General features: G+C 66.3%; 54 protein-coding genes, 1 tRNA gene and 5 pseudogenes (2 of these 60 only partly in view). 30 read left to right on the forward strand and 30 right to left on the reverse strand.

Annotated elements, in window-relative coordinates; all coding sequences use genetic code 11:
* The 7 genes and pseudogenes from LRS12_RS07790 to LRS12_RS07825 form a co-directional block, all read left to right on the forward strand.
* A pseudogene (locus tag LRS12_RS07790) lies at window positions 1–238 on the forward strand (DNA-packaging protein) (it extends 997 nt beyond the left edge of the window).
* A 705-nt stretch (window positions 239–943) separates the two neighbouring features.
* Window positions 944–1672, forward strand: a complete 729-nt coding sequence (locus LRS12_RS07795) for an NRDE family protein (protein WP_257844063.1) — start codon at window positions 944–946, stop codon at window positions 1670–1672.
* Between the two features lies 1 nt (window position 1673).
* Window positions 1674–2345: a spermidine synthase gene (locus tag LRS12_RS07800; protein WP_257844065.1), complete on the forward strand. Its 672-nt coding sequence runs from the start codon at window positions 1674–1676 to the stop codon at window positions 2343–2345.
* A gap of 140 nt (window positions 2346–2485) precedes the next feature.
* The gene (locus tag LRS12_RS20300; RefSeq protein WP_374580555.1) at window positions 2486–3031 is read left to right on the forward strand and encodes a hypothetical protein; all 546 of its coding nucleotides are present in this window, start codon (window positions 2486–2488) and stop codon (window positions 3029–3031) included.
* Between the two features lie 124 nt (window positions 3032–3155).
* Window positions 3156–3665, forward strand: a complete 510-nt coding sequence (locus LRS12_RS07815) for a DUF2793 domain-containing protein (protein WP_257844067.1) — start codon at window positions 3156–3158, stop codon at window positions 3663–3665.
* Between the two features lie 102 nt (window positions 3666–3767).
* Window positions 3768–4899, forward strand: a pseudogene (locus tag LRS12_RS07820) (OmpA family protein).
* 279 nt (window positions 4900–5178) lie between these two features.
* The gene (locus LRS12_RS07825; protein WP_257844068.1) at window positions 5179–5733 is read left to right on the forward strand and encodes a phytanoyl-CoA dioxygenase family protein; all 555 of its coding nucleotides are present in this window, start codon (window positions 5179–5181) and stop codon (window positions 5731–5733) included.
* Here the strand turns inward: LRS12_RS07825 and LRS12_RS07830 are convergent.
* Window positions 5722–6447, reverse strand: coding sequence for a folate-binding protein YgfZ (locus LRS12_RS07830; RefSeq protein ID WP_257844069.1), 726 nt, complete (start codon window positions 6445–6447; stop codon window positions 5722–5724). The two genes, LRS12_RS07825 and LRS12_RS07830, sit on opposite strands and share 12 nt — an antisense overlap.
* Window positions 6448–6491: 44 nt before the next feature.
* Here LRS12_RS07830 and LRS12_RS07835 point away from each other — a divergent pair, with 44 nt between their 5' ends.
* Window positions 6492–7817, forward strand: a complete 1326-nt coding sequence (locus tag LRS12_RS07835) for a dihydroorotase (RefSeq protein ID WP_257844070.1) — start codon at window positions 6492–6494, stop codon at window positions 7815–7817.
* 38 nt (window positions 7818–7855) lie between these two features.
* Here the strand turns inward: LRS12_RS07835 and LRS12_RS07840 are convergent, their stop codons facing one another.
* Entirely contained in the window at window positions 7856–9676 is a 1821-nt protein-coding gene (locus tag LRS12_RS07840) for an ABC transporter ATP-binding protein/permease (protein ID WP_257844071.1), read from the reverse strand.
* 84 nt (window positions 9677–9760) lie between these two features.
* On the opposite strand from LRS12_RS07840, the gene LRS12_RS07845 reads away from it, so the two are divergent.
* Together LRS12_RS07845 and LRS12_RS07850 are read left to right on the forward strand one after the other, a co-directional pair.
* Window positions 9761–9991 carry a hypothetical protein gene (locus LRS12_RS07845; protein ID WP_257844072.1) on the forward strand — a complete coding sequence of 77 codons (231 nt, stop codon included), beginning with the start codon at window positions 9761–9763 and terminating at the stop codon, window positions 9989–9991.
* A gap of 59 nt (window positions 9992–10050) precedes the next feature.
* The gene (locus tag LRS12_RS07850) at window positions 10051–10440 is read left to right on the forward strand and encodes a hypothetical protein (protein ID WP_257844073.1); all 390 of its coding nucleotides are present in this window, start codon (window positions 10051–10053) and stop codon (window positions 10438–10440) included.
* Here the strand turns inward: LRS12_RS07850 and LRS12_RS07855 are convergent.
* The 6 genes and pseudogenes from LRS12_RS07855 to crtY all read right to left on the reverse strand — a co-directional run bounded on the left by LRS12_RS07855 (window position 10437) and on the right by crtY (window position 14843).
* Entirely contained in the window at window positions 10437–10631 is a 195-nt protein-coding gene (locus LRS12_RS07855) for a hypothetical protein (protein ID WP_257844074.1), read from the reverse strand. The genes LRS12_RS07850 and LRS12_RS07855 overlap by 4 nt on opposite strands.
* A gap of 49 nt (window positions 10632–10680) precedes the next feature.
* Complete coding sequence (locus LRS12_RS07860) at window positions 10681–11628, reverse strand: phytoene/squalene synthase family protein (protein WP_374580561.1); 948 nt, start codon at window positions 11626–11628, stop codon at window positions 10681–10683.
* On the reverse strand, window positions 11625–12206 hold the full coding sequence (locus tag LRS12_RS07865; protein ID WP_257844075.1) for a TIGR00730 family Rossman fold protein: 582 nt from the start codon (window positions 12204–12206) through the stop codon (window positions 11625–11627). The genes LRS12_RS07860 and LRS12_RS07865 overlap by 4 nt, the downstream gene beginning before the upstream one ends.
* Window positions 12203–13795, reverse strand: a pseudogene (locus LRS12_RS07870) (phytoene desaturase); the annotation flags it as partial. The pseudogene LRS12_RS07870 and the gene LRS12_RS07865, both read right to left, overlap by 4 nt.
* Entirely contained in the window at window positions 13681–14046 is a 366-nt protein-coding gene (locus LRS12_RS19960; protein WP_308222988.1) for a lycopene cyclase family protein, read from the reverse strand. The pseudogene LRS12_RS07870 and the gene LRS12_RS19960, both read right to left, overlap by 115 nt.
* Complete coding sequence (gene crtY, locus LRS12_RS07875; RefSeq protein ID WP_308222989.1) at window positions 13977–14843, reverse strand: lycopene beta-cyclase CrtY; 867 nt, start codon at window positions 14841–14843, stop codon at window positions 13977–13979. The genes LRS12_RS19960 and crtY overlap by 70 nt, the downstream gene beginning before the upstream one ends.
* A 202-nt stretch (window positions 14844–15045) precedes the next feature.
* On the opposite strand from crtY, the gene LRS12_RS07880 reads away from it, so the two are divergent.
* From LRS12_RS07880 to LRS12_RS07895, 4 genes are all read left to right on the forward strand, one after another.
* Window positions 15046–15612 carry an HNH endonuclease gene (locus LRS12_RS07880; RefSeq protein ID WP_257844078.1) on the forward strand — a complete coding sequence of 189 codons (567 nt, stop codon included), beginning with the start codon at window positions 15046–15048 and terminating at the stop codon, window positions 15610–15612.
* Between the two features lie 150 nt (window positions 15613–15762).
* Complete coding sequence (locus tag LRS12_RS07885) at window positions 15763–17352, forward strand: serine hydrolase (RefSeq protein WP_257844079.1); 1590 nt, start codon at window positions 15763–15765, stop codon at window positions 17350–17352.
* A gap of 59 nt (window positions 17353–17411) precedes the next feature.
* The gene (locus tag LRS12_RS07890; protein WP_257844080.1) at window positions 17412–19460 is read left to right on the forward strand and encodes a S9 family peptidase; all 2049 of its coding nucleotides are present in this window, start codon (window positions 17412–17414) and stop codon (window positions 19458–19460) included.
* An 84-nt stretch (window positions 19461–19544) separates the two neighbouring features.
* Window positions 19545–21644, forward strand: coding sequence for a transglycosylase domain-containing protein (locus tag LRS12_RS07895; protein WP_374580566.1), 2100 nt, complete (start codon window positions 19545–19547; stop codon window positions 21642–21644).
* Here the strand turns inward: LRS12_RS07895 and LRS12_RS07900 are convergent.
* From LRS12_RS07900 to LRS12_RS07930, 7 genes are all read right to left on the reverse strand, one after another.
* Window positions 21641–22342: an SDR family NAD(P)-dependent oxidoreductase gene (locus tag LRS12_RS07900; RefSeq protein ID WP_257844082.1), complete on the reverse strand. Its 702-nt coding sequence runs from the start codon at window positions 22340–22342 to the stop codon at window positions 21641–21643. The two genes, LRS12_RS07895 and LRS12_RS07900, sit on opposite strands and share 4 nt — an antisense overlap.
* Entirely contained in the window at window positions 22339–23007 is a 669-nt protein-coding gene (locus LRS12_RS07905) for a glutathione S-transferase family protein (protein ID WP_257844084.1), read from the reverse strand. Before LRS12_RS07905 ends, LRS12_RS07900 begins: the two co-directional genes overlap by 4 nt.
* A gap of 83 nt (window positions 23008–23090) precedes the next feature.
* A complete protein-coding gene (locus LRS12_RS07910; RefSeq protein WP_257844085.1) occupies window positions 23091–23354 on the reverse strand; it encodes a hypothetical protein in 264 nt (87 codons plus the stop codon).
* Window positions 23355–23410: 56 nt separating this feature from the next.
* Entirely contained in the window at window positions 23411–27925 is a 4515-nt protein-coding gene (gene gltB / locus LRS12_RS07915; protein WP_257844086.1) for a glutamate synthase large subunit, read from the reverse strand.
* Complete coding sequence (locus LRS12_RS07920; RefSeq protein ID WP_257844087.1) at window positions 27922–29379, reverse strand: NAD(P)-dependent oxidoreductase; 1458 nt, start codon at window positions 29377–29379, stop codon at window positions 27922–27924. The genes gltB and LRS12_RS07920 overlap by 4 nt, the downstream gene beginning before the upstream one ends.
* 140 nt (window positions 29380–29519) lie before the next feature.
* Window positions 29520–30320, reverse strand: coding sequence for an undecaprenyl-diphosphate phosphatase (locus LRS12_RS07925; RefSeq protein WP_257844088.1), 801 nt, complete (start codon window positions 30318–30320; stop codon window positions 29520–29522).
* 54 nt (window positions 30321–30374) lie between these two features.
* Window positions 30375–31304: a complex I NDUFA9 subunit family protein gene (locus LRS12_RS07930; protein ID WP_257844089.1), complete on the reverse strand. Its 930-nt coding sequence runs from the start codon at window positions 31302–31304 to the stop codon at window positions 30375–30377.
* Window positions 31305–31423: 119 nt separating this feature from the next.
* Here LRS12_RS07930 and pdxH point away from each other — a divergent pair, with 119 nt between their 5' ends.
* Window positions 31424–32002: a pyridoxamine 5'-phosphate oxidase gene (gene pdxH, locus LRS12_RS07935; protein ID WP_257844090.1), complete on the forward strand. Its 579-nt coding sequence runs from the start codon at window positions 31424–31426 to the stop codon at window positions 32000–32002.
* A complete protein-coding gene (locus LRS12_RS07940) occupies window positions 31999–32907 on the forward strand; it encodes a cation diffusion facilitator family transporter (protein ID WP_257844091.1) in 909 nt (302 codons plus the stop codon). Before pdxH ends, LRS12_RS07940 begins: the two co-directional genes overlap by 4 nt.
* 134 nt (window positions 32908–33041) lie before the next feature.
* Here LRS12_RS07940 and LRS12_RS07945 read toward each other — a convergent pair whose 3' ends face one another.
* Window positions 33042–33740 (reverse strand): anti-sigma factor, encoded by a 699-nt coding sequence (locus tag LRS12_RS07945; protein ID WP_257844092.1) that lies wholly within the window; start codon window positions 33738–33740, stop codon window positions 33042–33044.
* Entirely contained in the window at window positions 33737–34219 is a 483-nt protein-coding gene (locus LRS12_RS07950; RefSeq protein ID WP_257844093.1) for an RNA polymerase sigma factor, read from the reverse strand. Before LRS12_RS07950 ends, LRS12_RS07945 begins: the two co-directional genes overlap by 4 nt.
* A gap of 98 nt (window positions 34220–34317) precedes the next feature.
* Between LRS12_RS07950 and LRS12_RS07955 the strand changes: the two genes are divergently transcribed.
* The 3 genes from LRS12_RS07955 (at window position 34318) to LRS12_RS07965 (ending at window position 36567) form a co-directional block, all read left to right on the forward strand.
* Window positions 34318–35055 carry a hypothetical protein gene (locus LRS12_RS07955; RefSeq protein ID WP_257844094.1) on the forward strand — a complete coding sequence of 246 codons (738 nt, stop codon included), beginning with the start codon at window positions 34318–34320 and terminating at the stop codon, window positions 35053–35055.
* Window positions 35009–35581, forward strand: coding sequence for a S8 family serine peptidase (locus tag LRS12_RS07960; RefSeq protein WP_257844095.1), 573 nt, complete (start codon window positions 35009–35011; stop codon window positions 35579–35581). Before LRS12_RS07955 ends, LRS12_RS07960 begins: the two co-directional genes overlap by 47 nt.
* Before the next feature lie 86 nt (window positions 35582–35667).
* A complete protein-coding gene (locus tag LRS12_RS07965) occupies window positions 35668–36567 on the forward strand; it encodes a hypothetical protein (RefSeq protein WP_257844096.1) in 900 nt (299 codons plus the stop codon).
* Window positions 36568–36619: 52 nt separating this feature from the next.
* Here LRS12_RS07965 and mnmA read toward each other — a convergent pair whose 3' ends face one another.
* The gene (mnmA, locus tag LRS12_RS07970) at window positions 36620–37729 is read right to left on the reverse strand and encodes a tRNA 2-thiouridine(34) synthase MnmA (protein ID WP_257845465.1); all 1110 of its coding nucleotides are present in this window, start codon (window positions 37727–37729) and stop codon (window positions 36620–36622) included.
* 144 nt (window positions 37730–37873) lie between these two features.
* On the opposite strand from mnmA, the gene LRS12_RS07975 reads away from it, so the two are divergent.
* The 3 genes from LRS12_RS07975 to LRS12_RS07985 all read left to right on the forward strand — a co-directional run bounded on the left by LRS12_RS07975 (window position 37874) and on the right by LRS12_RS07985 (window position 38869).
* Window positions 37874–38068: a hypothetical protein gene (locus LRS12_RS07975; RefSeq protein WP_257844097.1), complete on the forward strand. Its 195-nt coding sequence runs from the start codon at window positions 37874–37876 to the stop codon at window positions 38066–38068.
* A 99-nt stretch (window positions 38069–38167) separates the two neighbouring features.
* Complete coding sequence (locus LRS12_RS07980) at window positions 38168–38467, forward strand: DUF1153 domain-containing protein (RefSeq protein ID WP_257844098.1); 300 nt, start codon at window positions 38168–38170, stop codon at window positions 38465–38467.
* A gap of 150 nt (window positions 38468–38617) precedes the next feature.
* Window positions 38618–38869, forward strand: a complete 252-nt coding sequence (locus tag LRS12_RS07985) for a GlsB/YeaQ/YmgE family stress response membrane protein (protein WP_257845466.1) — start codon at window positions 38618–38620, stop codon at window positions 38867–38869.
* A 77-nt stretch (window positions 38870–38946) separates the two neighbouring features.
* Here the strand turns inward: LRS12_RS07985 and LRS12_RS07990 are convergent, their stop codons facing one another.
* Entirely contained in the window at window positions 38947–39657 is a 711-nt protein-coding gene (locus LRS12_RS07990) for an SIMPL domain-containing protein (protein WP_257844099.1), read from the reverse strand.
* A 189-nt stretch (window positions 39658–39846) separates the two neighbouring features.
* Window positions 39847–40107 carry a GlsB/YeaQ/YmgE family stress response membrane protein gene (locus LRS12_RS07995; RefSeq protein ID WP_257844101.1) on the reverse strand — a complete coding sequence of 87 codons (261 nt, stop codon included), beginning with the start codon at window positions 40105–40107 and terminating at the stop codon, window positions 39847–39849.
* Window positions 40108–40358: 251 nt separating this feature from the next.
* Here LRS12_RS07995 and LRS12_RS08000 point away from each other — a divergent pair.
* The 3 genes and pseudogenes from LRS12_RS08000 (at window position 40359) to LRS12_RS08010 (ending at window position 46035) form a co-directional block, all read left to right on the forward strand.
* Window positions 40359–41578 (forward strand): annotated as a pseudogene (locus LRS12_RS08000) (efflux RND transporter periplasmic adaptor subunit).
* Window positions 41579–41588: 10 nt separating this feature from the next.
* Window positions 41589–44723 carry an efflux RND transporter permease subunit gene (locus LRS12_RS08005; RefSeq protein WP_257844102.1) on the forward strand — a complete coding sequence of 1045 codons (3135 nt, stop codon included), beginning with the start codon at window positions 41589–41591 and terminating at the stop codon, window positions 44721–44723.
* A 106-nt stretch (window positions 44724–44829) separates the two neighbouring features.
* On the forward strand, window positions 44830–46035 hold the full coding sequence (locus LRS12_RS08010) for a DUF445 domain-containing protein (RefSeq protein ID WP_257845467.1): 1206 nt from the start codon (window positions 44830–44832) through the stop codon (window positions 46033–46035).
* A 40-nt stretch (window positions 46036–46075) separates the two neighbouring features.
* Here LRS12_RS08010 and LRS12_RS08015 read toward each other — a convergent pair whose 3' ends face one another.
* A complete protein-coding gene (locus LRS12_RS08015) occupies window positions 46076–46750 on the reverse strand; it encodes an HAD family phosphatase (RefSeq protein WP_257844103.1) in 675 nt (224 codons plus the stop codon).
* Window positions 46751–46850: 100 nt separating this feature from the next.
* On the opposite strand from LRS12_RS08015, the gene LRS12_RS08020 reads away from it, so the two are divergent.
* The 4 genes and pseudogenes from LRS12_RS08020 (at window position 46851) to LRS12_RS08035 (ending at window position 50366) form a co-directional block, all read left to right on the forward strand.
* Window positions 46851–47954: an ABC transporter permease gene (locus LRS12_RS08020; RefSeq protein ID WP_257844104.1), complete on the forward strand. Its 1104-nt coding sequence runs from the start codon at window positions 46851–46853 to the stop codon at window positions 47952–47954.
* Window positions 47954–48767: pseudogene (locus tag LRS12_RS08025) on the forward strand (ABC transporter ATP-binding protein). Before LRS12_RS08020 ends, LRS12_RS08025 begins: the two are co-directional and overlap by 1 nt.
* Before the next feature lies 1 nt (window position 48768).
* A complete protein-coding gene (locus LRS12_RS08030; RefSeq protein WP_257844105.1) occupies window positions 48769–49740 on the forward strand; it encodes an MlaD family protein in 972 nt (323 codons plus the stop codon).
* An 8-nt stretch (window positions 49741–49748) separates the two neighbouring features.
* Window positions 49749–50366 carry an ABC-type transport auxiliary lipoprotein family protein gene (locus tag LRS12_RS08035; RefSeq protein WP_308222990.1) on the forward strand — a complete coding sequence of 206 codons (618 nt, stop codon included), beginning with the start codon at window positions 49749–49751 and terminating at the stop codon, window positions 50364–50366.
* Between the two features lie 3 nt (window positions 50367–50369).
* On the opposite strand, the gene LRS12_RS08040 is transcribed toward LRS12_RS08035, so the two are convergent.
* Window positions 50370–51227 carry a peptidylprolyl isomerase gene (locus LRS12_RS08040; RefSeq protein WP_257844106.1) on the reverse strand — a complete coding sequence of 286 codons (858 nt, stop codon included), beginning with the start codon at window positions 51225–51227 and terminating at the stop codon, window positions 50370–50372.
* An 87-nt stretch (window positions 51228–51314) separates the two neighbouring features.
* Here LRS12_RS08040 and LRS12_RS08045 point away from each other — a divergent pair.
* Window positions 51315–51405, forward strand: a tRNA-Ser gene (locus LRS12_RS08045).
* Between the two features lie 24 nt (window positions 51406–51429).
* On the opposite strand, the gene LRS12_RS08050 is transcribed toward LRS12_RS08045, so the two are convergent.
* The 8 genes from LRS12_RS08050 to LRS12_RS08085 form a co-directional block, all read right to left on the reverse strand.
* Window positions 51430–52632, reverse strand: a complete 1203-nt coding sequence (locus LRS12_RS08050) for a site-specific integrase (RefSeq protein ID WP_257844108.1) — start codon at window positions 52630–52632, stop codon at window positions 51430–51432.
* A complete protein-coding gene (locus tag LRS12_RS08055) occupies window positions 52607–52777 on the reverse strand; it encodes a hypothetical protein (protein ID WP_257844109.1) in 171 nt (56 codons plus the stop codon). The genes LRS12_RS08050 and LRS12_RS08055 overlap by 26 nt, the downstream gene beginning before the upstream one ends.
* Window positions 52770–53216 (reverse strand): hypothetical protein, encoded by a 447-nt coding sequence (locus LRS12_RS08060; protein WP_257844110.1) that lies wholly within the window; start codon window positions 53214–53216, stop codon window positions 52770–52772. The genes LRS12_RS08055 and LRS12_RS08060 overlap by 8 nt, the downstream gene beginning before the upstream one ends.
* 221 nt (window positions 53217–53437) lie before the next feature.
* Window positions 53438–53677 carry a hypothetical protein gene (locus tag LRS12_RS08065; RefSeq protein ID WP_257844111.1) on the reverse strand — a complete coding sequence of 80 codons (240 nt, stop codon included), beginning with the start codon at window positions 53675–53677 and terminating at the stop codon, window positions 53438–53440.
* Window positions 53678–53760: 83 nt separating this feature from the next.
* On the reverse strand, window positions 53761–53946 hold the full coding sequence (locus tag LRS12_RS08070) for a hypothetical protein (RefSeq protein WP_257844112.1): 186 nt from the start codon (window positions 53944–53946) through the stop codon (window positions 53761–53763).
* Window positions 53947–54024: 78 nt separating this feature from the next.
* Window positions 54025–54222, reverse strand: coding sequence for a hypothetical protein (locus tag LRS12_RS08075; RefSeq protein ID WP_257844113.1), 198 nt, complete (start codon window positions 54220–54222; stop codon window positions 54025–54027).
* Window positions 54223–54238: 16 nt separating this feature from the next.
* The gene (locus tag LRS12_RS08080) at window positions 54239–55183 is read right to left on the reverse strand and encodes an NAD(P)/FAD-dependent oxidoreductase (protein ID WP_257844114.1); all 945 of its coding nucleotides are present in this window, start codon (window positions 55181–55183) and stop codon (window positions 54239–54241) included.
* A gap of 189 nt (window positions 55184–55372) precedes the next feature.
* Window positions 55373–55516 carry the final stretch of a hypothetical protein gene (locus LRS12_RS08085; protein WP_257844116.1) on the reverse strand. It continues 252 nt past the right edge of the window, so only the last 144 of its 396 coding nucleotides appear in the window; the start codon falls outside the window, past its right edge; its stop codon occupies window positions 55373–55375.

The following is a 55516-nucleotide window of genomic DNA, read 5'->3' on the forward strand; positions in this document are numbered from 1 at the left end:
CTGGTCCATGCCAGCCGGGGCAAGGCGGCGCGGGCCGAGCCGGTGGCGGCGCTGTACGAACGGAGACAGGTGCGGCACGCGGCGGCGTTCGCGGCGCTGGAGGATGAGCTGTGCGGGCTGGCGCGGGGGCGATTATGCCGGGCCGGGGCGGTCGCCGGATCGGGCGGATGCGCTGGTATGGGCGGCGTGGGAGCTGGTGTTTGGGTGGAAGGGGGAGGTGGGCGTGCGGGGGACTTAGGGGATTGAGGCGATGCAGGGCCATGCCGTAATCACGGTTAAACCGTCAGCTATTGGGTGGGAAGCGGTCATTGACGCACTGAAACTCGCATGGCAGATTTTCAAAATGACGAAGCCCAATCCCGCTCAGATTGTCAGCGGGTTGCTATTGTCTGCGGTGCTTGTCGTTCTTTCGGCAGACCTACTGAACGCATTGGCTGCGCAACCGTGCCCTGCGGGACCTAATTGCTACCCATGGGGTGCAGAAGGACCAGCGGCCGGGATATGGAGCTACGCAACTAAGTCCAACTACCTCATGAGGGGCTTTGCCCAGCTCGGCCTGATCGTCTGTGCCGGGACATTCCTAACTTGGAAAGCTGTGCGGGACGAACCCCTTCAACGTGCGCCGCGAATTGCGGCCTTTGCAGCACTCGGGGCGGCCTCCCTACTGTTGTTCGTGTAGACGCAAACGACCGCAACGGGGTCGTTTGCCGACCGACCGCTTACAGCCCCTATAGAGGTTCGGAAGCCTTGCGCGTTAATCCTCCCCGGCCAGGGGGATGGCAGTGTAGCTGACGGAGGGGGCGGATCCACTGATGCAAGAGGTTTGACGACGAAGCCTCCTTCCCCTCCGTCACCTGCGGCGCCACCTCCCCCTGGCGGGGGAGGATTTTTGGATGTCGATACGCCCTAGCTGTCGCCCGTCACCCCCGCTAAGCCTCCGGCCATGTGCGTGCTGGCGTTGGCGTGGGGGATGCATCCCAATTGGGTGTTGGTCGCTGCGGGGAACCGTGACGAGCGGCATGCGCGGGCGACGGCGCCACTGTCGCGCTGGATGGCGCGCGGGCCTGTCATCGGGGGGCGCGATCTGGAGGCCGGGGGGACCTGGCTGGCGGTGAACGAGGCCGGGCGGCTGGCGGCGGTGACCAATGTGCGCGGGGAGGCGGCCTATCCGGGCAAGCTGTCGCGCGGGGCGCTGGTGACCGATATGCTGGCCGGGCATGAGCCGGAGGACCTGGACGCCTATAATCCGTTCAACCTGATCGCGGTGGATCGCGACGGGCCGCTCTATCTTTCGAACCGGCCCGATCCGGTGCGGCGGCCGTTGAGCCCGGGGATGCACGGACTGTCGAACGGGTTGTTCGATACGTTGTGGCCCAAGACGATCCGGGTGCAGATGGGGTTGCGCGCCTGGCTGGAGGCGGGGAGTTCGGCGCTGGAGCCGCTGTTCGCGGTACTGGCCGACGAGCGACCGGCGGGGGCGGCGGAGCGGTATGAGCCCGATCCGTTCGAGCCGGTGGATTCGCCGGTGTTCATCCGCAACCCGGTCTATGGGACGCGGTGCAGTACGGTGGTGACGGTGGACCATCTGGGGCGCGGTCGGATTGCGGAGCGGCGGTTCAATTCGAGCGGGCTGCTCGAGGGCGAGAGCGTGTTGAGTTTTACGTGGAGTTGAAATGACGCCTCGCGAAGTGATCGGTGTGGCCGAGGTGCCGGGCGGGGAACCGTTGCGGCTGGTGCGGCATGGCCGTGACTTCATCATCATGCTCGAGCGCAACGAGCTGATGTCGAGCCGGATGAGCGGATCGGAAGAGGCGTTGGCGGAGATGACGCTGGACCGGTTGAGCGATCCGGCGTCGGCGCGGCTGCTGATTGGCGGCTATGGCATGGGGTTTACGTTGCGTGCGGCGCTCAAGCGGCTGGGGCCGAAGGGGTGGGCGTGCGTGGTCGAGCTGGTGCCGGGCATCATCGAGTGGGCGCGCGGGCCGATGGCGGAGCTGGCCGACGGCTGTCTGGATGATCCGCGCACGCAGCTGGTGATGGGCGATGTCGGCGCGGAGATCGCGCGCAGTCGGGGCAGCTGGGAGGCGATCCTGCTGGATGTCGACAATGGCCCGGACGGGCTGACGCGCGACGCCAATAACGGGCTGTACACGATGCGCGGGCTGGAGCGGGCGCGGACGGCGCTGGCGCCAGGTGGGGTGCTGGCGGTGTGGTCGGCGGGGCCGGACCCGGCCTTTACGCGGCGGATGCGCGATGCCGGGTTTGCGGTGGAAGAGGTGCAGGTGCGGGCGCGACAGAACGGCAAGGGGCCGCGCCACGTGATCTGGTTCGGCACGAAACGCTGAGTTTGTTGATGCGCTGACGCGCATGCGGCACCGGCCCGCTCCCCCACCCGGCCACCCATCGAAATTACCGTGTGGGTGGCCGGGTGGGGGGAACGGGCCGGTGCCGCCCCATCGCCGTGAGGCGATCAAAGAGGAAACGCATGAAATGGTTCGGGCGGAAGTCCGGGCGCGAGGGGTCGCGTCCGGTGTTGGCGCGTGGGCAGGGCGCGGGCGCGGTGCTGGGCGAGTGGCCGCAGAGTTACGAGGCGCAGGTGCGCGGGCTATGCGGCCAATCCGGTGGCGCAGCGGGCGGTGAAGATCGTCGCCGAGGGCGTGGCGGGCGGAGGGGTACGGAAGGGGCGATCGGGGCAAGCGTGGCGGGCGACCGCTTCGTGTTGCTGGATCGCGCGACGCTCGCGATCCACGACGATCTTGGCGCTGCGGGCATGACGCTGAACCTGATGGCGACCGGCGTGGGGGACGCGGAGCCGGTAGCAACGACGATCGCGGTCACCGGGCGGTCGGTGACGCCGCCGTCGCCCGTGGCATTGCACGCGGTGCCCGCGCCCGGGGGACGCATGATCCGGTGGACACGTCGCAGTTGCGCGGATGGCGATGGGGCGATGGCACCGACGCCCCGATCGGCGAGGGCGCCGAACGCTATCAGCTGCAAATTCGTGTTTCCGGGCAGCCTGACCAGATCGTGATGAGCGACACGCCCGAGTGGCTGCTGGACAGCAGCGACGGTGCGACGGTGGAGGTGCAGCAGGCTGGAGACCATGGCCTGTCGACGTCCGCCATTCTTGTTCTTGAAGCGATGGAGTGACCAGAATGACAGCGACCGCGCGATTCGCCCTTCCGCTCCTGCACGCCGGACAGGCGCAAAAGGAAATGTTCCACAATGAGGCACTCGTCCAGGTCGACCTGCTGCTGCACCCGGCGGTGAAGGATGTCGGGCTCGACAGCCCGCCAGCGACGCCGGAGCCGGGCGATGCATGGATAGTCGGCGAGGAACCGACCGGTGCCTGGAGCGACCATGCCCGAGCCATCGCCGTCTGGACCGATGGCGGTTGGTGGTTCACAACGCCGCGGCCGGGCGTTGCGCTATGGTCCGAAACCCATGGGAAGCCGGTGCGCTATGACGCTGGAGCGGGGTGGCAGATCGGCGTGATCGCCGCCAGCCGGATCGAGATTGGCGGAACCCAGATTGTCGGTGGCCAATGCGACGCGATCGCCGCCCCGACGGGCGGTGCGACCATCGACGACGCGGCACGCGCTGCGATCGCGGCGATCCTCGACGCGCTGAGGGAACACGGCCTGATCGCTAGCGACGAACTGTGACGTTCCGGCAACAGTCCCCGGATTTTGTTCGCTTGCGCGGAAACTTTCCAGAGGTTAGGAAGTTAGCGCTGTCCGAAGTGGCAACTAAGAAAGGGGATTAAGATGCGGAAGCTTGCCGTAACTCTGGCACTTGCTTCGACCGCGCTCACCACGCCCGCCCTCGCACGTGACGATGCGTGGTACGTGGGCGTCGAAGGCGGTGCGATGATCGTCGAAGACATCGATTACGACATTGGCGCTCTGACTGCGGCTGGAACCGTGGACCATGAAGCCGGCTGGGATGTCGGTGGCACGATCGGCTACGACTTTGGTGGTTTCCGCGCAGAAGCGGAAGTCAGCTACAAGCGTGCGACGGTTGATGGCTATCGTTCGTCGACGACGACGCCTGCCTATGGCAGCACCGGCGCTCTGACCAATATGGTTCCCGGGAACTATGGCTATGCGGGCGGTAGCTCGACCGCGCTCAGCTTCATGATCAACGGCATGCTGGACTTCGGCGACGATGATGGCCTGCAGGGCTTCGTCGGCGGCGGTGCCGGCGTGGCGCGCGTCAAGGCGGACTATGCGCTCAACACCCGCGGTGCCTTCCTCGACGATTCCGACACCGTGTTCGCCTGGCAGGCGATTGCGGGTCTGCGTCAGGCAGTGAGCGACAACATCGACGTCACGCTGAAGTATCGCTTCTTCAACGCCGACAACGTCAAGCTGGTCGACGTGACCGGTCGTCAGTTCGACGGTCGCTTCCGTTCGCACAGCCTGCTCGGTGGCGTGACGTTCAACTTCGGTGAGCCGGCTGCACCGCCGCCTCCTCCTCCTCCTCCGCCTCCGCCGCCGCCTCCCCCGCCGCCCCCGCCTCCGCCGCCTCCGCCGCCGGAAGTGGTGTGCACCCCCCGGGCCGTACATTGTCTTCTTTGAGTGGGACAAGTCGGACATCACGCCGGAAGCGTCGGGCATTCTCGATAACGCCATCTCGGCCTATCAGAACTGCGGCAACGCGCAGGTCATGCTCGCCGGTCACGCTGACCGTTCGGGTGCAGCCAGCTACAACGTTGGCCTCTCGCAGCGTCGCGCGGACTCGGTCCGTTCGTATCTGTCGGGCCGCGGCATCCCCGATGGCGTGATCAGCTCGGAAGCGTTCGGCGAAAGCCGTCCGCGTGTCGACACCGCCGACGGCGTGCGCGAACTGCAGAACCGCCGCGTGGAAATCACTTACGGTCCGGGCTCGGGCATGTAAGCCGCGCGGTCCACTCTGTGGATCGACAAGATTTGGGGAGGTCGGGCAACCGGCCTCCCCTTTTCTTTGTGTGCGTTGGACAGGCGTCGCGCTTGCATGGCACATGACGCTGCGATCATATCGGTGCATGCACCATCGCGTCCCTGCGCCGCTGCCTGATCACGCGCGCGACCCCATGCGGTTCGCCGAACATGGTGCCGAGCGCCGCGATGGGGCGGCGCTCCCGATGCTTGGCGCAATCGAGCAGGCGATCGCGGTGCTTCCCCCAACCGCCCCGGATTGCGGCTCAGGGGCGTCGCGGCGCTCGCCGACATCCTCGGGGAACAGGGTTCGATCGGATCGCAGATCGCGCGATTTGTCCGGCGCGTGCTTTGCCCTGTACGCGCAATCCTGTTCGACAAAACTGCGACAACCAACTGGGCGCTCGCCTGGCATCAGGACCGGACGATCTGCGTGCGCGGGCGTCGCGACGTCGCCGGTTTTGGCCCGTGGACCGTCAAGTCGGGGCTGCTGCACGTTGCGCCGCCCTTCGACCTGCTCGAACGGATGGTCACCGTCCGCATCCACCTCGACGATGTTCCGGCGGATAACGCGCCGTTGCTGATCGCACCGGGATCGCATCGCTTTGGGCTGGTGCGCGAGGAGCGGATCGACGCGGTGGTCGCGGAGTGCGGGGTTCAGGTCTGCACCGCACTGGCGGGCGACATCTGGGTCTATGCAACCCCGATCCTGCACGCGTCGGACGCGGTCGCAACGCCGCGCCGGCGACGGGTATTGCAGGTGGATTATGCCGGGTTCGACTTGCCCGAGGGGCTCCAATGGTCAGGTATCTGAGGCGAGCGCCCCTGCCAGCCAATCCGGAATGATCGCGTCGCCGAGCGCTTCGACCCGGCGGTGTTCGACCATCAGGCCGAGATAGGGATAGGTGGCGCGGGTGCGGTCACCCGGTTCGCCGAGCGGCGCGACGATCAGGCGACGGTTGACCCTGGCGCGCCAGTTCATCCGGGCGGTATTTTCCTGGCCGACATAGCAGCCCTTGGCGAAGCTGACGCCGTTCAGTTCGGCGGCATTGCATTCGAGCCAGAGGGTCTTGTCCTGGCCGAGTTCGTCCGCACCCTCGGTGACGCCGAGGCGCAGCCGGTGTTCGCGCCAGCCGCTGGCCGCATCCCCGCCCGCTTCGCCCAGCCAGCGCCAGCCGAGCGCGGCGAGTCGCGGATCGGGCACGCCATGGCCTTGCGCGCGCGACCAGTGGACCCCGCCCTCCGCTGCGGTGATCGTGATCGGTCGGCGCAGGCGGTAGATCGACAGGCGGCGAATCAGCGCGTCGCACTGGGCCGCCTCGCAATCGATCAGCACGTCCGCGCCATCCGCCCAGAGGATGAAGTCGAACAGCGCCTTGCCCTGAGGCGAGAGCAGCCCGGCCCAGAGCGGCGCGTCGGGCTGCACCGCGTTCATATCCTGCGTCACCAGACCCTGCAGGAAGCCGCGGACATCCTCCCCCGAAATGCGGATCAGGGCGCGGTCGGGGAGCAGGGTGGCATCGGTCATGTCGAACAGGTAGGAGGCGGGGCAGGCAAGCGAAAGAGGCTGAGATGGCGACGTTCGATCTGAAGCTCGTTGGTGGCACCGTCCACCTGCCCTCCGGCCCGGCGAGGCTCGATGTCGGCGTGCGCGACGGCAAGATCGTCGCGATTGGCGCGCAGGGCGATGCGGGCGAGACGATCGACTGCACCGGCCTGGACGTGCTGCCCGGCGTAATCGACAGCCAGGTGCATTTCCGCGAACCGGGGCTGGAGGCGAAGGAAGACCTTGAATCCGGCAGCCGCGCGGCGGTGCTCGGCGGGGTCACCGCGGTGTTCGAGATGCCGAACACCAAGCCCAATACCGACAGCGCCGACGCGGTGAACGACAAGCTCGCGCGCGCGAAGGACCGGATGTGGTGCGACCACGCTTTCTATGTCGGGGCGACCAACAACAATGCCGCCGATCTGGCCGACCTGGAACGAATGCCCGGGACGGCGGGGGTTAAGATCTTCATGGGCGCGTCGACCGGCGACCTGCTGGTGTCGGACGACGCCAATCTGGCGCGGGTGCTGGCGAGCGGCCATCGCCGCGTCGCGATCCATGCCGAGGACGAGTTTCGCATGAACGACCGCGAGGGCGAGCGGGTCGCGGGTGATCCGTCGTCGCACCCGGTGTGGCGCGATGACGAGAGCGCAATCCTGGCGACGCGGCGCATCCTGAAGCTGGCGCGGGAGGCGCGGCGGCGCATCCATGTGCTGCATGTGACGACGCCGGCGGAGCTGGAGTTGCTGGCGCAGCATAAGGACATCGCGACGTGCGAGGTGACTCCGCAGCATCTGACGCTTGCCGGAGAGGATGCCTATCCGCGGCTCGGCACCTATGCCCAGATGAACCCGCCGATCCGGTCGGCCGCGCATCGCGACGGGTTGTGGCACTGGCTCAATCAGGGCGTGCCGGACGTGCTGGGATCGGACCATGCGCCGCATACGATCGAGGAAAAGGCCAAGCCTTATCCGTCATCGCCCAGCGGCATGCCGGGCGTGCAGACGCTGTTGCCGCTGCTGCTCGACCATGTCGCAAAGGGCCGCACTACGCTCCAGCGACTTATAGACCTGACCAGCGCGGGACCGCAGCGGGTGTTTGGTCTCGTCGGCAAGGGGCGAATTGCGGCGGGCTATGACGCGGATTTCACCGTGGTCGACCTGAAGAAGCAGTGGACGGTCGAGGAAAGCTGGCTGGCGTCGCGCTGCGGCTGGTCGCCGTTCACCGGGGACACGCTTACCGGAAAGCCGATCGGGACGATCATTCGCGGGCGCAAGGTGATGTGGGACGGGCAGCTGGCGAACGCGGCGCATGGCCGGCCGGTGCGGTTCGAGGCGGTGGAGTTCGGGTGACTCCAAGGCCGTTCCCCTGAAGGGGAGGGGCTATTCGCCTACTCCGCCGCGTCGGCCACGGCCTCCCGTTCCGCCTGTTGCCGCGCCCACATTTCGGCGTAGGTGCCGCGCCGTTCGAGCAGTTCGGCATGGGTACCCTGTTCGGCGATGCGCCCATCCTCCAGCACCACGATGCGGTCGGCGTTGACCACGGTCGACAGGCGGTGGGCGATGACGATGGTGGTGCGGCCGCGCTCGATCGCTTCGAGCGTGTCGAGGATCTCGGCTTCGGTGCGCGAATCGAGTGCGCTGGTCGCTTCGTCGAGGATCAGGATCGGTGGGTTCTTGAGCAGGGTGCGGGCAATGGCGACGCGCTGTTTCTCGCCGCCCGACAGCTTGAGGCCGCGCTCGCCGACCCGCGTCGCATAGCCATCGGGCATTGCGTCGATAAAGCCCGCGATTGCCGCGCCGCGCGCTGCGGTCTCGACCTGATCCTGCGTCGCGCCTTCGCGGCCATAGGCGATGTTGTAGCTGATCGTGTCGTTGAACAGCACCGTGTCCTGGGGCACGATGCCGATCGCGGCACGCAGGCTGGCCTGCGTTACCTGCGAAATATCCTGCCCGTCGATCGTGACGCGCCCGCCGGTCAGGTCGTAGAAGCGATAAAGGATGCGCGCGAGGGTGGACTTGCCCGCGCCCGACGGGCCCACGATCGCGACGGTCTGGCCCGGGCGGATGACGAGGTCGATGCCCTTCAATATGTCGCGGTCGGCGTCGTAGCCGAAGCGCACGCCCTCGAACCGCACCTCGCCGCGTTCGACCGCCAGCGCCGCCGCGCCCGGCACGTCCTTCACCTCGGCATCGGTGTCGATCAGGTCGAACATCGCGCCCATGTCGATCACGCCCTGGCGGATCGTGCGATAGACCCAGCCGAGCATGTCAAGCGGGCGGAACAACTGGCTGAGCAAGGTCGAGACGAACACGACGTCGCCCGCGGTAAATTCCCCGGTGGACCAGCCCCACGCCACTACGGCCATTCCGGCACCCAGCATCACATTTGTGATCAGCGACTGGCCCATGTTGAGCCAGGCGAGCGAATTTTCCGACTTTACCGCCGCCTTGGCATAAGCCTCGACCGCGCGCTCGTAGCGGTCGGATTCGCGCTGCTCCGCGCCGAAATACTTCACCGTCTCGAAATTCAGCAGCGAGTCGACCGCATGCGCCACCGCGCCGGTGTCGAGGTCGTTCATCTGCTCGCGCAGCTTCGCGCGCCAGTCGGTGATCCAGCGGGTGAAGGCGATGTAGATCACCACCATCGCGATGGTCGATGCGACCAGCCACATGCCGAATTTCGACCCGAAGATCTGGAGCACGAGTGCCAGTTCGAGGATCGTCGGGGCGATGTTGAACAGCAGGAAATAGAGCATCGAATCGATGCTCTTGGTCCCGCGCTCGACCACCTTGGTCACCGCACCCGTGCGGCGTTCGAGGTGGAAGCGCAGCGACAGCTGGTGAAGTTGGCGGAAGGTGACGATGGCGAGCCGCCGGGTCGCGTCCTGCCCGACCTTTTCGAACACGGTGTTGCGCAGATTGTCGAATATGGTGGTGAACAGTCGCGCGGCGGCGTAGCCGACCACCATCAGCACCACGAACGTGATGACCCCGCGCTCACCGATCGCCATCGCATCGACTGCGGCCTTGAGCGCATAGGCCGCGCCATAGACCTGAACCACCTTTGACAGCACCACCAGTGCGAGCGCGCCGACGATGCGCGCCTTCAGCCCCGGCTGTCCGGCGGGCCACAGATAGGGAAGGAAGCGCGCGAGGGTGGCGAACAGCGGGCGCTCGCCGCCGGTCGCCGGCGCAGTGTCGGGAGGCATAGGCAGTATCTGGGGCTGCGCGTGTCCCGATGCAATGAAACAAAGCCCGCCCGCCATCCGTTATGCATGGCGAGGAGCGAGACGATGGAACCGGTTTTCTACGTGATGGCCATTCTTGGCTGCGGCGATTTCCAGGATCAATGCCAGCAGGCGCGGGTCGAGCCGGTCCGGTATCAAAGCGCGGCGCAATGCCAGGCGGCGATGGCACAGGTGTTGCCGCGTCACACCGATCTCTCCTATCCGACGATTGCCGCAACCTGTCACCGCCGGGGCGAGCAGATGGCGCGCGCAGAGACCAAGCCACGCCACTATTGAGCGCTGTTGCACTATCGCAATGATGTTATGATCCGCTCCGCAATCGCGGGAGAGGCGGAATGCGCAAGATACTGGGTGTTGTTGCGGGCGTGGTCGCGCTGGGCGCGACGGTGTGGATCGTCGAGATGATCTCTCACTCCATCTGGACTCCGCCATCCGGGGTTGATGTGTCGGACCCGGCACAACTCGCCAAGCTGATGGATGTCGTGCCGCTGGAGGCGAAGATCGCGGTGGTGGTCGCCTGGTTCCTAGGCGCGATATCCGGGGCGTGGGTCGGTGCCAAGGTCGCGCAATGGCAACCCGCCGGGTGGATCGTCGTGCTGATCGGTATCTGTTTCGGCGTGATGACGCTGTTCATGATCCCGCACCCGTTGTGGATGCAGATCGCCGCGGTTGCGGCACCGATCGCGGGTGGATGGGTGGCGACGAAGCTGCCCGGAACGGTCTAGCCGCGCTCGACCGGGAGCGCCCAGCGGATCTGTTCGATCAGCATCGCCTCGAGCTCAGCCGCGCCGGCATTGCGCGCGGCGGCGCGCTTGCGCAGCAGCGTGGCGAGCAGGTCGGCGCGGGTCGGCGGCGAGGCCGGCTCGGCGCGACCACGGGCCAGTGCACGGGAAAGCTGAAGCGAGAGCGTCGTCATCGCCCATCATCTGCCAATTTCCGCCTTGCGAGTCGGTGAAGAGGCGCGGTTAACGCGGGCGCGTCCACAAATCGGGTGAGCGCGGCTTTGGTGCGTAGAGCTGGTGCCGCATCAGCGCCTGACCGAAAGCGCGAACGATCCAGCCGATCTTGGTAGCCTTGCTCGTTCCCGCGCGATGATCCCAGGCATGATCGCCGCGCGCTATCACCTCGCGCGCGATGCCGCCATAAATGCCCGTCGCTGCGAGCACGGCCCAGGCCGAGCGAAATCCGAGCGCGGGGGTGCCCAGCCGCGCGCTTTCCTCATGTGCAGCGGCGAACTCACCCAGCCAACGTGCCATGACCGTGAGGCGCTGGCGGAACGGCGGCTTCAGATGCTGGCCCGGCGGGATGTCCATTTCGACCAGCCAGTCCATCGGCAGGTAGCAACGACCGATGCGGTCATCCGCCTCGATATCGCGCGCGATATTGGCGAGCTGAAAGGCGAGGCCGAGGTCGCAGGCGCGATCCAGCGTCGCGTCGTCCTCTGGATCGACCCCCATCACCACCGCCATCATGCATCCGACCGCGCCGGCGACATGGTAGCAATATTGCATCAGGTCGTGCTCGGAACGCGGAAACCAGCCCTTGGCGTCCAGCGCGAACCCCTCGACCAGATCATGCGCGAAACGGTGCGGCATGCGCGTTTCGGCGGCGACGATGCGCAGCGCCTCGAACGCCATCTCGCCGGTCGGTTCGCCCGCCAGCGCCTTGTCGGTCAGCGTGCGGATGCGCGAGAGGGCGGCGGCAGGGTCCGCGACGACCTGTGCGTCATGGCCCAGTTCCTGCCCGTCGGCGATGTCGTCGCACGCGCGGCACCAGGCATAGAGCAGCCAGGCGCGCTCGCGGGTCTGCGGGTCGAACAACCTGCTCGCCGCAGCAAAGCTCTTCGAACCCTTGGCGATGCTCTCACGCGCGGCCGCCACCACCGACTCGCGGCTGGGCGTTGGCAGGGTCACAGGTCCTTGCTGCCGATCTGCCCCACCGTCTGTGTCGGGACATGCGCCGCCATCTTCGCCAGCAGCGCGTCGAGATCATCGTCGATGATCAGGATCGACTGATGCTGCGGGCGGAGGAATCCGACTTCGCCCATCTTCGCCACGAATTCGATCAGCCCGTCATAATAGCCCGCGACGTTGAGCAGTCCGACCGGGTTCGCGTGATAGCCGATCTGCGCCCAGCTCATCGCTTCCCACAATTCGTCCATCGTCCCGGTTCCGCCGGGCAGGGTGATGAAGCCGTCGGACAGGTCGGTGAACGCCTGTTTGCGCTCGTGCATGGTTCGCACGATGTGCAGTTCGGTGCAGCCGCGATGCGCAACCTCGGCATCGACCAGCGCCTGCGGGATCACCCCGATCACCTCGCCGCCCGCCTCCAGCGCCGCATCGGCAATCGCGCCCATCAGCCCCAACCGCCCGCCGCCATAGACGACGCCGATTCCGCGCTCGGCAAGCGTGCGGCCGACGAACCGGGCGTTCTCGATATAGACCGGGTCCGCCGGGGTGGCGGAGCCGCAATAGATGGCGAGGCGCTTCACGCTTGCTCCTGTTCCAGCATCAGCGCGGCGGTCGCCTTGGCGCTGCCGACCACGCCGGGAATGCCTGCGCCGGGATGGGTTCCGGCACCGACGAAATACATATTCTCGATCGAATCGTCGCGGTTGTGCGCGCGGAACCAGGCGCTCTGCGTCAGGATCGGCTCAAGGCTGAATGCACTCCCCAGATGCGCGGCGAGGTCGTGCCGGAAATCGGTGGGTGCATAGCTGAATTTGGTGACGATCCGGTCGTGGATGTCGGGGATCAGGCGACGACCGATTTCGTCGAGGATGCGCTTTTCGAGCACCGGGCGGACCTGTTCCCAATCGACCGGTGCCTTGCCGATATGCGGCACGGGGGCGAGCGCGTAGAAGGTCGAATGCCCCTCGGGCGCCATCGACGGGTCGGTGACAGTGGGGTGGTGGAGGTAGAGCGAGAAATCCTCGCTCAGCACGCCATGATCGTAGATGTCGGCGAGCAGTTCCCTGTAGCGCGGGCCGAACAGGATCATGTGGTGCGGGATGCCGGGCCAGGTACCCTTGATCCCGAAATGGACGACAAACAGCGACGGCGAGAAGCGCTTGCGTTCAAGCTTGGCGGAGGTGCGCTGGGCACTGCGCGAGCTTTTGAGCAGGTCGCGGTAGCTGTGGACAATGTCGGCATTGCTGGCGACCATATCCGCCTCGAACCGCGCGCCCGATTTGGTGCGGACGGCGGTGGCGCGCTCGCCCAGCGTCTCGATCTCCTCGACGCCGTCGCCGAGCACCAGCTTCCCGCCGAGGCGCTCGAAATGCCGGACCATCCCCGCGACCAGCCGGTTGGTGCCGCCCATGGCGAACCACACGCCACCGTCGCGCTCCAGCTTGTGGATCAGCGCATAGATCGCGCTGGTGGTCATCGGATTGCCGCCGACCAGCAAGGTGTGGAACGACAGCGCCTCGCGCAATTTCTCGTTTTTCACAAAGGTCGAGACCATCGAATAGACGCTGCGCCACGCCTGATATTTGGCGAGCGCGGGTGCGGCCTTCACCATCGAGGTGAAGTCGAGAAACGCGACATGGCCGAGCTTCTCATAGCCCTCGCGGTACACGCCGGCCGAATAGTCGAGGAAGCGGCGGTATCCGGCGATGTCGGCCGGATCGAGCTTGGCGATCTCGCTCGTCAGCAGCGTATCGTCATTGGTGTAGTCGAAACTGGTGCCGTCAGGCCAGTTGAGGCGGTAGAAGGGCGAGACCGGAACCAGCGTGACATCGTCGGCCATGCGGTGCCCGGTCAGCGCCCACAATTCCTCCAGCGCTTCCGGCGCGGTGATGACGGTGGGGCCGGCATCGAAGACAAACCCGTCCTTTTCCCAATAATATCCGCGCCCGCCCGGCTTGTCGCGGGCCTCGATGACGATCGTATCGACGCCCGCGGACTGCAGGCGGATGGCAAGTGCCAGTCCGCCGAACCCCGCCCCGATCACCACTGCACGCTTCATCTGCTTGACCCCCTGATCGCGGCGAGTGCGCGCTTGACCGGCACCGGCGGTTTGCCGGCGAGAACGCGTGCGCGATCGAATATGCTGGACTGACCGGCATAGAAGCGGGCGACGAGCCCGTCGTCCAGTCGATAAAATCGTTCGAGGATGCGATAGCGCTCGGCCGGCTCGGCGGCGCGAAACAGCATCGCGGACAGCATGCGATAATATCCGCGCTGACGCCATATCCGCCGGGCGTGGCCATAGGTCAGGTCGTGCAACGCTGCGCCCGACAGGTCGCGTGCATTGCCGATCAGTGCGGCAAGCCGCACCGCATCGGGCAGCGAATAGCCGGTGACCGGATGGAACAGCCCGGCGCGCATTCCCCCTTGGCGACGCGATTGCCGCCCGATTTCCAATATTCCTCGAAATCGCCGCCCATCGCCACCGGGAGGGCCCCCGCTTCCTCGCGCGTCGCAGCCTCGACCATGATCCCGCGCGCGCTGGCCCATGCGTCGATCCGCTTGGCGCAGGCGGCAACGTCGATCTCGGGCGTGTCGCTGTAATAGGTGTCCTCAAGGAACAGCCGTGTCGCCGCGAAGGGCAAAGCGTACATGAAGCGATAGCCGTCGATCTGCGCGACCGTGGCGTCCATGATGACCGGGCGCTTGAGCGCGTGAGGCTCGGCCAGCGTCAGCTCTCGCCCGAAGAATTTCTGCCAGCCCAGGTCGAGCTTACCGAGGTCGCCGGGACCGCGGCAATCGATCACGCCGCCCGCCTCGATCCGGTCGCCATCGGCCAGCACGACCGCGCGCGCACTGGCACCCAGCACCTTGCGCCGCGTCATCACCGCGTCCGCGGGCATCGCGGCGCGCACGACCTGATCGAACCGCTCTGACTCGATCGAGTAATAGGGTGATTTCAGTGTGCGTGCGTGCGCGGGGAAATGGACGTCATAGCTGGTCCAGCCATAGGAGATCAGCGGCGCGACCAGCCATCGGTCGGCAGGTGCGACATCACTGGCAAAGAAGGACCAGAGGTGGTTGCCGCCCAGATTGCGTCCGCCGTCGATCAGACGGATGTCGAGCGCAGGATGCTTGCGCCGCAATGCGAGCGCGATCAGCCCCCCCGCCAAACCTCCTCCGACAATGGCAACGTCGCAATGGATGATCGCTGGCATCGCCGCCGCCTAGCGGATCGCTGCGCACGGTAAAAGCCCCGCTCGTGGCGGAAACCCGTCTTTCTGTCTCACCGCCATTTGTTCACAGTCCCGCGCAAACCGGCCCTTGACCACGAGTCGCGCGCCGTGCTGTCATAGCGATGTCACGGCTCGCGGCGAATAAGCCCCGGTCGCGACCGACGAGCGGCAAGAGAGGGGGACCATGTACCATCCCGATCTGATCCGACATCCGCAGGGGTGCCCGGCGCTCGTCCTGAATGCCGATTACACGCCGCTTTCCTATTATCCGCTGAGCATCTGGCCGTGGCAGACAGCGATCAAGGCAGTGTTCCTCGATCGCGTCGATATCGTCAGCCATTATGAGCGCGAGGTGCGCAGCCCCACCGCGCGCATCAAGCTGCCCAGCGTTATCGCGCTCAAGCAATATGTGCGACCGTCGCAATTCCCGGCATTCACCCGGTTCAACCTGTTCCTGCGCGACAAGTTCGAATGCCAATATTGCGGTAGCCACCGCGATCTGACCTTCGATCATGTCATCCCGCGCGCGCAGGGCGGGCGCACGACATGGGAGAATGTCGCGACCGCCTGTGCGCCGTGTAACCTCAAAAAGGGTGGGCGCACGCCGAAACAGGCGGCGATGCCGCTGTTCATGGCACCGATCCGCCCGACCAGCTGGCAGCTGCAGGAACATGGCCGCCGCTTCCCGCCCAATTATCTCCACGATACCTGGCGCGACTGGCTCTATTGGGACGTCGAGCTCGAGGCGTAACGCTTCATCATTGGTGCTGACGCTCTCGTCACCCCGGCCTTGTGCCCGGGTCCACCGGGCGGCAAGGTCGGTCTTCTAGGCTCTTGCGATGCGCGTGCCGCACAGTGGACCCCGGAACAAGGCCGGGGTGACGAGTATGGGGTGGGACAGATGACAGGATTGACGGTCGATCGGCGGGCGGCGCTGGCGCTAGGGATCGGCGGCGCGGCGAGCCTCGCGCTTCCCGCCTGGGCACAGCAGGCGGCATCGCTCGATACGACGATCGACCCCATCGTCGCAAATTTCATGCGCGCGTTCGAGACTCCCGGCATCGCGGTGGCGATCGTGCGCAAGGGGCAGCCCGTCTGGCTCAAGGGCTATGGCGTGCGCACCATGGGCCGCCCCGCGCCGGTCGATGTCCACACCCGGTTCGGCATCGCGTCGAACAGCAAGGCGTTCACCGCCGCCGCACTGGCGATGCTGGTCGAGGAGGGCAAGCTCGGCTGGGACGACCGGCTCACCCAGCATATGCCCGACTTCAAGATGGCCGACCCGGCGGTGACCAGCCTGTTCAACGTCCGCGACCTGCTCGTTCACCGCTCGGGGCTTCCGCTGGGGGCGGGCGATTTGCTCTATTTCCCGCGCTCCAATCGCACCGCGCAGGATGCGATCCGCGCACTGCAGTTCCTTCAGCCGGTGCGCCCGTTCCGGGGCGGCTATGATTACGACAACATCCTCTACATCGTCGCCGGCGCGCTGATCGAGGCCAAGTCCGGGATGAGCTGGCGCGACTTCATCCGCACGCGGATGCTGGAGCCGCTCGGCATGGCCGATGCGGTGCCCTCGCTCGACCTGCTCAAGACGACCAACGTCGCAGGCCGACACGCGCGGCTGGGGCCGCCGGTACGCGGGGTCGGGCCGATGACGGTGATCGAACCCGATGAATCGCCCGTGGTCGATGCCGGGGCAGGGATCAACGCCAGCATCGCCGATGTCGCCAAATGGCTGGACGTGCAGCTGGCGCTCGGCGCGCTGCCCGACGGCAAGCGCCTGTGGAGCGCCGAGAGCGCGGCGGCGATGTGGTCGCCGCAGGTGGTGGTGGCGTCGAGCGATGGCCCCACCGACCTCAATCCCGTGCGCTCGATCATGCAGGGCTATGCGCTGGGCTGGTTCGTCCAGGATTATCGCGGCCGCCGCCTGATCAGCCATTCGGGCGGCCTTTCGGGTCAGGTGACCCAGACCGCGCTGATCCCCTCAGCGGGAATTGGCGTCGCGGTGCTCAGCAACACCGAAGACAGCGTGTCGGGCGGTATCCGCAACGCGATTCTCGACCATCTGCTCGGCATCCCCGCCTATGACTGGGTTGCCAACTACGTAGCCCGCAACAAGCTGGCCATCGAAAGCGCGGTCGCGGCGATGGGTGAGGGCGACGCGCAGCGGCCGGCCGGCGGCCCCAGCCTGCCACTGGCCGCCTATGCCGGGCGCTACCGCGACCCTTGGTATGGCGACATTGTGGTTCGCGAACGCGGCGGCATGCTTCACATCGATTTCGCCCCCCATCCGCAATTCGCCAGCCGCCTCGATCCATGGGGAACGGACGCGTTCCGCACCCGGATGGTGCCGGGCAAGGGCGAGGACGCGGTCGTCACCTTTGCCACCGCAAATGGCAAGGTGACGGGCGTGACGATGAAGGCGCTCTCTCCGCTCGCCGATTTCAGCTATGACTTCCACCACCTGAACTTCGTGCCGGTCGCGGAGTAGTGTATTATTGAAATAATACACGGCGGCACTATCTTGGTCGGACCAATGGAGGGAAAGCCATGAAACGACTCACGATCGCATTGCTCTCGGGCGCGGCCCTGCTCGCCGCCGGAAGCGCCGCCACCGCCGGACCCGCGCCGCAATCGGGCGCGGACACGCTGATCCCGCGCGACAAGATCTTCGGGAACCCCAGCCGCGCCGGGGGCCAGATCAGCCCGGATGGCAAGCATGTCAGCTGGCTGTCGCCGGTCGATGGCGTGATGAATGTCTGGGTCGCGCCGATCGGCAACCTGGGCGCGGCGAAGGCGGTTACCAAGGAGAGCAAGCGCGGACTGCAAAGCTATTTCTGGGCACCCGATGGCGCGCACATTATCTATCTTCAGGACAGCGGCGGGAACGAGAATTTCCGCGTCCATTCGGTCGATATCGCGACGCTCAAGGATACCGCGCTGACCAAGGCGGGGGACAAGGTCCGCGCGCAGATCCAGGGGGTGAGCAAGCTGCGCCCCGATGTCGTGCTGATCGGCCTCAACGACCGCAACCCGCAGTTCTTCGACCTGTATGAGGTCAACTACAAGACTGGTGAGAGCAAGCTGGTGATGGAGAACCCCGGCTATGGCGGCTGGGTCACCGACAATCAGCTCAAACCCCGCTTCGCATTCCAGCAGGTGCCGGGTGGCGGGAGCAAATATTTCCGCTTGGGTGCCGACGGCAAATGGGCCGAGGTGATGACGGTGGCGAACGAGGATTTCTTCACCACCGCGCCGATCGGGTTCAACAAGGACGGCACCGCGCTCTACTGGGTCGACAGTCGGGGTCGCGACAAGGCGGCACTGATCAAGATGGACCCCGAAACACTCAAGAGCGAGGTGATCGCGGCGAGCGAAAAGGCCGACATTCAGGGGCTGCTGACCGACCCCGAGAGCTATGAGCCGATCGCCTATTCGGTGAACTATCTCAAGAACGAATGGACCCCGCTCAATGCGGAGGCAAAGACGGATCTCGACTTCCTCAAGGCGAAGCTGCCCGGCGAAGTGTCGATCATGTCTGCGACCGATGACGGGTCGAAACTGATCGTCGCGGCGAGCGCGGCGGAGCGACCGGCCGCCGCCTATATCTATGATCGCAAGGCGAAGAGCCTGACCAAGCTCTACGAGACGCGACCCGACCTGTCGGCCTATGCGCTCCAGCCGATGTGGCCGGTCGAGATCCCGACCGGCGATGGCAAGACATTGGTCAGCTACCTCACGCTTCCGCCCGGCGCCGACGCCAACAAGGACGGCAAGGCGGACAAGCCCGTGCCGATGGTGCTGTTCGTCCATGGCGGCCCATGGGCGCGCGACGGCTATGGATACAACAGCGCGCACCAGTGGCTCGCCAATCGCGGCTATGCGGTGCTCAGCGTCAATTTCCGCGGCTCGACCGGCTTCGGCAAGGGCTTCGTCAACGCCGCGATCGGCGAATGGTCGGGCAAGATGCACCAGGACCTGATCGACGCGGTCGACTGGTCGATCGCGCGGGGCGTGACGTCGAAGGACAAGGTCGCGATCATGGGCGGCTCCTATGGTGGCTATGCCACGCTGGTCGGCCTGACCTTCACGCCGGACCGGTTCGCGTGCGGGGTCGATATCGTCGGCCCGTCGAACCTGAAGACGCTGATGGAGAGCTTCCCGCCGTACTGGCGACCGATCCTGGAGGGGACCTTCTACAAGCATATCGGGGACCCCAATAAGCCCGAGGATCTGAAGCGCATGATGGCGCAATCGCCGATCACCCGCGTCGACGCGATCACCAAACCGCTGCTGATCGGGCAGGGGGGCAATGATCCGCGCGTGGTGAAGGCCGAAAGCGACCAGATCGTCGCGGCGATGAAGGCACGCAAGCTGCCGGTCACGTACATCAACTATCCCGACGAGGGGCATGGCTTTGTCCGGCCCGAAAACCGCCTGTCCTTCTTTGCGATCAGCGAAGGGTTCCTGTCCAAATGCCTTGGCGGCCGGGCGGAACCGATCGGCGACTTTACCGGGTCGAGCATCCAGGTGCTCGAAGGCGCAGATTATGTGCCGGGTCTTGCGGCAGCCGCTCCCAAGCCGGCTGCGGCGAAATGAGCCGGGCGCCCGCCATGCCGCACCGGCGCGCATGGCGGGCGCTTGCCCGTGCTGTCGTAAGGGCCTAATACAGTGTCCGGTCCGATGCGTTACGACACCCTTTATCCCGAGATTTCGGACCCACGCAGTCCTGCTGTCCCGCCCCGGCCCGCGATGGCGGGCGGCGCGCCGCCGCTGGGCGACTATACCGTCAATTTGCCGGTCATCGTCCGCAAGCGGAAGTGGCGCTGGATCCCGCGGCTGATCGGCATCGCGATCCTGTTGTTCATCGCCGCCGTCGCCTGGCTGGTGTTGACCGCACCGCTCAGCAAGTCGCTCGAACCGCCGGTCCCGCCCTCGATTACCTTGCTGTCGGCGGAGGGGACGCCGATTGCGCGCACCGGTGCGGTGGTGGGCAAGCCGGTGGATGCGTCGAAGCTGCCCGACCATGTCGTCCAGGCGTTCGTCGCGGTCGAGGATCGCCGCTTCGAATCCCACTGGGGGGTCGATCCGCGCGGCATCATGCGCGCCTTCGTCAACAACATGTTCACCGACAACAGCCGTCAGGGTGGCAGCACGATCACCCAGCAGCTGGCGAAGAACGCCTTCCTCAATTCCGACCGCACCTTCGGGCGGAAGTTTCAGGAGGTGCTGATCTCCTTCTGGCTGGAAGCGTGGCTGACCAAGAACGAGATCCTCTCGCGCTACCTGTCCAACGTCTATTTCGGCGACAATCAATACGGCCTCGATGCGGCCGCGCGCCATTATTTCAGCCGCCCCGCGGCCGATCTGACCGTGGCGCAGGCGGCGATGCTGGCGGGTCTGGTCAAGGCGCCCTCACGGCTCGCCCCCTCGTCCAATCTTGCCGGCGCGCGCGAGCGGCAGGCGGTGGTCGTAGGCACGATGGTGGATGCCGGCTTTCTTACCGAGGCGGAGGGCAAGGCGGTGCAGCCCGCGCGACTGCGCCTGTCCAGGGTCAAGACGCTGCCCAGCGGCACCTATTTCGCTGATTGGGTGCTGCCCGAAGCGCGCGACCGCTCGGGCGAGATCGTAACCAACACGACGGTCACCACCACGCTGGAGGCGAAGATGCAGCGCGCCGCCGAACGCGCGGTGCGCAATGCGGGTCTGCGCAAGGCGCAGGTGGCGATCGTTGCGATGCGCCCCGATGGCCGCGTGATCGCGATGGTCGGCGGCAAGAATTACGCCGAGTCGCCTTTCAACCGCGCGACCCAGGCGCAGCGCCAGCCGGGGTCGACCTTCAAACTGTTCGTCTATCTCGCCGCATTGCGCTCGGGCATGACCCCTGACTCGATCGTGCGCGACGAGCCGGTGACGATCGGCGACTGGAGTCCCAAGAACAGCGACGGGCGCTATCGCGGCCCGATCACGCTGCGTGAGGCCTTTGCGCGGTCGAGCAACGTCACCGCCGCGCGGCTGACCCAGCGGGTCGGAGTCGCCGCCGTGATCCGTGCCGCGCGCGATCTCGGCATCACCTCGCCCATTCCCAGCGAGGCGTCGATCGCACTCGGCACGTCGAGCGTTTCGCTGATCGAACTGACCGCCGCCTATGCCGCGATCGCCAGCGGCACCACACCCGTGCGCCCGCGCGGTCTATCCGACGCCGATGAGCCGGGCTGGGCGGCGCGGCTGACCGGCGCGACGCGGTCGCTCTCGCGTGCCGAGCTCGAGGGGATGCGCGAGCTGCTCGCCGCGACGGTGACCGAGGGCACCGGGCGTAGTGCGGCGCTGGCGATCGACACCTTCGGCAAGACCGGAACGACGCAGGACAATCGCGACGCGCTGTTCCTCGGCTATTCCAACGGCATCATCACCGGCGTGTGGATGGGCAATGACGACAACAGCCCCAATGCGGGCCTCGCCGGCGGCGGCATGCCCGCGCGGGTATGGCGCGATTTCATGAGCCAGGCGCTGGGCGTCGCGGCGCGGCCGCGGCCCGAGCCGGTGGTCGAGAACGTAACCGACGTCCTGATCGAGGATGGCGAGAATTTCATCGGGGACGGGATCGAATTCGAGGGCAGCTTTGGCGGCCGTGAACTGGGCGTGCGCGTCAATCGCGACGGCAGCATCGAAATGACTCGCCCGCGGCGTGATCCTGCGCCGGATGAGGAGTTCGAGGAGCCCCGCGACCGTGGCCGACGCGACGACCGGCGGCGGGAGCAGGTTCTGGAGGACGAGTTTTAGGCGGGGATTTCTGCCCCGTCCCAGGCGAAGCACTTGCCGCTGTCTCCGGGCTTGAGCCCCTCGACCACATCCAGCAATTGCAGCGCCGCGCGCTCGGCGTCGAACAGCTTGCCCGGCGCGATCGTGCCGCGGAAGGGTGCCGACAGCTGAGTATCCACCGTTCCGGGATGCAGACCGATCACGATCGACCGGTCGTTGCGTCGCCGTGCGTCGATCGCGAAATTGCGGATCAGCATGTTGAGCGCCGCCTTGGACGCGCGATAGCCGTGCCACCCGCCCAGCCGATTGTCCGAGATACTCCCCACGCGCGCGGACAGCGCGGCGAACACGGGGGTGCCAGTGCGCGCCATGAGCGGCAGGAAATGCTTGGCGATCAGCGCCGGGCCGATCGTGTTGATCGCGAACACGCGCGCCAGCCAGTCTGGGTCAAGATCGCGCAACGCCTTTTCCGGCCCGCGCTCGCCCTCGCCAAGGATGCCCGTCGCGACGAAGATCAGCGACGGTGGTGGACCGTCGGCAACCCGCGCGGCGGCGGCTTCGATGCTGGCCTCATCGGTCAGGTCGAGATGCGCGTCGCCCGCCAGCGATCGGCCGAAGCGCCACACCTTCGCGTGCGCCGCTTCCTCCTCCAGCGCATCGGCAATGGCGCTTCCGATCCCGCCAGTCGCGCCGATCACCACGGCGCTGCCCCCGCTCACAGGTCGAGCTTCTCGTAATCCGCCGGCGGGTTGATCCCCTCCATCCGCTCGGCAAGCAGCGGACGGAAGCTCGGGCGGCTCTTCATCCCGACATACCAGCGCTTGGCCTGTTCGTGGCTCTTCCAGTCGATCCCGCCGAGATAGTCGGCAACGCTGATCTGCGCCGCAGCCGCCAGATCGGCGAGGCTCATCGTCGCGCCGCCCAGCCAGGTACGGTGGTCGAGCAGGAAATCGATATAGTCGAGATGCGCGACCGCCGCCTTCATCGCCTCCCGCAATGCGCCGCTGTCGGGCGTCGCGCGCTGGACGATGCGCTTGATCATCCGCTCGTTGAGCAGCGGCCCGGTGATATCGCGGAAGAATTGCGTGTCGAACCACGCGACCAATCGGCGGATTTCGGCGCGGTCCGCCGCGGTGCCGTTGAGCAATGCGGCCTTGCTCACCGTCTCCTCGAAAAACTCGCAGATCGCGACCGAATCGATCAGCACCACCCCGCGATCGTCGGCCATCACCGGGGTCTGGCCCGCCGGGTTCATGTCGAGAAACTCGTCGCGCCGGGCCCAGGGCGATTCGCGCACCGGCTCATAGCCGACGCCCTTCTCACCGAGGACGAGGCGCACCTTGCGCGAGAAGGGGCACAGGGGGAATTGGTAAAGCTGCCACATGACCTAAGGCTTTAGGCGGCGCGGGGTGGCGGCGGCAAGGGAAGAAGCCTCAGACCTGGCACCGAGCGTTGGCGATCTTCCATTCAATGCGACCGCCATTGGCGTGAATGCCCATCAATTCCCGCCGGTCCCCCCTTGCGATAGGTCGGGACACATTCAGCGGCTGGGTTGACCACAAGGGTGCTGCCATCGTTCAGCCGTACCGAGATAGCCAGGCGAGCAATCGCCTTCCTGTATTTGTTGGCATCGACGAAAGGTCGCGCAGACACAAAGGTTGCCGTGGCGCGTAGCGGCTCCTGCTGGCTTGGCTGCGGCCACCACGCCATCCCCGCGATCAGGCACAGCATCCCGCCAACTGCGACCGCAGCGCCTATCTCTCGGCGATCAGCATGGAACACGAGCGCTACTCCGCCGCGACCATCTCCACGCTGTCATCCAGCGGATGCGCCAGCCGCGTCAGCATTTCCTTCGGTACCACCTGCCAGAAATGGCCGCGCACCCGGTCCCAATCCTCGAGCAGACCGCGCGACCATTTGCTGTCGGTCGCCTCGGCATGGTCGGCGACCAGGTTCTTGAGCACCGCCTCCCAATGCAGCGAGGTCAGGCGTTGCCACACGATGCTCTCGCCATTGGCGCGCGCGTCGAAACTGCCGCTTTCGTCATAGATGAACGCCATGCCGCCGGTCATGCCCGCGCCGAAATTCGCGCCGACCTCACCCAGCACCACCGCGACGCCGCCGGTCATGTACTCGCAGCCATTGGCACCGCAGCCCTCGACCACCACCTGCGCGCCCGAATTGCGCACGGCGAAGCGCTCGCCCGCCTGACCCGCGGCGAACAGCCGGCCTGAGGTCGCACCGTAGAGCACGGTGTTGCCGATGATCGTATTGTCCTGGCTGGCCAGCGGCGAGCTGACCAGCGGGCGCACGACGATGGTGCCGCCCGACAGGCCCTTGCCGACATAGTCGTTGGCGTCGCCGAACACTTCGAGCGTCACGCCCTTGCACAGGAACGCGCCGAGCGACTGGCCGGCCGATCCGCGCAGGCGGATCTGGACGTGACCGTCGTTGAGCTTCGACATGCCGAACGCCTTGGTGATCTCGCTCGACAGCCGCGTGCCGACGGCGCGGTGGGTGTTGCGGACATTGTAGGCGAGCTGCATCTTCTCGCCCCGTTCGAACACCGCGCGGGCGTCGGCGATGATCTGTGCGTCGAGGCTGTCGGGCACCGCATTGCGCCAGGTCGACAGGCTGAAGCGCCGCTCGCTCTCGTCCGCGTCGACCTTGGCGAGGATCGGGTTGAGGTCGAGATCGTCGAGATGCTCGGCACCACGGCTGACCTGACGGAGCAATTCGGTGCGGCCGATCACCTCGTCGAGGCTCTTGCAGCCGAGCTTGGCGAGAATCTCGCGCACTTCCTCGGCGATGAAGGTCATCAGGTTGATGACCTTTTCCGGCGATCCGGTGAACTTCTGGCGCAATCGCTCGTCCTGCGTGCACACGCCGACCGGGCAGGTGTTGCTGTGGCACTGGCGCACCATGATGCAGCCCATCGCGACGAGGCTGAGCGTGCCAATGCCATATTCCTCGGCGCCCAGGATCGCGGCGATGACGATGTCGCGCCCGGTCTTGAGGCCGCCATCGGTGCGCAGCTTCACGCGGCCGCGCAGGCCGTTGAGGGTCAGCGTCTGGTTGACCTCGGACAGCCCCATTTCCCACGGCGTCCCGGCATATTTCACCGAAGTCTGCGGCGACGCGCCGGTGCCGCCGACATGGCCGGCGACCAGGATCACGTCGGCATGCGCCTTCGCCACGCCCGCCGCGACGGTGCCGATGCCCGCACTGCTGACCAGCTTGACGCACACCCGCGCGCGCGGGTTGATCTGCTTGAGATCGTAGATGAGCTGCGCCAGGTCCTCGATCGAATAGATGTCGTGGTGCGGCGGCGGCGAGATCAGCGTCACGCCCGGCGTCGAATGGCGCAGCCGGGCGATAAACTCGGTCACCTTGAACCCGGGCAGCTGCCCGCCCTCGCCGGGCTTGGCGCCCTGTGCGACCTTGATCTCCACTTCCTCGCACGCGCCGAGATATTCGGCGGTAACGCCGAATCGGCCGCTCGCGATCTGCTTGATCGAGCTGTTGGCGTTGTCGCCATTGGCATAGGGCTTGTAGCGGATCGAATCCTCGCCGCCCTCGCCCGAAACCGCCTTTGCGCCGATGCGGTTCATCGCGATCGCCAGCGTCTCGTGCGCCTCAGGCGACAGCGCGCCCAATGACATGCCCGGGGTCACGAAGCGCTTGCGGATCTCGGTGATCGCCTCGACCTGGTCGATCGCAACGCCTTCGGTCGGGAAGTTGAACTCCAGCAGATCGCGCAGATAGACCGGCGGCAGATCGCGCACCCCGCGCGAGAATTGCAGATAGGTCGAATAGCTGTCGGTCGACACCGCGGTCTGCAGCGTGTGCATCAGCTGCGCCGAGTACGCATGCGTCTCGCCGCCATGCCGCTGACGATAGAAGCCGCCGATCGGCAGCGTCGCGACCGCGCTGTCATAGGCGGCATCGTGGCGCATCTGGGCGTTCAGATGCAGCGAGGCATAGCCCTCGCCCGAGATCTTCGCGGGCATGCCGGGGAAGAAGTCGTTGACCAGCGCGCGGCTGAGCCCGACCGCCTCGAAATTATAACCACCGCGATAGCTGGAGATCACCGCGATCCCCATCTTCGAGATGATCTTGAGCAGGCCTTCGTCGATCGCCTTGCGGTGGTTCGTCAGGCACTGCTCGAACGTCATATCGCCGAACAGGCCGCGCGCATGGCGATCGGCGATCGCGGCTTCAGCCAGATAGGCGTTCACCGTGGTCGCGCCGACGCCGATCAGCACCGCATAATAATGCGTGTCGAGGCATTCGGCGGTGCGGATGTTGACGCTGGCATAGCTGCGCAGCCCCTTGCGCACGAGATGCGTGTGCACCGCCGCCGCCGCCAGCACGCCGGCGATGGCGATGCGGTCCGGGCCGACGGCCTCATCCGTCAGGAAAATCTCGGTCTTGCCCGCGCGGACCGCCTGTTCGGCCTGAAGCCGGATATCGGCAATGGCGGCGCGGAGCGTCTCCGGCCCGCCACCGGCGGGGAAGCTATAGTCGATCTCCGCCGCCTGGCTGCCGAAATAGCCCTTGAGCCGCGCCCAGTCGCCATTGGTCAGCACCGGGCTTTCGAGCACCAGCACCTTGTTCGCGGTCTGCGCCGTGTCCAGGATGTTGGCGAGATTGCCGAACCGCGTCTTGAGCGACATCACATGACGTTCGCGCAAGGAATCGATCGGCGGGTTGGTCACCTGGCTGAAATTCTGGCGGAAGAACTGGCTGATCAGGCGCGGCTTGTCGCTGATCACCGCAAGCGGCGTATCGTCGCCCATCGACCCGACCGCCTCCTTGGCGTCGGTCACCATCGGCGACAGGATCAGCTCCATATCCTCCAGCGTCTGCCCCGCCGCCACCTGGCGACGCGTCAGCTCGGCGCGGGTCCATGCAGGGGTCGCATCCGCCGCATCGGGCAGATCGTCGAGCCCCATGAACTCGCCGATCATCGACGCGTAATCATATTCCCCGGCGATGCGGTCCTTGACCTCGCCATCGGTGTAGAAACGCCCTTCCTCGAGATCGACCGCGATCATCTGGCCCGGCCCCAGCCGCCCCTTGGCGACCACGGTCGCCTCGGCCAGCTGAACCATCCCGGTTTCGGACCCCACGACCAGCAGCCCGTCGGACGTGCGGGTGTAGCGCAGCGGGCGCAGCGCGTTGCGGTCGACGCCCGCCACGGCCCAGCGACCATCGGTCATCGCGAGCGCGGCGGGGCCGTCCCACGGCTCCATCACGCTGGCGAGGTACTTGTACATCGCGAGATGCTTGTCGGGCATCGCATCGATCGCCTGCCACGCTTCGGGAACCAGCATCAGCTTGGCGGTCGGCGCGTCGCGGCCGGAGCGACAGATCGCCTCGAACACCGCGTCAAGCGCGGCGGTATCGGACGCACCCGCCGGGATCACCGGCTTGATGTCCTCCGAATGCTCGCCGAACGCGGTCGCCGCCATCTTGATCTCGTGGCTGAGCATCCAGTTCTTGTTGCCGCGGATCGTGTTGATCTCGCCATTATGCGCGAGGCAGCGGAACGGCTGGGCCAGCCACCATTGCGGGAAGGTGTTGGTCGAATAGCGCTGATGGAAGATCGCGACGCGGGAAACGAAGCGTTCGTCGCGCAGGTCGGGATAGAATTCCGACAGCGACTCGGCGAGGAACAGCCCCTTGTAGATGATCGAGCGGCACGACAGGCTACAGATGTAGAAGCCGCTGATCTGCGCCGCGATGATCCGCTTTTCGATGCGACGGCGAACGAGGTAGAGGTTCTTCTCGAACTCTGCCTCGCTCTGTTCGTCGGGCATCGGCCCGGCGATCATGATCTGCTCGATCTCCGGCCGGGTCGCCTGCGCCTTTTGCCCGATGACCGAGACATCGACCGGCACCTGCCGCCAGCCATAGATGGTGTAGCCCGCGTCGATCAGCACGCTTTCGACGATCGTGCGGCACGCCTCCTGCGCGCCCAGGTCGACGCGCGGCATGAAGATCATGCCGACCGCAAGCCGGTTGGGCAGCACGCGATGCCCGCTGGCGAGCACCGCATCGTCAAAGAAGCGCAGCGGCAGATCGACATGCAGCCCGGCGCCATCGCCGGTCTTGCCATCGGCATCGACCGCGCCGCGATGCCACACCGCCTTCAAGGCATCGATCGCACCCTGCACCACGCGGCGCGACGGCTGTCCGTCGATCGCCGCGACCATGCCCACGCCACAGGCATCGCCCTCGAACTCGGGGCGGTACATGCCCTCGCGGGCGAGGCGTTCGCGCTGGGTTTCGGTGGTCATGCTGCTTCCATCTTGTTCCGGGCCGCGCCGGCGACCTTCTGTCCCTTCAACCACGCATGCATCCGCTCGCTGACATCGCGCCCGTCGCGGATCGCCTGGACAACCAGGCTCGCGCCCTTGACGATGTCGCCCGCGGCGAACACCCCGTCGAGGTTGCTCATCATCGTGCGCGCATCGGTGCGGACGGTGCCCCAGCGGGTGACGCCCAGTTCGGGCGCGTCGAACAGCACCGGCAGGTCTTCGGGGTCGAAGCCCAGCGCCTTAATCACCAGATCGGCGGGGACGTCGAACTTGGCGTCGGGATCGGGTTCGGGGGCGCGGCGACCGCTGGCATCGGGGGCGCCAAGGCGCATACCTACAGCCTTCACTGCCGTCACCTGATCGACGCCGTCGAACGCCTCGGGGGCGGAGAGCCAGACGAACTCGACGCCTTCTTCCTCGGCATTGGCGGTTTCGCGCTGGCTGCCCGGCATGTTGGCGCGGTCGCGGCGATACAGGCACTTCACCGATGCCGCCCCCTGGCGGATCGCGGTGCGGACGCAATCCATCGCGGTGTCGCCGCCGCCGATCACGACGACATGCTTGCCCGCCGCATTGAGGCTGCCATCCTCGAACGCCGGGACGCTGTCGCCAAAGCTCTTGCGGGTCGACGCGATCAGGTAATCGAGTGCGTCGACTACGCCGTTCGCGCCGACGCCGGGCGCCTTGATTGCGCGCGGCTTGTACACGCCGGTCGCGATCAGGATCGCGTCGTGCTTCTGGCGCAGCTGCTCCAGCGTTGCGTCCTTGCCGACATCGAAGCTCAGGTGGAAGACGATCCCGCCCGCCGCCAGCCGGTCGGTGCGGCGCGTGACGACATGCTTCTCCAGCTTGAAGCCGGGGATGCCATAGGTCAGCAGCCCGCCCGCGCGGTCGTGGCGATCATAGACATGGACGTCATAGCCGAGCACGCGGAGATATTCGGCGGCGGTTAGACCCGCTGGACCCGCGCCGATCACGCCGACCGACTGGCCGCGCGCCGGGCCGGGTTGCAGCGGCTCGACCCAGCCTTCTTCCCACGCTGTGTCGGTGATGAACTTTTCGACCGATCCGATCGTGACCGTACCGTGGCCCGAGGACTCGATGACGCAATTGCCCTCGCACAGCCGGTCCTGCGGACAGATGCGGCCGCAAATCTCCGGCATGGTCGAGGTGCTGTTCGACAGCTCATAGGCTTCGCGCAGCCGCCCTTCGGCGGTCAGGCGCAGCCAGTCGGGGATGTGGTTGTGCAGCGGACAATGCACCGTGCAGTAAGGCACGCCGCATTGCGAGCAGCGCCCGGCCTGCTCCTCGGCGCTCGGCGGCGCGTAGCGCTCCGCAATCTCGCGAAAATCCTGCGCGCGCAGTTCCGGATTGCGCTTGGGCGGAAACGCCTGCGCACGATCGACGAATTGAAGCATCACATCCTTGCCCATGCGGCGCGGATGACAGCATTTTGTTGCGGAGTCGAGGGGAAATGGCGAAATAGGGCAGTTATACTGTCATACTAAATCGTAACAATCGCGATCGTTTCAATGTTGCGCAATTTCATTTCAAACTTATACCCGATCCGGCCCTACCGAACGGAAAGGAACAGCATGGCCGCCGCACCGAGTGCGATTCGGTACCAAGCGAACGGTGCAAAGCCGAAGCGACCGACGATCTTCACGAACGCCTTCACCACCAGCAGTGCGACGATGAACGATACGCCCAGCCCGATGGCAATTCCGCCCAGATCGTCGGCGTTCAGCAGGTCACGATCCTTGTACAGCGAGTAAACGGTCGCCCCTGCCATGGTCGGCACCGCGAGGAAGAAGCTGAACTCTGCCGCCGTCTTGCGCTCGACCCCCATCAGCAGCGCGCCCATGATCGTCGCGCCCGACCGGCTGACGCCCGGAATCATCGCGATGCACTGGACCAGCCCGATCGCGACTGCGGTAGGCAGCGGCATCGTCTCGACCCGCTCGACCTTCACCACCTTGACCATGCGTTCAATGACCAGGATCGCGATGCCCCCGACGATCAGCGCGACCGCGACGGTCATCGGCGACTGGATCAGTTGGCGGATCCCCTCATATGCGACCGCGCCGATCAGCATCGCCGGGAGGAAGCCGATCAGGATGTTGCGCGTGAACCAGATCGCCTCGCGCTCCCCGCGCAACAGGCCCGTGCCAATCCCCCAGAAGCGCCGCCAGTAGGCGACCAGCACCGCCAGGATCGCGCCGAGCTGGATCGCGATCTTGAACGCGACCGAGCTTTCCCCAGTAAAGCCGAGCAACTCGCCTGCGAGGATCAAATGTCCGGTCGACGATACGGGCAGGAATTCGGTCAGTCCCTCGATAATGCCGAGGATGATGTAGATGGCGATGTCGCTCACGGCGCGCTCCCCCTGCCGGGCGCGCCGGCCGTTATACTATGCCGGATATGGCGATCAGGCGTGGCGCGCGTCGGCGAACCGGCCATGTTTGCGATACTGGACCAGCCAGTGCGGAGCGACCGCGCCCAGCGGGGTGGGCGCGATGTCGAACGCCGCCAGACCCTCGCCCGACGCGACATTGTCCTGCTGGAGCATCAGCCACTGATCCCAGGTGATCGGCGCGCCGGGCAGGAAGCCGAGCGAGGCGAGTGCGGCACCCGCGACATCAGGCAGCTCGACCACCGGCTTGTCGCGCCCGATCGCGCCGAGCAGCCAGTTGTGGAACTGGGTAAAGCTCATCACGTCCGGCCCGCCCAGCTCGATCGTCTGGCCGGCATAGCGCGTCGGTTCGGCGATCGCGCGGGTCACCGCCTGCGCGACATCGGCGACCCATACCGGCTGGATCTTCGTCCCGCCCTTGAGCACCGGCACGAACGGCAGCATCGCGGCGAGGGCGGCGAAGCGGTTCACGAACTGGTCCTCGCGCCCGAACATCAGGCTGGGGCGCAGGATGGTGGCATTGGGGAAGGCGGCGCGGACTGCAGCCTCGCCATCGCCCTTCGACCGGCCATAGGCGGAGGGCGAGTTCGAATCGGCGCCGATCGCCGAAATCTGGACGAAGCTCGCGACGCCCGCATGGGCAGCGGCCTTTGCGGCATTGTCCGATCCGACCGCGTTGACCGCGTCCATTCGGCTCCCGAACACCCCGACCAGATTGACCACCGCGTCCGACCCGGCGACCGCGCGCGCCAGCGTCTCGGGGCGCGTCACATCGGCGGCGACGAACTGGGTCTGACCCAAGCCGCCGAGCGGCTTCAAAAACCAGGCGCTGCGCGGATCGCGCTGGGCGATGCGCACCCGCGCACCCGCCTTGAGCAGGCTTTGCGCGATATAACGCCCGGCGAACCCGCCGCCGCCGATCAACGTCACCAGCCTGTCCTTCATCGCGCCCTCGAAAAATTGTCGAAACCCTGACCTTCCCCATGCCGCGCACCGCGCCAAAGGGCAATGCTGCATTGGCGCTACCCCTCCCGCTGCGACCGGCACAGCGCTATGGAGGCGCCATGATCACCGATCCCTTCGCCCTGTTCGACGTCTGGTATGCCGAGGCGCGCACCACCGAGCCCAATGACTCGAACGCGATGGCGCTCGCGACGGTCGGCGCGGACGGCCAGCCCTCGCTGCGCATGGTGCTGCTCAAGGGGCATGGGCCGGACGGCTTCACTTTCTATACCAACCGCGAGAGTCGCAAGGCGGGCGAGCTGGACGCGACCCCGCGCGCGGCATTGCTGTTTCACTGGAAGTCGCTGCGTCGCCAGATCCGCATCGAGGGGCGGGTCGGACGGGTGGCCGACGCCGAATCCGATGCCTATTTCGCAACGCGCAGCCGCGACTCGCAGCTCGGCGCCTGGGCCAGCGACCAGTCACGCCCGCTGCCCGACCGCGCGACGTTCGAGGCGCGCTTCGCCGAAATGCAGGCGCGGTTCGAAGGTGGCGACGTGCCGCGCCCGCCGCATTGGGGCGGCTATCGCGTCACGCCCGAGCGGATCGAGTTCTGGAACGACCGTGCCCATCGGCTGCACGAGCGCCGCCTATTCGTCCGCAACGGCGAACATTGGGACGAAGGATTACTCTACCCATGAGCGCCACGCCGACCCGCGCCGCAATCGCCAGCGTCGTCGCGGCGCTGCTGCTGGGCGGGCTCAAGGGCTATGCGGCATGGACCACCGGGTCGGTCGCGATGCTGGCGAGCCTGTCGGATTCGCTGCTCGACCTGATCGCGTCGCTGGTCACTTTGGCCGGGGTACGCATTGCAGCGCAGCCCGCCGACGCCAATCACCGCTTCGGCCATGGCAAAGCAGAGGCGCTGGCGGCGCTGTTTCAGGTGGTGCTGATCTCCGCCTCCGCCGCCTTCATCGCGGTCCGCGCGATCGAGCGGCTGACGAGCGGCGATGTCGCCGCCGATCCGGAGGCGGGAATCATCGTCTCGGTCATCGCGATCGGCGTGACGCTCGCGCTCACCGCCTATCAGGCGCGCGCCATCGCCGCGAGCGGATCGATCGCGATCCGCACCGACCGGCTGCACTATCAATCGGACCTGTTCCTCAATGCCGGCGTGATCGCCGCTCTGGTCCTCGAATCGGTGCTGCACCTGCGCGGCGCGGATCCGGTGTTCGGCATCGGCATTGCCCTGTGGCTCCTCTGGGGCGCATGGCACGCGGCAAGCGACGCGATCGGCCAGCTGATGGACCGTGAATGGCCGGAGGAAAAGCGCCGCGCCTTCATCGCCTGTGCCGCGTCGATCCCCGGCTTCGAAAGCCTGCACGACCTGCGCACCCGCACCAGCGGATCGCAGGATTTCGCCCAGTTCCACATCCATGTTCCTGCCACGATGAGCGTGGCGGAGGCGCATGATGTGGTCGAGGCGCTGGAACTGCGGCTCGAATCCGAATTTCCCGGCACCGAAATCCTGATCCATGTCGATCCGGAGGGGCAGGTCGACCGCCCCGGCGAACCGCTGCGCGAGGCGAATGAGCTGAAGGGTTAGAGTTGGATTCAGCTCCGCTGAATCGCGGCACCGGCCCGCTTCCCCACCCGGCCACCCAGCGGTAGTATGAAATGGGTGGCCGGGTGGGGAAGCGGGCCGGTGCTGCAACCGTTTCAGCTTTGCTGAAACAAACTCTAGCGCCCCGCCAGCGCCGCGCGCTCGGCCTCGGCGTCGAGCGGTTCGCCGGCCATCATCTCCTGTGCGTCGCGCATGATCGCAGCGCTTGCCGATCCGGCTTGGCGATAATCGGTCTGCGCCTGCGCGCTCCCGCCATAGAGCCGTTCGATCCGCCAGTTCTTGTCGGCCGCACAGGCGATGCCGCCGGAACCGGCGCGCTCGAAACTGCGGCACAGCGTGCCACCCTTGTCGCGAAAGCTCACCCCGATCCGCACCGGCCCGTCGCTCGCTTGGCTCGAGGCCAGCTGCGTATCGAGCGCGCGGGCAAGGTCGCCACGCGCAATCGCCTGGCCCTGTTCGAACGCGATGCCCGCCTCGCCGCCGCGCGGCATCAGCAGCGCGCCGCCGAACAGGCCGGCGACGAGGCTGGCCGCAACCGCGCCCATCCAGATCGGGCGCTCGCGGCGCGCGGTTGAAGGGCGAGCAAGCGGGACGACGCGCGCCGACTCCGCGAGCATCGCCACGACCGAGTGCGGCGGCGGCGCATCGGCGACGGGCGCGAAGGCCGTGCGCAGCGACGTGATGAGTGCGCGATGCGCCTCGACCTGCTGCGCCAGCGCGGGATCGGCGGCAATCGCGCGCTCGACGCGCTTTGCGGCGAGCGGGTCGAGTTCGCCATCGGCATAGGCCATCAGCATTTCGGGATCGATCGTCACGCCGCTTCTCCCAGCTTGGCCATCAGCGCCTCACGCCCGCGCACCAGCCGCGAGGTCAGGGTACCGATCGGGATCTCGAGGATCTCGGCGGCCTCGCGATAGGCAAAACCCTCGACGACGACCAGCGCCACCGCCTCGCGCTGTTCGGGCGGCAGCGTCCGCATCGCACGCCCGACATTGCCGAGCTCGACCATCGCCTCCTGCGACGCGCCAACGCCGACGCTCTCGCCGGCATCCGGCGGGACGAAGGTCTCGCCGCGCCGGGTCTGCGCGCGGACGGTATCGATCCAAAGATTTCGCATCAGTCGGGCCATCCAGCTATCCAGTCGTGTCCCAGGCTGCCATTGATCGCGCCGGAGCAGCGCGCGCTCGACCGATGCCTGCAACAGATCGTCAGCGTCGGCGGCGTCGCGCGCCAGTGCGTGCGCGAACCGTCGCAGACGTGGTAGCAGGTCGAGCAGCTGCTCCTCGAAACGCAAGTCTCTGGCTTCCTTTCGGTCGTTCGGGGATGAAACGGATGCCGCCATTCGTTTCATCCAGCATGACGCAGAAACTTTTCGAGTCTAGTCACATGGCGATGATGCCCTGGCCCCTGATCCGTGCCGCTGCCGGGATTGGCCTGTTGGCGCTCGCCGCACCCGCGAGCGCGCAACTGATACCGCCGCTGCCGCCGCTCGGCGGGACGGTCGACCGCGTCACCGACGCATTGCCGCGCGTGGATCGCACGCTCGACGGCGCGCGCGCGCTGGCGCAAGCTCCGCTGGAGCGCGCCAGCGATCTTGCCCGCCGTCATCCCGACCGTGTCGCACTGGATGCCGATGGGAATGCGGTCCGCGCGGGTGAGCTGATCGTGATCGATGGTGACGATGCCGTCATTCGCGCTGCGCAGGCGAAGGGGTTTCGTCTGATCGAACGCGTCGCGCTCGACGATCTCGACCTCACCTATCTGCGCTTCGCGACGCCCGGCGGCTGGAACCTCAAGCGCGCGACGCGCCAGCTAGAGGCGCTGGCGCCGGGGCTCGAGGTGACCGCCGACGGCCTGCATTTCGCCAGCGGATCGCTCGGGGCGGTCGCGGTTGCGCCGTTTGTGCGGGCTGCCGCGAACAGCGCCTCGCGCGGACCACAGATCGGGATCATCGACGGCGGGGTTCCGGCGAACACGCCCGGCCTGATCCGCCAACAGGGCTTTGCGCGGGGCGGACCGGCGGCCAACGATCACGCCGTCGCGATCGCCTCGCTGCTTACCGGCGGTGCGGGCGTACGCGCGAGTGCGCCGGGGGGCACGGCTTCACGTCGCCGATGTCTATGGCAATGATCCCGCGGGCGGGAACGCCGCCGCGATCGGTCAGGCGATCGCCTGGATGGCGCGCGGACGGGTGCCGGTGGTGGTGGTCAGCCTGGTCGGACCGCCCAATCCGCTGCTCGCGCGGATCGTCGCGGCGGCGCGTCGCCTCGGGACGGTCGTCGTCGCGGCGGTCGGCAATGACGGTCCCGCGTCGCGCCCGGCCTATCCCGCCTCCTATCCCGGCACGATCGCCGTCACCGGCGTGGATGGTCGCGGGCGCGCATTGATCGAGGCCGGGCGCGCCACGAAGCTCGATTATGCGGCGCCCGGTGCCGACATGATCGCCGCCGGGCGCGATGGTCGCGCCCGCACGGTGCGCGGAACGTCCTTCGCCGCCCCGTTCGTGGCGGCGCGTCTGGCGGCGCATCTCGATCGGGGCATCGACGGCGCGATCGCCGCGCTCGACCGCGAAGCGCGCGATCTGGGTAGGAAGGGCCCGGACAAGGCGTTCGGACGCGGACTGGTCTGCGCCGACTGCGCCACGCGACCGCGCTGAATTTTTTTTGGATTAAAGCCGAAAGACCATCCGTTCTCCTCCCGGATGCGCCCGACAGGGGCGCGAAGTTGAAGAGGAGACCGACCATGAAGACCCTGTTCCTTTCGGCAGCCGCGATGGCGGCGATCACGCTCGCGACGCCCGCTTCGGCGCAGTTGCTGGGCGGCGGTGGCGGTGGCCTCGGCGGCCAGCTGGGCGGCAGCCTCGGCGGTCAGCTCGGCGGCACCCTGTCGCGCCCGAGCGACGGCCCGATCACCCGCACCATCGGCCGCGTCCGTGAGCGGACCAGCGAACCGGTTCGCACCACGACCCGCACCACCAAGTCGATCCAGGGAACGGCCGATGTCGACAAATCGGTCGACCGCCGCAGCGGCAAGGCGAGCGCCAATGGCAGCGCCAGCGGCGGTATCGCCGGAGCGGTCGATAACACGACCAGCGCCGCCGGTCGCAGCTTCGGCCTGTCGGGCAGCGGCAGTGGATCGGGCAGCGCGTCGGGCGGTGCATCGGCGGACCTGATCGGCACCGACGATGTGCGCGGCGCGGTCGGCCGGACCCGCGAGCGGGCGCGGGGCACTGTCGACACCGCGCGCGGTGCGGCGGGAGCCGCACATGGCGCGACCGGCAATCTCGGTGGCGTCACCGGGGCGCTGGCAGGCGGCGGATCGGCAAGCGGCTCTGCCGGTTCGGGCGGCGCATCGGGATCGGCTGGCGGCGCGGGCGGAGGCATGCTCGACATCGATAGCGGTGCGGCACCGTCGCTCGATCGCGGCATGCCGATCCAGGATGCGCGCGGCCGTGTCGTCGGCAAGCTGCGCAGCGTCAATCGCAACGCGCGCGGAGAGATCGAATCGCTCGGCGTCGCGGTGGGACGCAAGGTGGCGACCATCCCCGCCGACAATTTCAGCTTCAGCGGCAACGCGCTCGTCTCGGCGATGGGCAAGGGCGAGGTAAAGCAGGCGGCCGAGGGCAACGGTACCCCCGAATAAGCCGGCGTCAGGAATGCGGCGCGGCCGGGGCGATGCCCCGGTCGCGCTTGCTTTACGCGGGCACCATCTCCGCCCGCTCCGTCTCGCGGATCCAGCCGCCGCCCAATACGCGCTCGCCGGAATAGAGCACCGCCGCCTGACCCGGGGCGACGCCATATTCGGGGGCGTCGAACACCACCCGGTCGCCGTCGAGCCGCGCCGGGACCGGCCGGGCCATCGACCGCACCTTCGCGGTGAGCGGTGCGCTATGGCTGCCGCCGATCCAGTTCAGCCCCTCGATCCGCGCGGCGCTGACCGCGAGCGCCGACTTCGGACCCACCACCACATCGCGCGTCGTCGGGTCGAGTCGCAGGACATAGAGCGGCTCTGGGCTGCCGCCGATCTCAAGCCCGCGACGCTGGCCGACGGTGAAGTGGATCAGCCCCTTGTGCTCGCCCAGCCTATTGCCCGCCTCATCGACGATCGCTCCGGCGGTATCCGCTTCGGGGCGCAGTTTTCTGACCAGCGATGCATAGTCGCCGTCGGGGACGAAGCAGATGTCCTGGCTGTCGGGCTTGTCCGCGACGCCCAGACCGATCTCCGCCGCGATTTCGCGCACCCGGGCCTTGGGCAGGCCGCCCAAAGGAAAGCGCAGGAAGTCGAGCTGCGCGCTGGTCGTCGCGAACAGGAAGTAGCTCTGGTCGCGCGCCGGATCGGCGCCCTTGTGCAGTTCCGGCCCTTCCGGCCCCTCGACCCGCTGCACATAATGGCCGGTGGCGAGGCAATCGGCGCCCAGATCGCGGGCAAGCGCGAACAAATCCGTGAATTTCGGCCCCATATTGCATTTGACGCAGGGGATCGGCGTGCGGCCGGCAAGATAGGTGTCGGCGAAATCGTCGATCACGGTCTCGCGAAAGCTGCTTTCGTGATCGAATACATAATGCGCGATGCCGAGCCGGTCGCACACCGCGCGCGCGTCGCGGATGTCGCGGCCCGCGCAACAGCTGCCTGCACGTCCGACCGCTTCGCCATGATCATAGAGCTGAAGCGTGACGCCGATCGTCTCCGCGCCGGTGCGCGCGGCGAGCGCGGCCACGACCGAACTGTCGACGCCGCCCGACATGGCAACGACGATCCGCCGCTTTTCGAGCGGCCCGGCAAGCTGGAAATCTCCGGTGAACATCGCCGCGCACATAGTGATTTCACGGTGCCGATGCAAAAGCGCTGCATTTACCGGGCTTTTAGCCTTCGTCGCTAAACGGGGTCTAATGGATTCGACCGATGACAGCAGGCTCCAGTGGATTTGAGCTTCCGATTCGACCGGGATGTGGCGGCGACGCCCATCGTCGCGCCGATCGCGGTGCTGCTGGCGACTGCGGCAGTGCGCCAGTCGGCGAGCCCGACTGCACGGCTGCAGATTCGGCTCGACCGGCGCACGCCCGCGCACGGATTGCTCGCCCCGCCGCACGGCGCGTTCAACCTGGCGGTCGAACGCACGCTAACCCGATGGCAACGGCAATGAACGCGCCGTTTACCGTGCCGTTTAGGCGAAGCGAAATCCGCAGACGTTATGACGGGCTTCAGATGCAGTTGGGGACCCCCCGCCCTGATCGAGGTAAGAATGATTGAGAACCAGAAGATCCGTCCAGCCAAGGTGATCGGTCCGCTCGGCGAGCCGCTGACGCTCGATTCGCTGCCGCCGCCCCAAACGACCCGCTGGGTCGTGCGGCGCAAGGCGGAAGTCGTCGCGGCGGTCAATGGTGGCCTGTTGAGCATCGACGAAGTGTGCGAACGCTATGGCCTGACGGTGGAGGAGTTCGCCGGCTGGCAACGCGCGATCGACCGGTCGGGCATGCCGGGCCTGCGCGTCACGCGCATCCAGCATTACAAGTCGCTGTACGAGCGCCAACAGAAATATTGAGAAGCGGGGGCTTCCCCGCGTCACATCGCCAACTCTCCCATCCGCCCGCGCCTCAAAACGCGGGCGGAACCATTTTCGGCCCCTGCGCGTCTTCGCCCCACATCGTCCGCACCGCTTGCGGACGTCACAGTGGAGGAAGACATGGATCTCGTGGGACTTATCGTCTGGCTCGTTGTCGGTGGCGTGGTCGGTTGGCTCGCCAGCATGGTGATGCGTACCGACGCGCAGCAGGGCATCCTGCTCAACATCGTCGTCGGCATCGTCGGCGCGTTCATCGGTGGCCTGTTGTTCGGCGGGTCGATCAACAGCGTGATCACCGTGATGACCTTCGTGTCGTCGCTGGTTGGCGCGATTATCCTGCTGGCGATCGTCAATCTGGTCCGTCGCGGTTCGGTGCGTTGACGATTTGATTCTGCTGCGCTGAATGCGGTGCACCAAAGATAACGAGGGGCCGTCCCAAGTGGGGCGGCCCCTTTTCGTTACTGCAGCAGAAAGCGGACCCGGACGTTGGCGCTGACCTGCTGTTCGCCGGGTGCGATCTGGGTCGAATCCTTGGCTTCGGCGCGGACCATCATCTGCGGCATCGGGCCGGGGACATCGCCGTCGCTGCCCTCGCTGACCACCACGATGCGGGCGACCCGCATGCCGAGTGTGCGGGCATAAAGCTCGGCACGGGCGCGGGCGCGCTTCACCGCATCGACCCTGGCCTCATCCATCGCGGCGTCGATGGCATCGATCGTCAGGTTCGGCCCGTCGATCTGGTTCGCACCCTGTTTGACCAGCGCGTCGAGGATCGTGCCGCTGCGCGCAATGTCGCGAAACCGAACCGATACGCTGTTGGTCGCCTGATAGCCGGTGATGGCGGGCGGCTGGTTCTCGGCATAGCGATATTGCGGGTTGAGCGAGATCGTCGCGGTCTGGACATCGCGGTCGGCGATTCCCGCTGCCTTCAGCGCGGTAAGGACCGACGCCATCTGGCGCGCATTGGCGGTCAGCGCCTCGGCGGCGGTCGCGCCCTGGCTGACCACTCCGGCGCGAATCAGCGCGACATCGGGCACCCGGTTGACCCGGCCCTCGGCCACCACGTCGAGCAATGTGCCCTCGACCGCAGTCGCGCTCGGGGCGACCTGCGCCGCAGCGGCGAGCGGAAACGTCGCGGCAAGGGCGGCGACGGTCATCAATCGGATCATGGATTCAGGGCCTTTCAGCAAAATGTTCCGCCGCTGTCTTGACGCGGGGCGGAACAACGGGGGCTGAACGGCCCATTGCGCTGCTGGCCCGATCCCCGACCCTTGCCACCCATCAACGATTGCGTGCGGGTGACCGGGAGGGGGAGCGGGCGGCACCGCTTTCAGTAAAACCGAATGCAGGCGCCAAATTCAACGTGCGCGGCGGGTCATTACCAGGCGGTACAGCGCCAGCAGCACGATCGCGCCCACAGTGGCGGCAATATAGCTGTTGAGCGTGCTGGTCAGATCGACCCCGATCGATGGCGCGACAAATCCGGCGAGCAGCGCACCGGCGATGCCGATCAGGATGGTGACGATGATGCCGCCAGGGTCCTTGCCCGGCATGATCAGCTTGCCAAGGACGCCGGCCACAAGGCCGATGAGAATCCAACCGAGAATTCCGTCGGGCATGTATTCCTCCTGTTGTGACCCCTCACCCCAATCAGCATCCCCCGATCAGGCTGGAGCGCCGGGGAGATTGCCCGATGATCGCGTCGCTGAATACCCCCATTTGCGTGCGACGGCCCTTGCGCCGATTCCCCAAAACGGGCATTTCGCGCGCACTGTAAAACTGCCCTTGAGGCAAGTGACTTATTCAGATAATACAGCGCGACGGGGAAGACCCGCGCCGGCGTTGCGTCGGGGGGTAAAAGAGGTCGCGCATGAATTACGAGGCTCGGATGTTCGGTGGGGAAGAACGGCTCGCTCTGGCGGGTGAGGGTGAAACGCGGTCGCGCCGCAAATGGTGGATCATCGCGGGGGTCATCGCACTCGTCGTGATCGTGGCCGCGTGGTTTGCCTTTGCGTCGGGCGGTGCGGGCGACAAGGCCGATCCCGCCAAGGCGGGCGCGGCGGGCACCGTCAAGGGCGCGCCGGGCGGGGCGCGTCAGCTGCCCACCGTGACCGTTGCGGTGCCGGGTCGTAACACGATCACCTCGGTCATCACGGGCACCGGTTCGCTCGCCGCACGGCGCGAAATGCCCGTCGGCGTCGCGGGCGAGGGCGGGATGGTGACCCGCGTGCTGGTCGAGCCGGGCGATTGGGTCAATGCGGGTCAGGTCCTCGCGACCGTAGATCGGTCGGTGCAGAGCCAGACCGCGCAATCGCAGGCGGCGAACATCCGCGTCGCGCAGGCCGACCTTGGCATCGCCCAGGCGGAACTGGATCGCGCCCAGCAGCTCTTGTCGCGCGGCTTCGTGTCCAAGGCGGATATCGATCGCAAGACCGCGACCCGCGACGCTGCCGCCGCGCGTGTCCGCGTCGCCCAGTCGCAGCTGTCGGAAACCCAGGCGCGCAACCGTCGCCTCGACATCCGTTCGCCGGCGGCCGGGCTCGTGCTCACGCGCGCGGTCGAACCGGGCCAGATCATCAGCTCGGGTTCGGGCACGCTGTTTCGCATCGCCCAGGGCGGCCAGATGGAGCTGCGTGCCCAGCTGAGCGAGGCGGATTTGCACCGCGTGCCTGTCGGCGCGCGCGCCGAGGTCAACCCGGTCGGGATGGAGCAAAGCTTCACCGGCGAAGTGTGGCAGGTGTCACCGATCATCGATCCCCAGACCCGTCAGGGCATCGCACGCATCGCGCTGAGCTTTGACAAGGCGCTGCGTCCGGGTGGTTTGCCTCGGCCCGCATCACTGCGGGCGGCGCGGTCGCCCCGCTGCTGCCCCAGTCGGCGATCCAGAGCGACGCCAAGGGCAATTTCGTCTATATCCTGAATGCGAAGGACGAGGCGGAGCGACGCGCGGTGACCACGGGTGAAGTGTCCGACGCGGGCGTCGCGATCACCAGCGGCCTGGCGGGCAGCGAGCGGGTGGTGCTGACCGCCGGCGCGTTCCTCAACCCGGGTCAAAAGGTTATTCCCAACCTCACCACCCTGAAGCGGTAAAGGCACGGACATGCGCAACATCTCCGCCTGGTCGATCCGGAACCCGGTTCCGCCGATCGTCCTGTTCATCGCGCTGACCATCGCCGGCTTTGTCAGCTTCGCGCGGATGGACGTGAACAACGATCCGGACATCGACTTTCCGATCGCGATCGTCGTCATCAGCCAGCCGGGCGCCGCCCCTACCGAACTCGAGACGCAGGTCACCCAGCGCGTCGAATCGGCGGTGCGCGCGCTGCAGGGCATCGACCAGATCGAGTCGACGGTTCAGGAAGGCAGCTCGCAGACCGTCATCCAGCTCGACATCGGGACGCCGATCGATCGCGCCGTCCAGGACGTGCGCGAGGCGGTAAACCAGATCCGCAGCGATCTGCCCGACGGCATCCTCGAGCCGCAGGTGTTCCGCGCCAACACCACCGACAATGACATCGCCAGCTTTACCGCGATCACCACCGACATGACGCTGGAAGAGCTGAGCTGGTATGTCGATAATGCGGTGTCGAAAGAGCTGTTGTCGGTTCCCGGTCTGACCGCGGTCGAACGGATCGGGGGCGTCAACCGCGAAATTCGCGTGATCCTCGATCCGGCGAAGGTCCAGTCCTATGGTCTGACCGCGAGCCAGGTGAACCAGCAGCTGCGTCAGGTGAACCTGAACGCTGCGGGCGGTCGCGCCGAAATTGCGGGAACCGAACAGTCGGTGCGCGTGCTGGGTAACGCGGCCAATGCCTATCAGCTCGGCCAGACCCAGATCGCGATCGGCGGCGGGCGCACCGTGCGCCTCGCCGATATCGCCGATGTCCGCGACCGCTATGCGGAAATCCGCAGCTCGGCCGAATGGAACGGGCAACAGGTGCTCGCCTTCGACATCAAGCGCGGCAAGGGTGCGTCCGACGTGTCGGTCTTCGCCGAAGCGGAGCAGAAGCTAAAGGCGCTGCAGGAGCGCAACCCGAAGGTGAAGTTCGAGGTGTTGTTCAACAACACCAAATACGCGAAGGATCAGTATGAATCGGCGCTGTGGGCGCTGATCGAGGGTGCGGCGCTCGCCGTGGTCGTGGTGTTCCTGTTCCTGCGGGACTGGCGCGCGACGTTCATATCGGCGCTGGCAATTCCCCTGTCGGCGATCCCGACCTTCTTCTTCATGGAGCTGCTCGGCTTCAACCTCAATCAGATGACGTTGCTCGCGCTCAGTCTGGTGGCGGGCGTGCTGGTCGACGATGCCATCGTGGAGATCGAGAATATCGTCCGCCACATGCGGATGGGGAAAACCGCCTACCAGGCGTCGATCGACGCGGCGGACGAGATCGGCGTCGCGGTGGTTGCGACCACCATGTCGATCGTCGCGGTGTTCCTGCCCGTCGGCATGATGCCGGGCATTTCTGGCCAGTTCTTCAAGAATTTCGGCCTGACCGTCGTCGCCGCCGTGCTGATGAGCCTTGCCGTCGCGCGTCTGCTGACGCCGATGATCGCCGCCTATTTCCTGAAGGCGAAGGGCCACGCCACCCATGGCGAAGGGTGGATGATGGATCAGTATATGAAAATCCTTCACTGGACGCTGCGCCACCGCTGGTCGGCGGTGGTGGGCGGGCTGGCGTCCTTCGCCCTGACCATCTGGTGCTTCACCGCGCTGCCGATGACGTTCCAGCCGAACCAGGATCAGGACGCGGTTACGGCGACCATCGAAATGGTCCCCGGCACGACGCATGAGCAGACCAAATTGGTGGTCAATCGCGTCCGCGACCTGCTCGCGAAGCAGGAGGGTGTCGACAACACCTATTCGCGTGCCTTTGTCGCCAATGGCCGTGTCACCGCGATGCTGGCCGAGGAGCGGCCGTTCAAGAGCGACGAGTTCGAACGGCGACTGACCCCGGAACTGGCAAAGATCCCCGACGCCCGCGTGTCATTCCGCAACCAGCAGGGCTGGGGCGGATCGGGCCGTGCGTTGACGATCACGCTGGGCGGTGAGGATCCCGCGCTGCTCCAGGCGACGGCGCAGAAGATCGTGGAGGAGATGGAGAAGCTCAAGACGGTCGTCGCCCCCCGCGTCACCGGCGACCTCAAGCGGCCTGAAATCGTCATCCGTCCGCGCATGGACCTGGCTGCCGATATGGGCGTGACCACGGCCGCGTTGTCGAGCGCGATCCGCATCGCCACGCTGGGCGATATCGACCAGAACAGCGCGCGATTTTCGCTCTCCGACCGCCAGATCCCGATTCGCGTGGCGCTTGACGAAGACGCCCGTGCCAAGCTTTCGACGATCCAGAACCTGCCGGTCGCGACCCAGTCGGGCGGTTCGGTGCCGCTCAGCCTGGTCGCCGATATCGGATTTGGCGCGGGTCCGACCCGGATCGACCGGATCAACAAGCAGCGCCGCATCATGATCGGTGCGGACCTCGCTCCCGGCGTGGTCAGCGGCGACGCGATGGCGCAGATCAATCAACTGCCCACGATGAAGAATCTTCCGCTCGGCGTCGGCAAGCTGACCGTCGGCCAGGCCAAGTGGCAGGCGGAGATGATCCAGAACTTCATCGTCGCGGTGGTCGCCGGCGTCTTCCTCGTCTTCGCGGTGCTGGTGCTGCTCTATCGCCGGTTCATGTCGCCACTGGTGAACATGGGCTCGCTCCTGCTCGCGCCGCTCGGCGGACTGCTCGCGCTGATGATCGCTGGCCAGCCGATCTCGATGCCGGTGTTCATCGGTCTCCTCATGCTGCTCGGCATCGTCGCCAAGAACTCGATCCTGCTGATCGATTTCGCGCTGGAAGAGATGGAGAAGGGCGTCGACAAGCTCACCGCCATCGCCGACGCCGGGCACAAGCGTGCCCAGCCGATCGTGATGACCACGGTGGCGATGGTCGCGGGCATGGTGCCGACGGCCATTTCGCTGACCGGGGACAGCTCGTGGCGCGCGCCGATGGGCATCACGGTGATCGGCGGACTGATCCTGTCGACCATCCTGACGCTGCTGATCGTACCGGCAAGCTTCAGTCTGGCGATCGGTGTGGAACGGTGGATGGGGCCACGTCTGCGCCGCCGTCTGCTCACCTACACTCCGGGCGATGAGGACAAGCCCTACGGCCCGGCGGCGATCGACCATCAGCCCGGCGGCCGGATCGGACATCGCGGAACCGAGGGTCCGGAGCCCGCCGAGTGAACCAAAACAGGGCACGCGGATTGTTACGGGTATGAACCCGACGATCCGCGTGCTTTCTGGTCCAGTGATTCGCGACCGTGACCCCGTCCCGCCCGGCCTGAGGCGGATGCGCATTCTCGCCACCGGACTGCTGGTGGCCATGGCGTTCGTTTATTTCGTCGCGCGCAGCTACGAGCCCGACTACACCGTGGCGGGTTTCATCCGCGCTTTTGCCGAGGCGGCGATGGTCGGCGGCCTTGCCGACTGGTTCGCGGTCACCGCGCTGTTCCGCCACCCGCTGGGCGTGCCGATCCCGCACACCGCGATCATTCCGCGCAACAAGGACCGGATCGCCACCACGCTGGCCAATTTCCTGCGCGACAATTTCCTGATCCCGCGCGTCGTCGCGCGGCGGATGCACAATATCGATGTCGCGGGAGCTGCCGGCCGCTGGCTTGCCCAGCCGCCGGAGAGTTCGGGCAGGCTGCGCCGCGGCGCATCGCGCATGGCGGCATCGATGCTCGAATCGCTGGACAAGGATCAACTCGGCGGTCTGATCAAGGGCGCGGTAGGCAATCGTCTGCGCCAGACGGACATTGCTCCGCTGCTCGGCCAGGCACTGGGCGCTGCGATCGCGGAGGGGCGGCATCTGCCGCTGATGGACGGGATGCTGCGCTGGCTGGCGAAGATCATCGATCAGAACGAGGCGCTGATCCGCAAGATGGTGCACGAGCGTGCGGGATCGATCATGCGCTGGACCGGGCTCGACGAGACGCTCGCCAATGCGATCATCGACGGGCTGTACAAGCTGGTGTCGGATGTCGCCGAGGATCCCGGTCACCCGCTGCGCGCCAAGGTGGAGGAGGGGCTCGAGAAGCTCGCCTTCGACCTTCAGTTCGACATCCCGACGCGAATGCGGGTCGAGGAATTCAAGGCTGAAATGCTCGACAATCCGGCGCTCGCCCGCTGGATCGACGGCATGTGGGAACAGGGCCGCGCGGCTTTGCTCCGCGTCGCGCGCGATCCCGATGCGGCGCTGACCGGCAAGCTGGGCGACGCGCTGCGCCAGCTTGGGCAGACGCTGCAGAGCGACCCGCGCCTCAGCCACATGATCAACCGCTTCGTCCGCCGCGCCGCTGTCGGTACCGCCGCCGACTATGGCGACGGCATCGTCCGACTGGTGTCGGACACGGTGCGCGGCTGGGACGCACGGACGATCACCGGGCGGCTCGAAAATGCGGTGGGCAAGGACCTGCAATATATCCGCATCAACGGGACGCTGGTGGGGGGCCTGGTCGGGCTGACGCTGCACACATTGCACATTGTGTTGTAAGGCACCCCAAACATCCCCCTGGCGGGAGAGAGTTTTGGGGCTACCCCTCCCAGTCCAGCACCGCCCATCCCTTCGCCGCCGCCAACTTTCGCAGCGGGCCATGCGCATTCACCGCGAACGGCTCGTCCGCCCATTCCAGAACCGGCGCGTCGGAGACATGGTCGCTGTAGAAGCGCACGCGAACGTCCTCCCGCGCGATCCCCTCGCGCGCCATCCACGCTTCGATCAGACGCAATTTGGCCGGGCCGTAGCAATTCTCGCCCTCAAGCCCCGCCAGCACATTACCGTCGGCATCGCGCCGCGCGGCCGTGGCAATCACCGTGCCGACGTGCAGCCGCGCGGCGATCGCCTCAGCGTAATAGCCATGGCTCGCGGTCGCCAGTACCGGCTCCCACCCCGCCGCGCGATCCGCCTCGACCCGGGCGCGGGCGTCGGCGAACAGATTGGTGCTCGCCATATCGTCGGCAAAGGTCTCCGCCACCGCCATCAGGTCCGCGGGCGGGATCGCGCGGCCGATCATCAGGCGGTGGGTGATCTCCTTCAGCCGTGCGCGGTCGATCGCCTTGGCCAGATAGGCAAGACTCGCCAGCCCGGCGAGCGGCAGCAGCGCCAGCCGCCACGGCGCGCGCGTTTTCGCCGCATGAATCAGGAACGGCGTCCAGGTCGCGCGCCGGGTGATCGTCTTGTCCATGTCGTAAATGGCGAGGCGGCGCATCGGAACCTTTCCTGACCGTCCGCAATTGGTTCGGTCCATATCTTATCCTCTACCTGCAGGTGCTTGCCGTTCCAGCCCGAATCAACGATGGATGGTTGCGATGAGCGCGCCAGCCGATTTCCAGCATGACACGGCCGAGGGAGCGCTGCGGTTCAGCGGCAACCTGTCGTTGCGCAGCATCGGCGATCTTCCGACCCGGCTCGGTGCGGTCGAAGGCGATGTGCGCACGCTCGACATGCGCGGGATCGAGCGGATCGATACGGTCGGCGCCTGGCTGATCCACCGCTTCGCGCGCGACCATGATGCGCAGGTGACCGGGCTCGACGCCAATCAGCAATTGCTGTTCGACCACGTCGCCCAGGCGGACCACCCGATCGAAGGCCCGCCCAAGCCGATGGGCGCATTCGCGCAGCTGCTCGCGGAGATCGGCGAGGCGGTCGTCCAGGCGTTCCAGACCATGTACGGCCTGCTGGGCTTCATGGGTGCGACTGCCGTCGCGGCGGGACGCGTGATCGCGAACCCGCGCCGCTTTCGCTATCACGCGACCGTCCACCGGTTCGAAGTGGTCGGCGTCTCCGCGCTCGGCATCATCGGGTTGATGAGCTTCCTGATCGGCATCGTCATCGCGCAACAGGGCGCGGTGCAGCTGCGCCAGTTCGGGGCCGAAGTGTTCACGATCAACCTGGTCGGCCGGATCACCCTGCGCGAACTCGGCATCTTGATGACCGCGATCATGGTCGCCGGCCGCTCGGGCTCGGCCTTTGCGGCGCAGCTCGGCACGATGAAGCTGACCGAAGAGATTGACGCGATGCGCACCATCGGGGTCAACCCGATGGAGGCGCTGGTGCTGCCGCGCGTGATCGCGGCGGTGCTGATGCTGCCATTGCTCGGCTTCTACGCCTCGCTGCTTGGCATGATCGGCGGCGGACTGCTGTGCTGGATCGCGCTCGACATTCCGCCGATCACCTTTGTTCAGCGGCTGCGCGAAGTGGTACCGATCACCGACCTTTATGTCGGCCTGGTCAAGGCGCCGGTGTTCGGTGCGATCATCGCCATCGCCGGCTGCTATCAGGGGATGCAGGTGGAAAGCGATGCCGAGCAGGTCGGCATGCGCACCACCACCGCCGTGGTTCAGGCGATCTTCCTCGTCATCGTGCTCGACGCCTTTTTCGCGGTGTTCTTCACCGAAGTGGGGTGGAACTGATGACCGCCCCGACATTCGACGATGAAGAGGCGATCATCCGCGTGCGCGGCCTGCGCAACAGCTTTGGCGAGCAAACTGTCCACGACAATCTCGACCTCGATGTGCGGCGCGGCGAGATTCTCGGGGTAGTCGGTGGGTCGGGTACCGGCAAATCGGTGCTGATGCGGTCGATCATCGGGCTGCAACAGCCAGACGCGGGCGAGGTCCATGTGTTTGGCGAATCGGTGCTCGATGCCGATGAACAGCAGGCGATCGAGATTCGCCGTCGCTGGGGCGTGCTGTTTCAGGGCGGCGCGCTGTTCTCGACGCTGACCGTGGCCGAGAATGTCCAGGTTCCGCTCAAGGAATTCTACCCCCAGCTCGACCAGCAGCTGCTCGCTGAAATTGCGGCGTACAAGGTGGTCATGACCGGACTGCCCCCAAATGCCGGCCCCCAAATATCCCGCCGAACTTTCGGGCGGGATGAAGAAGCGCGCGGGCCTGTCGCGCAGCCTCGCGCTCGATCCCGAACTGCTGTTTCTCGACGAGCCGACCGCGGGGCTTGACCCGATTGGAGCGGCCGCATTCGACGAACTCACACGCTCGCTGCAGCAGACATTGGGCCTGACGGTGTTTCTCATCACCCATGACCTAGATACGCTCTACGCGATCTGTGACCGGGTCGCGGTGCTGGCCGACAAGCGGGTGATCGCGGTGGGAACGATCGACGAGCTGCTCGCTTTGGACCATCCGTGGATCCAGGAATATTTCAACGGACCGCGCGGACGCGCGGCGGTGGCGAGCGCAGAACGCGCCGGGGCCATGGGGACTTAGGATGGAAACACGCTCAAACCATGTGCTGGTCGGCGCGGTCGTGCTGATCCTGCTCGCCGTACTGGCCCTGTTCACCGTCTGGCTCGCCCGCGTCAACACGACCAGCGAGAAGGAATATGACATCTTCTTCAAGCAGGCGGTCGATGGGCTGAACAAGGGGTCGGAAGTCGCGTTTTCGGGCGTGCCGGCGGGACAGGTGCGGGAAATCGGGCTGTTCAAGCCAGACCCCAGCCTGGTGCGCGTCCGCATCGCGGTGAACAGCGACGTGCCGATCCTTCAGGGCACGACCGCAACGATCCAGGGCGTCGGATTCACCGGGGTTAGCCGGATCCAGCTCGATGGCGCGGTCAAGGATGCGCCGCCGATCGTCTGCCCCGATGCCAACCCGCGCAGCGTCTGTCCGCTCGGCGTGCCAGTGATCCCGACCAAACAGGGTGGTCTTGGCGCGCTGCTCAACTCCGCGCCGCGTCTGCTGGAGCGTCTGTCGACACTGACCGAGCGGCTGACCGAGCTGCTGTCCGACCGCAACCAGGCGTCGATCAGCGGCATCCTCGCCAATACCGAGCGGCTGACCGGCGAGCTGGCCAAGGGCGCCCCCGATATGCGCGCGACACTCGCCGAACTGCGCACCACGGTCGCCAAGGCGGGCGTGGCGGCCGAGCAGATCGGCAACCTTGCCGGGACCACCGACCGCGTGCTGGGTGACGAGGTGGGGCCGGCGATGAAGGATTTCCGCAAGGCGATCGAGTCGGCTGACAAGAGCATGAAGGCGCTGGAACGCACGTTGGGCAAGGCCGATGGCGGGATCGACGAGGTCACGACCAGAACGTTGCCCGAGATCAACCAGCTGATCCAGGATCTGCGCCAGATGACGGCGGCGCTGGCCTCGGTTGCCGAAAAGATCGACCGCGAGGGAGCCGGATCGCTGATCGGATCGCCCAAGCTGCCCGACTACGACCCCAAGAAGAAGTGAGCCCGATGATGCGCAAGCTCCTCCTCGCCCCCGTCCTGCTCGCCGCACTCCCGCTCGGCGGGTGCATCAAGTTCGGAGCCGAACCGCCGCCCTCGCTGCTCAAGCTGGAGGCGGACGCCACGATGCCGACCGGCCAGACGGTGAGTTCCGCGACGACGCGCTCGATCGCCGTCGCGGTCCCGTCGGTGCCGCAGGAGCTTGCGGTGACCCGCGTACCTGTGCGCAGCGGCGATACTGCGGTCGCCTATCTCAAGGATGCGCAATGGGTGGAGGCACCCAACCGCATGTTCGCGCGCATGCTCGGCGATACGATCTCGGTGCGAACCGGGCGCGTCGTGCTCGGCATGCGTCAATCGCTGTCGGACCCCGGCGCGCGGCTGGGCGGAGAGCTGCGCCAGTTCGGCATCGACGCGGATACGAACGAAGCGGTGGTGGTCTACGAGGCGACGTTGGTGCGCGACCGCCGGGCCGCAGCTGAGGGCACACGCCCCGCGCTGACGTTCGAAAAGCGCCGGTTCGAGGCACGGGTGCCGCTGGCGGAAATCGTCCCGGCTGCTGCGGGGGCTGCGCTCAATCAGGCGGCGAACCGCGTGGCGGGAGAGGTCGCCGACTGGGTCGGAAAATAGCTTCTACTCCGCCCGGCGCACCGGCGGCATGACGTTGCAGATATCCGCGCCGCCCGAGGGCAGGTTGAAAAAGGGCGGTTGACGGTTTTCGCGTGCCTTGACCCAGGCCACAAAGCGCGGGTTGTCGGCGGCGCGATACTGAAAGCGCGGGCGCTCGCTTTCGGGCAGGTCGCTGGCGAGTCGCCCGCGTATGAACGGCACATGCTGGCTCGCCTCCTTGTAGAGGCCGAGCCCGCCCTCGGTCCCGCGGGGCAGCGCCGACAAATGCTCGATCCCTTCCAGCACCCGTCCGACGATCGCGATATTGCGGTCGAGATGGCGGGGGCCATGCCCGATCACGGCGTAGAGGTCGCCCCCGCTGCCCGTGCTGGGGGCCAGGTCGCGCGCGACGCCGACCATGGCATAGCAATGCGGGATCCACGCGACCGTGCCGTTGGTCGCGAGCGGCCAGCCATCGGCGCTGTGCCCGGTGGCGGTCGAATAGGGATCGGTGCGGGTCAGTCGCGTCACCGCGTCGTAACGCGGCCAGTCATATTCGGCCGGCGGTTGGGCGATGACACCAGCAGGCAGCGGCTTCTTCTCGGTCGGATCGCCCCATTGCACGACATAATTGTCGTGGACGCGATAGACGCGCGCCGCGTCCCACCAGCCCGCCGTCGCCAGCTTGCGGATATTGGCGACATGGACCGGCGCGTAACGCGGGGCGAGGCGGATCACTACCTGCTTGCCGTCGCCCAACGTCATCACCAGCAGCTCATCCGCCGGAATGTCGCGCCAGTCCGCCGCGATCGGATCGGAGGGCATTGGAGCAGGGGCGGGTGCCGGGGTCTGAAGCGCGAGCGCGAGGATGAGGGTCAGCATTGCCCCAAGCTGTCACGCCAAGCGCGCCTGTGCAACGCGCTTGCGCAGCGACCGGCAAATCTCTAGGCAGCGCGCTTCCAGCGGTGCGGAGCGGTGGCCGAGTGGTCGAAGGCGCTCGCCTGGAAAGTGAGTATACGCCAAAAGCGTATCGAGGGTTCGAATCCCTCCCGCTCCGCCACTATTCTCGTGCAAAACCAATCACTTAGTTGAGATAGGATGTGCCGGGATTGGCGCGCTTAGCACCGGTATCCGTGAAAGTCACGTTAGCGGGACTGTCGGGATCGGACGCTCGAATTGGCGCGGTTCCGCCATTCGACGACTCGAGAATGTCCAGCCCGCCAACGAGATCGTTCGGCCGAAGGTGGACGTAGCGGTCCGCAGTGATCTTCGGGTCCGAGTGGCCGGCCCATTGCTGAAGCTGGAGCAGGCCCATCCCGCCCTGGGCGAGGCGCGTCAGGCACGTATGCCGCAGCGTGTGAAGCGTGACGTCGTCGATGCTGAACCCGGCGGCCTTCACGTCCTCCCGGATGTTGTCCCACATGTACCATGCGGTCCCCTCGGAGATCGGGAAGTAGCGCCAAGCACCCTTCCGCTGGGCGAGCTGTCGGCCGAGCTCGTCGAGCCCTTCGCTCACCGCCGCGGTCAGCGGGAGCGTGCGGGGCTTGTCATTCTTCGTCCTGTAGCGGGCGAAGGTGACGTAGCGGCGACCGTTGAGGTCCGTGATGTCGTCCGGGCCGATCCCGAGGGCTTCTCCGAGGCGCGCCCCGGTATCCAGCAGGAACCGGATGAGCCGCTCGAAGCGCCACCACTGGCGGCCGGGCTCCTCGGTCCGTCGCTTCTCGATGGCGAGGAACACAGCGAGCTCCTCATCGCGCTCGAGGATGCGGTCCTTCAGGTTAGCCACGCGGATCGCCGGCATGGTCGGCTTAGCGACCAGCAGCGGGCGGCCCTTGTCGTCGGTCCAGATGGTCGCCATCCGGAGCGCCTTGGAGACCATGTCCATCTTGCGCTTGATCGTGCCGGGAGCATAGCCCATCGCGCGAAGTTCCTCGACCAGCCGTTCCAGGCGGGAGTAGTTCATCGCGGAGACTACCTCGTGACCAATGAGGCGGCCTAGGATTTTCAGGTTAGACCGGATGGTCCCTTGGCTCTTGGCTTCGCCCGGCGCCCACACGGTCTTCTCAGCGCGGTCGAAAAGGTTCTGCATGGTAACCGTACCGTCCCCGGAACGTGACCGTTGAGTCGACGTCTGAGGAGCGATCCCGAGCACGATGTCCTTTCCCATCGCCCTCGCCTTGGCGAGGTCGCGGGTGTTCGTTGAGACCCGGCGGCGTGCGCCGGTCTCGTCGAGAAACTCCCAGTAATGGATGCCTGAAGGCTTAGTCTTGAGCTGAGGCGCTGCCATTGAGCATATCCTTGATTTGAGCGACCTCGCGCTCGGCAAGATCAATTAGGACTATATCGCTCTCTCCAGGGATCGCGACCTGGGTCGCGAGCTCAATGAGCCGCTCGACCACGTCCAGCGGAAGCGTTATCGCCACCTCACGCATTGGCCCGGTCGAGGGGCGCCATCGCCAGGAGCGCAGCGCGCACCACTTCCTCGCCTTTCGGCGTCAGGGTGAAGAGCTTCTCGCGCTCGTCATCCGGGTTGATCTCACGGGTCAGCCAACCGAGACCGTTGGGGTTCCGCGGCGAGGGCTCGAGGAACACCTTGTAGGTGTTCTTCACGCTTCTCGCGAGGGCATCCGAGCCGGCGCCTTCCATGATCTGGAAGAGCGTCAAGGGAACCCCGCGGATCGCGCCGGTCGCCGCCAGAAAGAAGAAGGCGGCTTGGCTGAGGCTGAGCCGGGCATTGCCGGCATCAGCTAGGTACATCAGGAAGGCCGAGGACCCGGCCAATTCGCCGACGTGTCTGTTCAGCGAGCTTCTTGAAGTCTTCATCGTGGCCCCTGTCGCTTGGCGCGCGGCCATTGCCGTTTCCGCCGTCATAGTGGGTCTCCTTATCGCGGTGATCCCGCCCCGTCATCATCATAGATAACTCCTACTCGCTGTCATTGCAACGTGACAACCCCTAGAGAAGGATAGTCACGCTACCGGGACAAGTCAACGACTCGCCCGTAGTGGAACAAGAGGAGAACTGACTAAGAAATTTCCTACATTGCAAGATCGCACCCCGCAACCGCTGAAAATTCTGCGGTCCTCCGTGGCTTTTATGCATCCATCAGAGAGACCGGATAGATGTCAGGTTCGGCGTCCTCGGTGTCGTCCAGCGTGAGGAGCTGGGTCTCAACGACGAAGGTCTCGGGTCCGACCGGAAGACTCCCGTGTATCATCGGATGGGTCGAAATCTCCTCGACAAAGGTCTCGGCGCCGGAGCGCGCGGCCTCCTCGCTGCCCGCCTCAATGCGGACCCGGAGGTAGGTGGGGACTTCAACGTCATAGATCGCCATGATAGGCTCCTTTCTGCAACTGATGGGCAAAGGGCCGCCCGGAGCGAGTGCTCAACAGACGGCTCGCTCCTGCCACGGAGAACTCAGGGCTCGAGCCAAATCCAGAGGAAGTTGGCGCCGACGGCGAGAGGGAGTTGGATACCCTCGGGGGCGAGCAAGGCGGCCAGAACGCAGCCCGTCACGGCGACCTTCACGCCCAGATAATGGCCATGCGTGGTCGGCCGATGGACACGGCACGCAGCCAGATAAGTTCGATCTGCGATCCTCATTTCTGCCTCCGCTTCATGGCGTGCATGGCGACCGCGATCCCGGCGAGCAGGATCAGGTAGCTGACAAAGACGACGAGCTCACCGCGCATTGGAGGCTCCCGTCGACTCGGCCGCGAGGCCGACCCCGAGGCACACTAGGGCGGCCCAGCCGTAGACCCCGTGTCCCTCGACAGCGACCGCCGCGAAATAGACGAGATGAATACGTCCGGCCCAGGCCTCGGAATGGTGATGGATGCGCTCCCGACAGACCGAGAGCGTGTGAAGGATGTTCGGCATTGAACCCTCCTGAGGTTTAGGCAGTCTCAAGCTTGGGCGTGTGGAGCGCCTGCCAGAGCCACTTGATCGACGTCGCGCCTTCACCGGCCGCGTTAGCGACTCGCTTGACGGACCCAGCCCGGACATCGCCGACCGCGTAGAGCCGCGGCATGGAGGTCTGGAAGAAATCGTCGGTCACGATGAACCCGTGGTCATCCACCTGGCAGAGCCCGTGGATGAAGCCGCAGTTGGGCGTTGCCCCGATCATCACGTAGATGTCACTGACCGGCAGGATCGTCCGATGGTCGGTCTTGCGGTTCCGGAAGGTGACCGTCTCGACCTGATCGGCGCCACCGATGATTTCCGTCTCGCATCCGTAGTGGACCGTGATGTTCGGCGTACGCTCGATGCGGTCGAGAAGGTAGACCGACATGGTCTCGCGAAGGCTATCCTTGCGGACGAGGAGGTGGACGTGCCGGGCCTTACCCGACAGGAACATGGCAGCCTGTCCGGCGGAGTTGCCCCCGCCGATCACGACCACGTCATCGCACCGGCACTTGCGGCGGACCTCGCTCGGCGTGCAGGCATAGTGGACGCCCTTGCCCTCGAACCGAGCGAAATCGGTGGAGGGATCAAGCCGTCGGTACTGCGCGCCGGAGGCGACGATCACAGACCGCGCCCGGATGATCGACCCGGAAGCCGTCAGGATGTGGAAGCAGTCGTCGATGAAGTCGACCTCGACCACCCGACAGGTGATGAAGGTCGCCCCGAACTTGAGGGCCTGACGACGCGCGCGACCGGCGAGAGCCGGCCCGGAGATACCACCGGGGAACCCCATGTAGTTCTCGATGCGGCTCGAGGTTCCGGCCTGGCCGCCGATCTCGCTGACAAGGACGACGACCTCAAGGCCCTCGGCGGCAGCGCCGATGGCAGCGGACAGCCCAGCCGGGCCTCCGCCGATGATGGCGACATCAATGGGCATCTTCGCCTCCTCTGTCTTTGAGCAAGGTTAGGGCCGCAGCGTCCCGCTCCGACTTGGTAGAGTATTCCCGCCGAACCTCGGTCAATTCGTCTGTCCGGTCGAACAGCACAAATCGACGACCGTTGCTTCCGTCATAAACCCCCCGCCTAAGGCCATATTTTTGGAGGTTCCGAGAGCTCAGAGCGTCCATCACACGGACTCCTCTTCAGGGTCGAGCACCACGGCGATCTCTTCGACCAGCCCCGGACCTTCCGGGTTGTCGCGCAGATGCTCGAACGCCCGGATCATGGAGTTGGCCAGCTCGGTCCGCGACTGACCGTTGCGGTCCGCCAG

The sequence above is a fragment of the Sphingomonas sp. J344 genome, from assembly GCF_024700005.1.
Classification (GTDB): Bacteria; Pseudomonadota; Alphaproteobacteria; order Sphingomonadales; family Sphingomonadaceae; genus Sphingomonas.

Excerpts from the sequence above, each read along its gene's own strand:
- LRS12_RS07795 (WP_257844063.1), top strand. The coding sequence starts at position 944 with ATGTGCGTGCTGGCGTTGGCGTGGGGGATGCATCCCAATTGGGTGTTG.
- LRS12_RS07800 (WP_257844065.1), top strand. The coding sequence starts at position 1,674 with ATGACGCCTCGCGAAGTGATCGGTGTGGCCGAGGTGCCGGGCGGGGAA.
- LRS12_RS20300 (WP_374580555.1), top strand. The coding sequence starts at position 2,486 with ATGAAATGGTTCGGGCGGAAGTCCGGGCGCGAGGGGTCGCGTCCGGTG.
- LRS12_RS07815 (WP_257844067.1), top strand. The coding sequence starts at position 3,156 with ATGACAGCGACCGCGCGATTCGCCCTTCCGCTCCTGCACGCCGGACAG.
- LRS12_RS07830 (WP_257844069.1), bottom strand. The coding sequence starts at position 6,447 with ATGACCGATGCCACCCTGCTCCCCGACCGCGCCCTGATCCGCATTTCG.
- LRS12_RS07835 (WP_257844070.1), top strand. The coding sequence starts at position 6,492 with ATGGCGACGTTCGATCTGAAGCTCGTTGGTGGCACCGTCCACCTGCCC.
- LRS12_RS07840 (WP_257844071.1), bottom strand. The coding sequence starts at position 9,676 with ATGCCTCCCGACACTGCGCCGGCGACCGGCGGCGAGCGCCCGCTGTTC.
- LRS12_RS07845 (WP_257844072.1), top strand. The coding sequence starts at position 9,761 with ATGGAACCGGTTTTCTACGTGATGGCCATTCTTGGCTGCGGCGATTTC.
- LRS12_RS07850 (WP_257844073.1), top strand. The coding sequence starts at position 10,051 with ATGCGCAAGATACTGGGTGTTGTTGCGGGCGTGGTCGCGCTGGGCGCG.
- LRS12_RS07855 (WP_257844074.1), bottom strand. The coding sequence starts at position 10,631 with ATGACGACGCTCTCGCTTCAGCTTTCCCGTGCACTGGCCCGTGGTCGC.
- LRS12_RS19960 (WP_308222988.1), bottom strand. The coding sequence starts at position 14,046 with ATGCGCGCCGGGCTGTTCCATCCGGTCACCGGCTATTCGCTGCCCGAT.
- crtY (WP_308222989.1), bottom strand. The coding sequence starts at position 14,843 with ATGCCAGCGATCATCCATTGCGACGTTGCCATTGTCGGAGGAGGTTTG.
- LRS12_RS07880 (WP_257844078.1), top strand. The coding sequence starts at position 15,046 with ATGTACCATCCCGATCTGATCCGACATCCGCAGGGGTGCCCGGCGCTC.
- LRS12_RS07885 (WP_257844079.1), top strand. The coding sequence starts at position 15,763 with ATGACAGGATTGACGGTCGATCGGCGGGCGGCGCTGGCGCTAGGGATC.
- LRS12_RS07890 (WP_257844080.1), top strand. The coding sequence starts at position 17,412 with ATGAAACGACTCACGATCGCATTGCTCTCGGGCGCGGCCCTGCTCGCC.
- LRS12_RS07895 (WP_374580566.1), top strand. The coding sequence starts at position 19,545 with ATGCGTTACGACACCCTTTATCCCGAGATTTCGGACCCACGCAGTCCT.
- LRS12_RS07905 (WP_257844084.1), bottom strand. The coding sequence starts at position 23,007 with ATGTGGCAGCTTTACCAATTCCCCCTGTGCCCCTTCTCGCGCAAGGTG.
- LRS12_RS07910 (WP_257844085.1), bottom strand. The coding sequence starts at position 23,354 with ATGCTGTGCCTGATCGCGGGGATGGCGTGGTGGCCGCAGCCAAGCCAG.
- gltB (WP_257844086.1), bottom strand. The coding sequence starts at position 27,925 with ATGACCACCGAAACCCAGCGCGAACGCCTCGCCCGCGAGGGCATGTAC.
- LRS12_RS07920 (WP_257844087.1), bottom strand. The coding sequence starts at position 29,379 with ATGGGCAAGGATGTGATGCTTCAATTCGTCGATCGTGCGCAGGCGTTT.
- LRS12_RS07930 (WP_257844089.1), bottom strand. The coding sequence starts at position 31,304 with ATGAAGGACAGGCTGGTGACGTTGATCGGCGGCGGCGGGTTCGCCGGG.
- pdxH (WP_257844090.1), top strand. The coding sequence starts at position 31,424 with ATGATCACCGATCCCTTCGCCCTGTTCGACGTCTGGTATGCCGAGGCG.
- LRS12_RS07940 (WP_257844091.1), top strand. The coding sequence starts at position 31,999 with ATGAGCGCCACGCCGACCCGCGCCGCAATCGCCAGCGTCGTCGCGGCG.
- LRS12_RS07955 (WP_257844094.1), top strand. The coding sequence starts at position 34,318 with ATGATGCCCTGGCCCCTGATCCGTGCCGCTGCCGGGATTGGCCTGTTG.
- LRS12_RS07965 (WP_257844096.1), top strand. The coding sequence starts at position 35,668 with ATGAAGACCCTGTTCCTTTCGGCAGCCGCGATGGCGGCGATCACGCTC.
- mnmA (WP_257845465.1), bottom strand. The coding sequence starts at position 37,729 with ATGTTCACCGGAGATTTCCAGCTTGCCGGGCCGCTCGAAAAGCGGCGG.
- LRS12_RS07980 (WP_257844098.1), top strand. The coding sequence starts at position 38,168 with ATGATTGAGAACCAGAAGATCCGTCCAGCCAAGGTGATCGGTCCGCTC.
- LRS12_RS07990 (WP_257844099.1), bottom strand. The coding sequence starts at position 39,657 with ATGATCCGATTGATGACCGTCGCCGCCCTTGCCGCGACGTTTCCGCTC.
- LRS12_RS07995 (WP_257844101.1), bottom strand. The coding sequence starts at position 40,107 with ATGCCCGACGGAATTCTCGGTTGGATTCTCATCGGCCTTGTGGCCGGC.
- LRS12_RS08005 (WP_257844102.1), top strand. The coding sequence starts at position 41,589 with ATGCGCAACATCTCCGCCTGGTCGATCCGGAACCCGGTTCCGCCGATC.
- LRS12_RS08010 (WP_257845467.1), top strand. The coding sequence starts at position 44,830 with ATGCGCATTCTCGCCACCGGACTGCTGGTGGCCATGGCGTTCGTTTAT.
- LRS12_RS08015 (WP_257844103.1), bottom strand. The coding sequence starts at position 46,750 with ATGCGCCGCCTCGCCATTTACGACATGGACAAGACGATCACCCGGCGC.
- LRS12_RS08020 (WP_257844104.1), top strand. The coding sequence starts at position 46,851 with ATGAGCGCGCCAGCCGATTTCCAGCATGACACGGCCGAGGGAGCGCTG.
- LRS12_RS08030 (WP_257844105.1), top strand. The coding sequence starts at position 48,769 with ATGGAAACACGCTCAAACCATGTGCTGGTCGGCGCGGTCGTGCTGATC.
- LRS12_RS08035 (WP_308222990.1), top strand. The coding sequence starts at position 49,749 with ATGCGCAAGCTCCTCCTCGCCCCCGTCCTGCTCGCCGCACTCCCGCTC.
- LRS12_RS08040 (WP_257844106.1), bottom strand. The coding sequence starts at position 51,227 with ATGCTGACCCTCATCCTCGCGCTCGCGCTTCAGACCCCGGCACCCGCC.
- LRS12_RS08050 (WP_257844108.1), bottom strand. The coding sequence starts at position 52,632 with ATGGCAGCGCCTCAGCTCAAGACTAAGCCTTCAGGCATCCATTACTGG.
- LRS12_RS08055 (WP_257844109.1), bottom strand. The coding sequence starts at position 52,777 with ATGCGTGAGGTGGCGATAACGCTTCCGCTGGACGTGGTCGAGCGGCTC.
- LRS12_RS08060 (WP_257844110.1), bottom strand. The coding sequence starts at position 53,216 with ATGACGGCGGAAACGGCAATGGCCGCGCGCCAAGCGACAGGGGCCACG.
- LRS12_RS08065 (WP_257844111.1), bottom strand. The coding sequence starts at position 53,677 with ATGGCGATCTATGACGTTGAAGTCCCCACCTACCTCCGGGTCCGCATT.
- LRS12_RS08070 (WP_257844112.1), bottom strand. The coding sequence starts at position 53,946 with ATGAGGATCGCAGATCGAACTTATCTGGCTGCGTGCCGTGTCCATCGG.
- LRS12_RS08075 (WP_257844113.1), bottom strand. The coding sequence starts at position 54,222 with ATGCCGAACATCCTTCACACGCTCTCGGTCTGTCGGGAGCGCATCCAT.
- LRS12_RS08080 (WP_257844114.1), bottom strand. The coding sequence starts at position 55,183 with ATGCCCATTGATGTCGCCATCATCGGCGGAGGCCCGGCTGGGCTGTCC.